Source organism: Chitinophaga vietnamensis (assembly GCF_902167635.1).
In the GTDB taxonomy this organism is placed as follows: domain Bacteria; phylum Bacteroidota; class Bacteroidia; order Chitinophagales; family Chitinophagaceae; genus Chitinophaga; species Chitinophaga vietnamensis.
Window position 1 is genome coordinate 1 of sequence record NZ_CABHMS010000008.1, and the last position, 57,671, is coordinate 57,671.

General features: G+C 50.4%; 52 protein-coding genes (1 of these 52 running past the window's edge). 19 read left to right on the top strand and 33 right to left on the bottom strand.

The window, feature by feature from the left end; translation table 11 throughout:
• The first annotated feature begins 112 nt into the window (after positions 1 to 112).
• Together FPG75_RS20300 and FPG75_RS20305 are read left to right on the top strand one after the other, a co-directional pair.
• A complete protein-coding gene (locus FPG75_RS20300; protein ID WP_143309340.1) occupies positions 113 to 742 on the top strand; it encodes a hypothetical protein in 630 nt (209 codons plus the stop codon).
• A 65-nt stretch (positions 743 to 807) separates the two neighbouring features.
• Positions 808 to 1,350, top strand: coding sequence for a GNAT family N-acetyltransferase (locus tag FPG75_RS20305; RefSeq protein WP_143309342.1), 543 nt, complete (start codon positions 808 to 810; stop codon positions 1,348 to 1,350).
• On the opposite strand, the gene FPG75_RS20310 is transcribed toward FPG75_RS20305, so the two are convergent.
• A complete protein-coding gene (locus tag FPG75_RS20310; protein ID WP_143309343.1) occupies positions 1,347 to 2,813 on the bottom strand; it encodes an amino acid permease in 1,467 nt (488 codons plus the stop codon). The two genes, FPG75_RS20305 and FPG75_RS20310, sit on opposite strands and share 4 nt — an antisense overlap.
• 140 nt (positions 2,814 to 2,953) lie before the next feature.
• Positions 2,954 to 3,844: a hydroxypyruvate isomerase family protein gene (locus tag FPG75_RS20315; RefSeq protein ID WP_143309344.1), complete on the bottom strand. Its 891-nt coding sequence runs from the start codon at positions 3,842 to 3,844 to the stop codon at positions 2,954 to 2,956.
• Between the two features lie 117 nt (positions 3,845 to 3,961).
• Between FPG75_RS20315 and FPG75_RS20320 the strand changes: the two genes are divergently transcribed.
• On the top strand, positions 3,962 to 4,252 hold the full coding sequence (locus tag FPG75_RS20320; protein WP_201747993.1) for a hypothetical protein: 291 nt from the start codon (positions 3,962 to 3,964) through the stop codon (positions 4,250 to 4,252).
• 6 nt (positions 4,253 to 4,258) lie between these two features.
• Here FPG75_RS20320 and FPG75_RS20325 read toward each other — a convergent pair whose 3' ends face one another.
• From FPG75_RS20325 to FPG75_RS20335, 3 genes are all read right to left on the bottom strand, one after another.
• Entirely contained in the window at positions 4,259 to 7,057 is a 2,799-nt protein-coding gene (locus FPG75_RS20325; protein WP_143309346.1) for an outer membrane beta-barrel protein, read from the bottom strand.
• A 111-nt stretch (positions 7,058 to 7,168) separates the two neighbouring features.
• Positions 7,169 to 10,027 carry a TonB-dependent receptor gene (locus FPG75_RS20330; RefSeq protein ID WP_161596863.1) on the bottom strand — a complete coding sequence of 953 codons (2,859 nt, stop codon included), beginning with the start codon at positions 10,025 to 10,027 and terminating at the stop codon, positions 7,169 to 7,171.
• Between the two features lie 39 nt (positions 10,028 to 10,066).
• A complete protein-coding gene (locus FPG75_RS20335; protein WP_143309348.1) occupies positions 10,067 to 10,831 on the bottom strand; it encodes a GLPGLI family protein in 765 nt (254 codons plus the stop codon).
• A 141-nt stretch (positions 10,832 to 10,972) separates the two neighbouring features.
• Here FPG75_RS20335 and FPG75_RS20340 point away from each other — a divergent pair, with 141 nt between their 5' ends.
• Both FPG75_RS20340 and FPG75_RS20345 read left to right on the top strand, forming a co-directional pair.
• A complete protein-coding gene (locus FPG75_RS20340) occupies positions 10,973 to 12,427 on the top strand; it encodes a sensor histidine kinase (protein ID WP_143309349.1) in 1,455 nt (484 codons plus the stop codon).
• Between the two features lie 23 nt (positions 12,428 to 12,450).
• Entirely contained in the window at positions 12,451 to 13,137 is a 687-nt protein-coding gene (locus FPG75_RS20345) for a response regulator transcription factor (RefSeq protein WP_143309350.1), read from the top strand.
• On the opposite strand, the gene FPG75_RS20350 is transcribed toward FPG75_RS20345, so the two are convergent.
• Positions 13,134 to 13,985: a sensor histidine kinase gene (locus tag FPG75_RS20350; protein ID WP_143309351.1), complete on the bottom strand. Its 852-nt coding sequence runs from the start codon at positions 13,983 to 13,985 to the stop codon at positions 13,134 to 13,136. The genes FPG75_RS20345 and FPG75_RS20350 overlap by 4 nt on opposite strands.
• Before the next feature lie 96 nt (positions 13,986 to 14,081).
• Between FPG75_RS20350 and pheS the strand changes: the two genes are divergently transcribed.
• The 3 genes from pheS to FPG75_RS20365 all read left to right on the top strand — a co-directional run bounded on the left by pheS (position 14,082) and on the right by FPG75_RS20365 (position 17,036).
• Positions 14,082 to 15,110 (top strand): phenylalanine--tRNA ligase subunit alpha, encoded by a 1,029-nt coding sequence (gene pheS / locus FPG75_RS20355; protein ID WP_143309352.1) that lies wholly within the window; start codon positions 14,082 to 14,084, stop codon positions 15,108 to 15,110.
• 10 nt (positions 15,111 to 15,120) lie between these two features.
• A complete protein-coding gene (locus tag FPG75_RS20360; protein WP_143309353.1) occupies positions 15,121 to 15,972 on the top strand; it encodes a 3-hydroxyacyl-CoA dehydrogenase NAD-binding domain-containing protein in 852 nt (283 codons plus the stop codon).
• Between the two features lie 83 nt (positions 15,973 to 16,055).
• Positions 16,056 to 17,036, top strand: coding sequence for an NAD-dependent epimerase/dehydratase family protein (locus FPG75_RS20365; protein ID WP_143309354.1), 981 nt, complete (start codon positions 16,056 to 16,058; stop codon positions 17,034 to 17,036).
• On the opposite strand, the gene FPG75_RS20370 is transcribed toward FPG75_RS20365, so the two are convergent.
• From FPG75_RS20370 to FPG75_RS20430, 13 genes are all read right to left on the bottom strand, one after another.
• A complete protein-coding gene (locus FPG75_RS20370; protein ID WP_143309356.1) occupies positions 17,025 to 17,702 on the bottom strand; it encodes a hypothetical protein in 678 nt (225 codons plus the stop codon). The two genes, FPG75_RS20365 and FPG75_RS20370, sit on opposite strands and share 12 nt — an antisense overlap.
• Positions 17,703 to 17,782: 80 nt before the next feature.
• Positions 17,783 to 18,727: a UDP-3-O-(3-hydroxymyristoyl)glucosamine N-acyltransferase gene (locus FPG75_RS20375; RefSeq protein WP_143309358.1), complete on the bottom strand. Its 945-nt coding sequence runs from the start codon at positions 18,725 to 18,727 to the stop codon at positions 17,783 to 17,785.
• A 495-nt stretch (positions 18,728 to 19,222) separates the two neighbouring features.
• On the bottom strand, positions 19,223 to 20,581 hold the full coding sequence (gene hemN / locus FPG75_RS20380; protein WP_143309360.1) for an oxygen-independent coproporphyrinogen III oxidase: 1,359 nt from the start codon (positions 20,579 to 20,581) through the stop codon (positions 19,223 to 19,225).
• Positions 20,582 to 20,584: 3 nt separating this feature from the next.
• The gene (locus tag FPG75_RS20385; protein ID WP_161596864.1) at positions 20,585 to 21,295 is read right to left on the bottom strand and encodes a sulfite exporter TauE/SafE family protein; all 711 of its coding nucleotides are present in this window, start codon (positions 21,293 to 21,295) and stop codon (positions 20,585 to 20,587) included.
• Between the two features lie 5 nt (positions 21,296 to 21,300).
• On the bottom strand, positions 21,301 to 21,738 hold the full coding sequence (locus FPG75_RS20390; RefSeq protein ID WP_143309364.1) for a FixH family protein: 438 nt from the start codon (positions 21,736 to 21,738) through the stop codon (positions 21,301 to 21,303).
• Positions 21,739 to 21,749: 11 nt separating this feature from the next.
• Positions 21,750 to 23,135, bottom strand: a complete 1,386-nt coding sequence (ccoG, locus tag FPG75_RS20395) for a cytochrome c oxidase accessory protein CcoG (protein WP_143309366.1) — start codon at positions 23,133 to 23,135, stop codon at positions 21,750 to 21,752.
• 3 nt (positions 23,136 to 23,138) lie between these two features.
• Positions 23,139 to 24,182, bottom strand: a complete 1,044-nt coding sequence (locus FPG75_RS20400; protein WP_143309368.1) for a cbb3-type cytochrome c oxidase N-terminal domain-containing protein — start codon at positions 24,180 to 24,182, stop codon at positions 23,139 to 23,141.
• Between the two features lie 21 nt (positions 24,183 to 24,203).
• Positions 24,204 to 24,374: a CcoQ/FixQ family Cbb3-type cytochrome c oxidase assembly chaperone gene (locus FPG75_RS20405; RefSeq protein ID WP_143309370.1), complete on the bottom strand. Its 171-nt coding sequence runs from the start codon at positions 24,372 to 24,374 to the stop codon at positions 24,204 to 24,206.
• Between the two features lie 11 nt (positions 24,375 to 24,385).
• Entirely contained in the window at positions 24,386 to 26,530 is a 2,145-nt protein-coding gene (gene ccoN, locus FPG75_RS20410; RefSeq protein WP_143309372.1) for a cytochrome-c oxidase, cbb3-type subunit I, read from the bottom strand.
• Positions 26,531 to 26,538: 8 nt separating this feature from the next.
• Positions 26,539 to 26,700, bottom strand: a complete 162-nt coding sequence (gene ccoS, locus FPG75_RS20415) for a cbb3-type cytochrome oxidase assembly protein CcoS (RefSeq protein WP_143309374.1) — start codon at positions 26,698 to 26,700, stop codon at positions 26,539 to 26,541.
• A gap of 17 nt (positions 26,701 to 26,717) precedes the next feature.
• The gene (locus tag FPG75_RS20420) at positions 26,718 to 27,008 is read right to left on the bottom strand and encodes a cupin domain-containing protein (protein ID WP_161596865.1); all 291 of its coding nucleotides are present in this window, start codon (positions 27,006 to 27,008) and stop codon (positions 26,718 to 26,720) included.
• Positions 27,009 to 27,173: 165 nt separating this feature from the next.
• Complete coding sequence (locus FPG75_RS20425) at positions 27,174 to 29,603, bottom strand: heavy metal translocating P-type ATPase (protein ID WP_143309378.1); 2,430 nt, start codon at positions 29,601 to 29,603, stop codon at positions 27,174 to 27,176.
• Positions 29,604 to 29,674: 71 nt separating this feature from the next.
• A complete protein-coding gene (locus FPG75_RS20430) occupies positions 29,675 to 30,385 on the bottom strand; it encodes a Crp/Fnr family transcriptional regulator (RefSeq protein ID WP_143309380.1) in 711 nt (236 codons plus the stop codon).
• Positions 30,386 to 30,440: 55 nt separating this feature from the next.
• Here FPG75_RS20430 and FPG75_RS20435 point away from each other — a divergent pair, with 55 nt between their 5' ends.
• From FPG75_RS20435 to FPG75_RS20465, 7 genes are all read left to right on the top strand, one after another.
• Positions 30,441 to 31,028, top strand: a complete 588-nt coding sequence (locus FPG75_RS20435) for a pseudouridine synthase (protein WP_143309382.1) — start codon at positions 30,441 to 30,443, stop codon at positions 31,026 to 31,028.
• An 89-nt stretch (positions 31,029 to 31,117) separates the two neighbouring features.
• The gene (locus FPG75_RS20440; RefSeq protein WP_143309384.1) at positions 31,118 to 31,993 is read left to right on the top strand and encodes a YicC/YloC family endoribonuclease; all 876 of its coding nucleotides are present in this window, start codon (positions 31,118 to 31,120) and stop codon (positions 31,991 to 31,993) included.
• Between the two features lie 17 nt (positions 31,994 to 32,010).
• A complete protein-coding gene (locus FPG75_RS20445) occupies positions 32,011 to 32,502 on the top strand; it encodes a gliding motility lipoprotein GldH (protein ID WP_161596866.1) in 492 nt (163 codons plus the stop codon).
• Positions 32,502 to 33,518 (top strand): sensor histidine kinase, encoded by a 1,017-nt coding sequence (locus FPG75_RS20450; protein WP_143309388.1) that lies wholly within the window; start codon positions 32,502 to 32,504, stop codon positions 33,516 to 33,518. The genes FPG75_RS20445 and FPG75_RS20450 overlap by 1 nt, the downstream gene beginning before the upstream one ends.
• 60 nt (positions 33,519 to 33,578) lie before the next feature.
• On the top strand, positions 33,579 to 34,292 hold the full coding sequence (locus tag FPG75_RS20455; protein ID WP_236652852.1) for a response regulator transcription factor: 714 nt from the start codon (positions 33,579 to 33,581) through the stop codon (positions 34,290 to 34,292).
• A gap of 325 nt (positions 34,293 to 34,617) precedes the next feature.
• Positions 34,618 to 35,286, top strand: coding sequence for a sensor histidine kinase (locus tag FPG75_RS20460; RefSeq protein WP_143309390.1), 669 nt, complete (start codon positions 34,618 to 34,620; stop codon positions 35,284 to 35,286).
• A 73-nt stretch (positions 35,287 to 35,359) separates the two neighbouring features.
• Positions 35,360 to 36,106: a LytR/AlgR family response regulator transcription factor gene (locus tag FPG75_RS20465; protein WP_143309392.1), complete on the top strand. Its 747-nt coding sequence runs from the start codon at positions 35,360 to 35,362 to the stop codon at positions 36,104 to 36,106.
• A gap of 7 nt (positions 36,107 to 36,113) precedes the next feature.
• Here the strand turns inward: FPG75_RS20465 and FPG75_RS20470 are convergent, their stop codons facing one another.
• The 3 genes from FPG75_RS20470 to FPG75_RS20480 all read right to left on the bottom strand — a co-directional run bounded on the left by FPG75_RS20470 (position 36,114) and on the right by FPG75_RS20480 (position 39,647).
• Complete coding sequence (locus FPG75_RS20470) at positions 36,114 to 36,887, bottom strand: tetratricopeptide repeat protein (RefSeq protein ID WP_143309395.1); 774 nt, start codon at positions 36,885 to 36,887, stop codon at positions 36,114 to 36,116.
• A gap of 18 nt (positions 36,888 to 36,905) precedes the next feature.
• On the bottom strand, positions 36,906 to 38,837 hold the full coding sequence (locus tag FPG75_RS20475; protein WP_161596867.1) for a BatD family protein: 1,932 nt from the start codon (positions 38,835 to 38,837) through the stop codon (positions 36,906 to 36,908).
• A gap of 108 nt (positions 38,838 to 38,945) precedes the next feature.
• Positions 38,946 to 39,647, bottom strand: coding sequence for an SDR family oxidoreductase (locus FPG75_RS20480; RefSeq protein ID WP_143309399.1), 702 nt, complete (start codon positions 39,645 to 39,647; stop codon positions 38,946 to 38,948).
• A 99-nt stretch (positions 39,648 to 39,746) separates the two neighbouring features.
• Between FPG75_RS20480 and FPG75_RS20485 the strand changes: the two genes are divergently transcribed.
• Complete coding sequence (locus tag FPG75_RS20485; RefSeq protein ID WP_143309401.1) at positions 39,747 to 40,442, top strand: YjjG family noncanonical pyrimidine nucleotidase; 696 nt, start codon at positions 39,747 to 39,749, stop codon at positions 40,440 to 40,442.
• 54 nt (positions 40,443 to 40,496) lie between these two features.
• On the opposite strand, the gene FPG75_RS20490 is transcribed toward FPG75_RS20485, so the two are convergent.
• The 5 genes from FPG75_RS20490 to FPG75_RS20510 form a co-directional block, all read right to left on the bottom strand.
• The gene (locus FPG75_RS20490) at positions 40,497 to 40,721 is read right to left on the bottom strand and encodes a hypothetical protein (RefSeq protein WP_143309403.1); all 225 of its coding nucleotides are present in this window, start codon (positions 40,719 to 40,721) and stop codon (positions 40,497 to 40,499) included.
• 16 nt (positions 40,722 to 40,737) lie between these two features.
• On the bottom strand, positions 40,738 to 41,391 hold the full coding sequence (locus FPG75_RS20495) for a phosphatidylserine decarboxylase family protein (protein ID WP_143309405.1): 654 nt from the start codon (positions 41,389 to 41,391) through the stop codon (positions 40,738 to 40,740).
• An 85-nt stretch (positions 41,392 to 41,476) separates the two neighbouring features.
• A complete protein-coding gene (locus tag FPG75_RS20500; RefSeq protein ID WP_143309407.1) occupies positions 41,477 to 42,358 on the bottom strand; it encodes a phosphatidate cytidylyltransferase in 882 nt (293 codons plus the stop codon).
• A 69-nt stretch (positions 42,359 to 42,427) separates the two neighbouring features.
• The gene (locus FPG75_RS20505) at positions 42,428 to 42,676 is read right to left on the bottom strand and encodes a putative signal transducing protein (RefSeq protein WP_143309409.1); all 249 of its coding nucleotides are present in this window, start codon (positions 42,674 to 42,676) and stop codon (positions 42,428 to 42,430) included.
• Between the two features lie 21 nt (positions 42,677 to 42,697).
• Positions 42,698 to 43,609, bottom strand: a complete 912-nt coding sequence (locus FPG75_RS20510; protein WP_143309411.1) for a CPBP family intramembrane glutamic endopeptidase — start codon at positions 43,607 to 43,609, stop codon at positions 42,698 to 42,700.
• A 150-nt stretch (positions 43,610 to 43,759) separates the two neighbouring features.
• Here FPG75_RS20510 and dusB point away from each other — a divergent pair, with 150 nt between their 5' ends.
• Positions 43,760 to 44,827, top strand: a complete 1,068-nt coding sequence (gene dusB / locus FPG75_RS20515; protein ID WP_143309413.1) for a tRNA dihydrouridine synthase DusB — start codon at positions 43,760 to 43,762, stop codon at positions 44,825 to 44,827.
• A 45-nt stretch (positions 44,828 to 44,872) separates the two neighbouring features.
• Positions 44,873 to 45,442, top strand: a complete 570-nt coding sequence (locus FPG75_RS20520; RefSeq protein WP_143309415.1) for an NUMOD4 domain-containing protein — start codon at positions 44,873 to 44,875, stop codon at positions 45,440 to 45,442.
• A gap of 137 nt (positions 45,443 to 45,579) precedes the next feature.
• Here the strand turns inward: FPG75_RS20520 and FPG75_RS20525 are convergent, their stop codons facing one another.
• Positions 45,580 to 48,870: an AAA domain-containing protein gene (locus FPG75_RS20525; RefSeq protein WP_143309417.1), complete on the bottom strand. Its 3,291-nt coding sequence runs from the start codon at positions 48,868 to 48,870 to the stop codon at positions 45,580 to 45,582.
• Positions 48,871 to 48,957: 87 nt separating this feature from the next.
• Here FPG75_RS20525 and proC point away from each other — a divergent pair, with 87 nt between their 5' ends.
• Positions 48,958 to 49,755, top strand: coding sequence for a pyrroline-5-carboxylate reductase (proC, locus tag FPG75_RS20530; RefSeq protein WP_143309419.1), 798 nt, complete (start codon positions 48,958 to 48,960; stop codon positions 49,753 to 49,755).
• On the opposite strand, the gene FPG75_RS20535 is transcribed toward proC, so the two are convergent.
• The 5 genes from FPG75_RS20535 to nusA form a co-directional block, all read right to left on the bottom strand.
• Positions 49,752 to 50,246: a SixA phosphatase family protein gene (locus FPG75_RS20535; protein ID WP_143309421.1), complete on the bottom strand. Its 495-nt coding sequence runs from the start codon at positions 50,244 to 50,246 to the stop codon at positions 49,752 to 49,754. The genes proC and FPG75_RS20535 overlap by 4 nt on opposite strands.
• Positions 50,247 to 50,411: 165 nt before the next feature.
• Entirely contained in the window at positions 50,412 to 52,259 is a 1,848-nt protein-coding gene (locus FPG75_RS20540) for an amidophosphoribosyltransferase (RefSeq protein WP_143309423.1), read from the bottom strand.
• A 110-nt stretch (positions 52,260 to 52,369) separates the two neighbouring features.
• Positions 52,370 to 53,752, bottom strand: a complete 1,383-nt coding sequence (locus FPG75_RS20545) for a peptidylprolyl isomerase (RefSeq protein WP_143309425.1) — start codon at positions 53,750 to 53,752, stop codon at positions 52,370 to 52,372.
• 177 nt (positions 53,753 to 53,929) lie between these two features.
• Complete coding sequence (infB, locus tag FPG75_RS20550) at positions 53,930 to 57,466, bottom strand: translation initiation factor IF-2 (RefSeq protein ID WP_143309427.1); 3,537 nt, start codon at positions 57,464 to 57,466, stop codon at positions 53,930 to 53,932.
• Between the two features lie 130 nt (positions 57,467 to 57,596).
• Positions 57,597 to 57,671, bottom strand: partial view of a transcription termination factor NusA gene (gene nusA / locus FPG75_RS20555; protein ID WP_143309429.1) — the 3' portion only. Its footprint extends 1,173 nt past the window's final position; 75 of the gene's 1,248 nt are visible here — the last part of the coding sequence; its start codon lies off the right edge, out of view; its stop codon occupies positions 57,597 to 57,599.

The window sequence follows — 57,671 nt, forward strand, 5'->3', positions numbered from 1 at the left end:
TCGCGGGGCCCTTCTCTTTTATTTAAAAATAATGTTAAAACTCGCCCCCTGCTGTTACATATTCCCTCTTTCCACGTCTAACAGGTACTAATTAAATCAAAAAGGAGGGACCATGAAAAAGCTGGGGTTAATAATGGCCGGTATAGCGCTGATGGCTGCTACGGCCTGTACAAGCACAAAAGTTACTTCATCCTGGAAGGCCAATGATGCGCAACGTCTGGAAAAAGATAACCGCATTATGGTGATGGCGTTAGTGCCCGAAAAAGACCGCACCCTGCGCAGCCAGATGGAAAATTATACTGTTTCAGAACTACGCAGAAAAGGCTATAACGCCGTGTCTGCGCTACAGGAATATGGTCCGCAAGGATTTGGAAAGATGGGCGAAAAACAGGTGCTGAACCAAATGAAAGGTAGTAATGTCAACCAGGTGATGACCATCGTGATGCTCGATAAAGGCCGCGAACGCAGTTATGTACCGGGCTATGTTTATCAGCCGTATGGCTACTGGGGCTTCTGGCCCTACTATTCCGCCTGGTATTCCAGGATGTATTCTCCAGGGTATTATACTGTTAACACCAAGTATCAGTGGGAAGGAAACCTGTATGACCTGAACAGCGGACAGCTGCTGTATTCCGTACAATCACGGTCTTTTGACCCGCCTACCACCGAAAGAATGGCGGTGTTGTATGCACAACAGGTAGTGAAAGATATGGCGCGACAGCAACTCCTGGCGCGTAATTAACAAAAGCGGAAAGTCTGACGGCTTTCCGCTTTTTTTTGTATGTTTAATCCCCTTTTAATCCGGCTATGTTCGAAATACCCGTCAGTGAAACAATATACCTGAAGCAGCTGCAACCCCAGGATGCGCCGCTTGTATTCAAGCAGTTGGATGAATCCCGTAAACACCTGCGCAAATTCCTGCCCTGGGTAGATTACAACACTAATGAAGAGCATTCCCTCCGGTTCATTCAACTGATGAAACGCAAAACAGAAGAACAGGAAGCCGTGGCATTCGGCATCTGGAGCAATCGTCAGTTTTGCGGCGTCATCGACCTGCATGAATGGGATCACCAGTTGCAGAAAGCCGAGATCGGCTACTGGATCGGTGAATCATTCCAGGGGCAAGGCATTGCCACCGCCGCCTGCAAAGCCTTGATCAATTTCGCTTTCAAGAAACTGCGGTTGAACAAAGTCGAGATCCGGTTCGTATTGCAAAATGAGCGCAGCGGGCAGATACCCATCAAGCTGGGATTCAGCAAGGAAGGCATTTTGCGGCACAGCGCCAAGCTGCACGGCCAGTATGTGGATATGGTAGTAATGGGCGTATTACGGCAGGACTGGAAATACTAGACCTCCTGCGAACCCGCAGCCAGCTTGCGTACACGGCTGTTCTTCTTCCCATAAGTGTAATAGACGATCATCCCGATACCCATCCATACAATCAATCTCACCCAGGTATCCCATGGCAGAAATACCATCATGCACACGCAGCACAATATCCCCATGATCGGTACAAACGGCACCCATGGCGTTTTGAAGGCACGTGGCGCATCGGGCATAGAGTAGCGCATCATCCATACGCCGGCGCATACGATCACGAAAGCGAGCAAGGTACCGATGCTGGTCATCTCCCCTACTACTTTTAAAGGCACCAGCGCCGCAAAAAGGCTGATGAAGACGCAGAACAGGATGTTGGATTTCCATGGCGTGCGGAAACGGGGATGTATATCCGAAAATACTTTTGGCAGCAGGCCATCTTTCGACATGGCGTAGAACACGCGCGACTGCCCCAGGAGGTCCACCAGTATCACCGACGTATAGCCGATGATGATAGCCAGCACAATGATCTGCCCGAGCCATTTGTAGGGCGTGTGCGAGATGGCGATGGCCACCGGCGCGCCACTGTCTTTGAATTCAGTATAAGGAGCGAGGCCCGTCATCACATGGGAGAAGAGGATGAACAGTACGGTGCAGATGGCGAGAGAGCCAAGGATGCCGATGGGCATGTTGCGCCGCGGGTTTTTGGTTTCCTGTGCGGCGGTGCTCACAATGTCGAATCCGAGGAATACAAAGAACACTACGCCGGCGCCACGAAGTACGCCGGAGAGGCCAAATTCGCCCAGGGCGCCGGTATTGGCGGGAATATACGGATGATGGTTGGCCGGCTGCATATACTGCCAGCCCAGTGCGATGAAAAGCAATACCACGCCCACTTTCAGCGATACTACTACTGCATTCCAGATGGCGGAGCCTTTGGTGCCCCGCATCAATATGATCGACATGAGCACTACCACCAATGCTGCGGGTAAATTGATAATGCCGTGCAACTGCTCGCCAGTGGCCAGTTTGAAGGTTTCAAATGGAGAATGCAGCCAGCGTTCCGGCAGGTAAATATTGTAGTAGTTCAGGAACTTCACGAGGTAGTTAGACCAGCTGATAGACACGGTGGCTGCGCCCACAGAAAATTCCAGTACAAGATCCCAGCCGATGATCCAGGCGAAAAGCTCGCCCATAGTGGTATAGGCATAGGTGTAGGCGCTGCCTGCGATCGGGATCATGGAAGCAAATTCGGCGTAACACAAGCCTGCAAAGGCACAGCCGATGGCCGCTACGATGAACGACAAGGTCACTGCCGGTCCGGCATTGTTGGCGGCGGCCATACCGGTGAGAGAGAACAGGCCCGCGCCAATGATCACACCCAGGCCGAGCATCACCAGCTGAAAGCCGCTGAGCGTGCGTTTCAGGGTATGGGTGTTTTCCTCGCCAGATTCGGCCAGCAGCCATTTGAGCGGCTTTTTGTAGTATTGCTTCATTATTACTCTACTGTTTTAGTGGACTAATTGGCCGCAAAGGTAGGATAAAAAATTTACGGATTTATGGATTTACGGATTTATGAATGTGAGGATTGATCAAATTCTCACATTCATAAATCCGTAAATCCGAAAATTATCGATCAGATGTCGCAGATATGAACGCCTTGGCTGAGGGAGGCGATCTTGTCGGTATGTTTAGGGATGAACTCCTGTGCCACAAAGCCTTTGAAGCCGGTATCATAGATAGCGCGCATAATGGCCGGGTAGTACAGTTCCTGTGTTTCGTCGATTTCATTGCGGCCTGGTACGCCGCCGGTGTGGTAATGTGCGATGTATTCGTGGTGGTCGCGGATATTGCGGATCACATCTCCTTCCATGATCTGCATATGATAGATATCGTATAGCAGTTTGAAGTTGGCGGAGCCGACGGATTTGCAGAGTTCCACGCCCCAGGCGGTGTGATCGCATTGATAGTCGTGGTGATCTACTTTACTGTTCAGCAGTTCCATCACGAGGTTTACTTTTTTCTTTTCTGCGTAGCCGATGATGCGTTGCAGGCCTTTGGTGCAGTTTTCGATGCCTTGCTGATCGGAGAGGCCGTTGCGGTTACCGGAGAAGCAGATCAGGTTGGTGAAGCCGGCTTTGGCCGTTTCATCGATATAGTGTTTGAAATAAGTTTCCAGTTTATCGTGGTGGGCGGGATTGTTGAATCCGCGGGTGATGCCCCATTCCGGTCCGTTGCTGGCCACCATGGCGCAGATGAGGTCATTCTTTTTCAGAATATCAAAATCTTTAGGGTCCACCAGGTCGATGGAGGTGATACCGATCTTCTTGGCGGCCTTGCACAGGTCGTCCAGTGGTATCGGGTAGCACCAGGCGCAAACGGAGTGGTTGATCTTTCCTTTTAGTTTTTCATCGACGGCGGCATCGTGGGCGGATACCCGGCCGGCAAGGGAAGATAACGCGGTGGAAGCAACAGCCATTGTGGCTACTTTCTTGATCATATCGCGGCGCGAATTTTCGTGAGGCATAAAAATCTTGGCTTTAAACGCCATGAATTTAGGTCAAAATCCGGGTAGTTGCAAGCTTGCGATAATGAATTAACTTTGGTAAGTTATTTGTTTAATTACCGAAAAGCGGAGATGGAAATGGACAAAAAGCATATACCCAATTTATGGGTTTGCATACTGATGGACCTCCTGGGTTGTGCCAGTTATGCAATCCCCTTGCTGGGCGAAGCCAGCGACGTGATATGGGCGCCGATATCTGCGTTTATCTTCTACCGTATGTTTGGCGGTACCCTTGGTACTTTCGGCGGCTTCTTCAACTTCCTGGAAGAGCTGTTCCCGGGCACTGACTTCATCCCTACTTTCACAATTTCCTGGATCATCAAGCGCATCATGGCTACAGAAGTGACACCGCCGGGTAAAACAGCTTAAGCGCTATTACATATTAATGATGACAGCGCCCGCCGGCGAGGCTACTGCCGGCGCTTGTTGTGCCGTCGGGAATCTCCTTAAAAAATAAGTGAAGCTGATCATGAAATACTGCTTCAGCGTGTTTGTTCTCACATCTTCAATATAAGTACTGTGCGCTGTTCTCATTACACTCACATACTGGCGGAGGATGTCAAAACACTGCAGCTTAACGAGGCCCTGTTCCTTTGACAGCAAGGTTTTGGCGATACTGGCATTCCACAAGGTAGAAGTGAGGTTGTAACCCGCGGCACGTCCCCTGCTCATATTACAGGTAACATCGCTGGCGATGATGACACCTTTAGGCAACCTGAACTTGCCATCTACAATAACAGCATAATCAAAATAGTTGGTAGCAGGCGTAAGCGGCAAACTATAGCGGGTAGTGTTATAGCTTACATTCCCACTTAATGCGAGATCCAGCCCGTCCAGCGCCACATAATTAATCCCGATATTTTGCGACAATTGCATATTGCTGCTATGGTTAAGCGTACCATTGATATAATTCACATCCCGTACAAAATTCATTGAGGTGGTGGAATTGAGGTTAATGGTTTTTTTCGGCAGTTGCGTCAGTGAAAAAGGAATCAGGGGCACAGAGGTATTAACTGATGCCAGCACACTGTAAGCGCCATTTACGTTTTCCGGCCTGCTTACCTGCACGCCGCTATCGAGGCGGGTAGCAGCAATGATCTTGTTGGATGAAAAAGTGGAGTTTAATGTTACGAATAAGTTGCTGCCCTTTTCTGCATTGAAGCGAGTGTACTGACCCCCGATCATGCTGGTAAATGAAGGCTTCAGATCAGGATTTCCGAGTTGAATATACAGCGGGTTGCTATGATCCGGAACGGGTTGCAACTGTTGCGCAGTGGGCTGTTGCGACATCCCGGAATAACTGAGCATCAGGCGTGTGCCTGGAGCCGGGGAGTAGTTGAAGTTCGCAGTTGGAGAGATGTTTATGGCACGTTGCTGTACAATGCTATCCTGGTGCGTTTTAAATGAGTAGATGTTATTTTTCAAGTCATTGGCCACTACTCCCATCCCTACGGAATAATCATACTTCGTTTTCTGAGCACGAAAGGAAAGACTGGCATTCTGGTTGACAGTATTGCTGCCCAGGATATTGCTCAGCGTATCGTTCAGCGTGTTGTAGACCTGTTTTGCGTGATCGTAATCGTAGGCATATCGGGCATTACTACCATGGGTTGATGTGATAGTATAAGATGCTTGCAGGTAGTGATCTTTGAATATGGGCTCTGAATAGTTGATATAACCGCCTACGCTGTTGTTTTTGTTGCTGATATCATATTGCTGGTTGAAAATAGTAGTGGTAGGCGTGCTGCTGTTAAAAAAGCGCGTGGTAGACTTGTTAAAGTTCAGCTGGTCGCCATTTGTGTTGACCAGCATCAGCGTGGCGGCCAGCGACCGCCCTGGTTTTTTGAAGCGGTACATATAGGTCAGGCGGGTTTGCAGATTTTTCGTATGCCCGTCACCGTTATTGAGGGTATTGCCGGCATTGATGGTATCTTTATGTGCGTTCAGTGTATTATATCCGGAGATACTGTAGTTACTGTTGCTGGTAGAGGAGTAGATGGATTCCAGCATAAGTTTACTACTTGCGCTCATATCATAATCCAGGCGCGCCGTCAGGCCCTGGCTGACATTGTGGGCGAGTGTCTGCGAGCCGGAGTTATTCAGGATGGAGCTGTCTTCCATAAAAGTTTGTTTGACAGATTGCTGGCTCATTTCATTCCGGGTATCGTTGCCGGTGTAGCTGACGTTCAGTCTCATTTTCTTATTGATCTCGCCGTTAATATTAAAGCCGCCTAAGCAGGTGCGATTGGCGCCGCTTCCGCCAGGGCTGAATATCGCGAATGAGCCGGTGCCGCCCTCCTGTCCCCGGCCATTTACGTTGTTACCGCCGCCTTGTACAGACACCTGCAAGGTTTGGTACCACAGGTTCAGGTTCATGTTGGCAGAGAAGCGGTCGTTGGTACCATATCCGCCGGAAAGGCTGCCAAACATACCTTTCAGCCGGTTCTTCTTCACCACAATGTTGATCACCTTCTCCCGCTTTCCATCATCTACCTTGGTAAACTCCGCTTCGTCGGACTTTTTATCGATCACCTGTACTTTATCAACAATTTCGGTAGGCAGATTTTTGGTGGCGGCCTGTGGATCGTTGCCGAAGAAGGGCTTGCCGTTTACGAGCACCCTGGATACTATCTGGCCATGTGCAGTAATGGTACCGGCGCGGTCTACCGCCACGCCCGGCAGTCTTTTGAGCAGGTCCTCCACCACGGCATTGGGGCGGGTTTTAAAGGAGCCGGCATTGTATTCTACCGTATCTTTCTTTACAACGATCGGTGGCCGTTCGTCCTGTATTTCCACGGTTTTGAGGTCTACGCCTTTGCGCAGCATGGCGATATCGCCCAAATCGATAAGGCGTTTGTCTTTATCAATGATGAGGGGTTTGTAGACGGATTTATAGCCCATAAAACTGAGGTAAAGGAGATAGTTACCATCCTCCAATCCACTGATCTCGAAGCGGCCCTGGTTGTCGCCCATGGCGATAGCGGCCACGGTAGAGTCTTTGACATGCAGTAATGCCACGGTAGCAGCCGGAAGTATCTCTTTTGAGTTGTGATCGGTAAGCCGGCCGGTAATCTTTCCTTGTCCGTATACCTGGTAAGCAGGCAGCACAATGCCCAGGCATAATACTAACAGTACCAATTGTAATTTGTGAATGATGGATCGACTTTCTACCATAATGGCCTAATAATAATAAAGAAACGTGTATAAATCAGGGCATACCGTATAAGCGGCAAGGCCCGCAGATACTGTCTCTGCGGGCCTTGCTGCTGATGCTGCGCGGTATGATCAGAATCGCTCCTGTATCATCCCTCCTCCCCTCATCCCGCGGGGGAAGTTCATTCTTATATCTCTCATGCCCTTGTTGTCTTTACTATTGGCAAACTTGTTAAGAAAATAGGTGAAGCTGATCATAAAATAATTTTGTAAAACATTGCTCTTGACATCTTCGATGTAGTTATCGTTCACGTTACGGGTCACGCTCACGTACTGGTGGAGGAGGTCGAAGCCCTGCAGCTTGATAAGCCCCTGCTTCTTCGGGAATACGTATTTGGCAATGTTGGCGTTCAACATGGTGGAAGTAAGGTTATAGCCGGCGGTGCGGCCTCTGCTCATGGTGCAAGTAACATCGCTGCCGATCATGAAGCCCAGCGGCAGGTTGACATTGAAATCGGCATTGAGCGAGTAGTCGAAATAGTTAGTGTTAGGCGTTTGCGCCAACGTATAGCGGGTAGAGTTATAGTTGATGCTACCGCCTGCGGATACATCCAGCAGCTCCTTGTAGGTGTAGTTTACATTCAAGCCTTGCATAATTTGGAAGCTGTTGGTGTAATTGAGCGTACCATTGGTGATGTTCACATCCCGGCCATAAGAGATGCTGGTGCTGGTGTTGAGGCTCTGGCCCGGCGTTCTCGACAGCGGGATGGAGTTATGCAGCATACCCTGGATATTGTAATAACCATTTACGTTCACCGGTTTGCTGGTTTGTACGCCACTGTCCAGGCGGGTAGAGTTGATGATCCTGTTGGTGATGAAAGAAGCATTCAACACGGCGAACATACCCCTGAATGTGGTATTGTTAAACTGGTTATAGTTGGCGCGTAGCGTGTTGGTGAAAGCGGGCTTCAGATCGGGGTTGCCGAGCTGGATGTACAGCGGGTTGCTGTTGTCGGGAACAGGCTGTAACTGTTGCACGGTGGGTTGCTGCGTGGTGCCGCTATAGTATATGCGTAAGCGTTTGTTTTTAGCAAAGGTATAGTTGAAAGATGCGCTGGGTGCGAAGTTTACCGTACGTTGCTGTATCAGGCTGTCGCGGTTGGTACGGTAAGAATGGGTGGTATTATCAAGATTATTGAATACCACATTAAGGCCGAAGGTATAATCATACTTCAGCTTTTGCGTATGCAGGTTGAGGCCTGCCACCTGGTTGATGGTGTTGTTCCTGAAAGCGTTGCTCAGCGAGTCGTTCAGCGTATTGTACGTTTCTTTGACATTGTCGAAATCATATGTGTGTTTGGTACTGTTGTTATTATATTTTGTGATGCCGTAATTTACTTCCAGGAAGCGGTCTTTGAATACCGGTTCGGTGTAGGTAAGGTTGGCGCCTATGCTGTTGCTGTTGCCATGTATCTCATTCCGCTGATCGAAGCTGGTATTGCTTTTGGGGCCGTCGCCGTTAAAGAACAGGGTATTGGATTTATTGAAATTCTGTTGGTCGTTCAGGCCATTGCTGAAGGTGATATTGGTGCTGAGCGTGCGTCCGGGTTTGTTGAAGCGTTTCCGGTACAGCAGGTTGCCACTAAGGGTTTGCGTGTTGCCGTGCCCGTCGTTGAAGGTGCTGCCGGAGTTGATGGTATCTTTATGGGCGTTCAGCGTTTGATATTGCGAAGAGCTGTAGCTGTTGCCGTTGGTGAATGAATACGTGGGGGCGAAGATGAAAGAGTTACTGGAGTCCAGCTGGTATTCCACGCGTGCCGACAGGCGATGGTTGGCATTGTCTGTCAGGTTCTGCGAATTGGAATTGTAGTAGATGGAGCTGTCTTTCAGAAAATTCTGTCTGGCGGATTGTTGTCTGAGATCGTTCCTGGTATCGTTAAAGAAATAGCTGCCGCTTACTCTCAGTTTTTTATTGAGGTCCTGGCTGAAATTGAGGCCGGTGTTCCAGTTGCGGGTGATGCCTGGATTGTTGCTGCTACCGAGGTTTTGCACCATTACGCGGCCGCCGCCTCTTCCTCCTGGGCCTCGGCCGCCGCTTCCGCTGCCTGCGTTGCTGAAGGCTATCTGGTCCTGGATGGTGTAACCGAGGTTATTGACGTTGTTGCCGCCTGCGAGCAATGATATTTGCTGGCTTTCGCGGATGCGGTTGAGGCTCATATTTATACCGAAACGATCGTCGGTGCCATAGCCTGCGGTGGCGCGACCGAACATGCCTTTCATCTTGTCTTTTTTCACAACGATATTGATGGCTTTTTCGGTCTGGCCATCGTCGATCTGTGTAAACTCGGCCTGGTCGGACTTCTTATCGATGATCTGTACTTTATCAACAATATTGGTAGGCAGGTTTTTGGTGGCGAGTTTAGGATCGTTGCCGAAGAAGGGTTTGCCGTTTACCAGCACTTTGGTAACAGATTGGCCTTGTGCCGTGATGGCGCCATCTTTATCGACGGTAACGCCAGGGAGTTTTTTTAGCAGGTCTTCTACTACTGCATTCTCGCGGGTTTTGAAGACGTCGGCATTAAATTCCAGGGTATCTTTCTTCACAACGATCGGCGGCTTTTCATCGAGTATCTCTACGCCTTTAAGGTCTACGCCTTTGTGATCCATGGCGATGTTGCCAAGGGTAACCAGTTTGTTGCCGGCATTGATGGTAACAGGTTTATAGACGGGTTTGTATCCCATGAAGCTGAGGTAGAGGCGATAGCTGCCATCGTCTATATCACTGATTTCAAAATTGCCTTTGTTATCAGAGATGGCGGTAGCGGCTACAGTAGAATCTTTGGCGTGGAGGAGCACAACGGTGGCTGCAGGCAAGGCTTCTTTGGTGGTCTTGTCTGTAAGCTGACCTTTAATCTTTCCTTGCTGGGCCTGCGCCCGGGTGTGGATAAGCCCCAGGCACAGTACCAGCAGTAATGGTAGCGTTTTATTCATAAATAGCATTGACAGCGAAGAGAAAGATAGGGATCGATTTTAATTTTGTGGTTGCCGTTGACGGAATTTTTCCATTTCCTGTCTTCTGATGTTCCTCATTTCTTCCGGGCTTATTTTCTGTGCGTCGGCGGGCAGGGTAAGCTCGGTGTCGTTAACGGCTTGCAGGTTCACGCTTTTGGCGGTGAAGCCGCGTTTGCTGCCTTCGGCGGCGAGTACAACGGCGTTGCTGTCGGGCAGGAGGCCGTTGATCGGCGAAAAGCTGAAGGGCAGGTCGGTGGTGTACCACACGGTGTAGGTATCGTCTTTCAGTTGTACAGTGGCCTTTTTACAGGTGTATCCGGCTATTTTTTTAGTTTTGGAAGAAGGATTTTTGTCGGGAGTGATGATAAAATCTTCTTCTGTGTAATAGGTTTTCTTGTCATCACCGAAAGTAGAAAATACCAACAGGTATTTTTTATGTTCCAGGTCGATGTACTGGGTATTATTACGGCCGGCGAAGGCGCCACCCCGGCGTATGTTGCTGGTATCGGCTCCGGGTCGTGTTCTGGTGAAGCCGGGCATTTCGGGGCGCTGTGTGGTGAGCTTGCCATTGTTATTGCTGAAAGTGAAGGTTTGATTGAAGGTGATCACATCCGGCATCTCCGGAGCTTCGCCACCATCGCCGCCGCGCTGGAAGAAGCGCATGCGTTCGGGATCGGTTTTGGCCGTTACTTCATATGCTATCACGCCGGCGCGCTGGGCCATCAGCGGCTGTGCGGCGGGCAGCAGTGCTGCTGCCAGGAGAAAACAGGTAATGCGGTTCATGACGGGATGTTTTTATATTACAAAAATCTCCACTCCTGTCCGTTTTTTTGGTTAAAAAGGATTATTTACTGTTAATTATTGTTAAGGATATATCCGCTTTCACGGCGGATTGGATAGCTTTGTCAAGATTAATCATCATTCATGCGCCAAAGAATCAGAAACATCCTGACACTGATGTGTGTCTGTATCCTGGGGATCTTCCTCTTCCAGGGCTATTGGTTGTTCAATTCCTACCGCATCCGGGAAGAGCAGTTTGGCAAAGAGATCAACGACGCCCTGCGCAGCGCGGTGTTTAACCAGCAGTTCTCTGATGTGCGCCGCTATATCCGCTATTACGGCAAGGATAAAGACTCCATGCGGATGCCTATCCGCGGCTTTGCCGTGCAGCTGGACGAGATCGGCGAACCTGGCAAAGGCCCCGGTTTTAATGTGCATTTCCGCGGCCCGCGCGATCACGACGGCAAGCCCGGCCTGCCGCCAGACGAGTTCCGTGGCGACTCACGGGCACGTATATACGCAGATACGCTGGCCCGCCAGATATCTGAATTTCTTATCACCAACCACCTGCATAACGATAGCTCCGCACTCAAAAAACTCGATTCGGTATTCAAAGCGGAACTCAACAACCGCCAGATCAATACTCCTTACCGCCTCGATACGTTTCATATGAGCTACAGCGGCTTTGAAAGGGAGAGCTTCCGCGACAGCATCCGCCGCCGCGAACCAAGGCAAACCCGCAAGATACCTTTCAATCCCGCCAGCAACCTCTTTGTACAGGCCAGCTTCGATTCTCCCCTGCAATTTATCCTGCAGAAGATGATGTGGACGCTCGTCACCTCTGTATTATTGCTCGCGCTGACAGTAATGAGCTTCATTTATATGTTGCGCACCATCCTCAAGCAAAAGCGCCTCTCTGAAGTGAAGAACGACTTCATCAACAATATGACCCATGAGCTGAAAACGCCCATTGCTACCGTGTCTGCCGCCGTGGAAGCCTTGCAGAATTTCAATGCGCTCAACGACCAACGGAAAACACAAGCCTATCTTGATATCTCCCGGAATGAACTGCAACGCCTCTCTGACCTCGTGGAGAAAGTATTGCATATCGCCGCAGAAGAAAAAGAAGATATAGAACTGTTCAAAGAACCTACGGACCTGAACGAAGTTATTGATAACATCCTGTCGAACCACCAGCTCAAAGCCACCAAACCTTTACAGTTACGTTACGACAACCATCTGAAGCATGATACTGTTAATGTAGACAAGGCGCATCTGTCCAACGCTATCAATAACCTGGTGGACAATGCCATCAAGTATTCCGGCGATCAGGCGCAGGTGTATATCCAGAGCAGTGAAGATGGCGGTATGTTGCAGATCAAAGTGAAAGATAATGGCATCGGTATCCCGAAAGTATACCAGGATAATATCTTTGATAAATTCTTCCGGGTGCCTACCGGCAACCTGCACAATGTAAAGGGTTTCGGGCTGGGCCTCAGCTATGTGAAGAAGATCGTGGAGATGCATGGCGGCACTATCCGCGTTCATAGTGAACCCGATAAAGGCACGGAATTTATCATTGCCATTCCGGCCGCGTAATAATATCTACCTAAAATTCGACTATGGCGAAAGTATTACTGATAGAAGATGAATGGCAGCTTGGCCAGATCGTGAAAGACAGTCTGGAGATGCGTGGATTCAATATGTTCTATGCCGCCGATGGCAAGGAAGGCCTGCGGCTTTATCAGCAGGAACATCCCGATGTGGTAGTGCTGGATATCATGATGCCCAACATGGACGGCTTTACGGTTACCTCCGAAATACGCAAGCAAGACAAGCTCACGCCGATCATCTTCCTCACCGCCAAATCACAGACGGCCGATGTGGTGAAAGGATTTGAGCTGGGCGGCAACGACTACCTCAAAAAGCCTTTCAGCATGGACGAACTGATCGTGCGGATCAAAGCGCTGCTGAAGCGTTTCGGCGATCAGCCCGCACAGCGGGAACCGGAAGAAGGCGCCGTAGGCATCGGGCAATACCTGTTCAACTACACCAAACAAACCCTTACCCGCAATAATGTTACTGAATTCCTCTCCCACCGCGAAGCCGAGATACTACGCCGCCTCTACGATAACAAAAATGAGGTGATGGAGCGCAAAACAGTGCTGCTGGACCTCTGGGGCGATGATAACTTCTTCAATGCCCGCAGCATGGATGTGTTTATCACCAAGCTAAGGAGATACCTGAAAGACGATACGCGGGTGCAGATCGTTAATATCAGAGGGGTGGGCTACAAACTCATCTTCTAAATGCCGCTGCTTACTTCCGCCATGGCAGGATCTATCTCAAACGTAATGCTCACGCGGGTTCCGCCGGCCTGCTGCGTTTCTCCGAAGAGGTCTTCTATTTCAATATGGCAATGCGAGTTGAACATGGTGCGGTACAGCTCCATCCTTTCCATGCACAGTTCAATACCTTTCGACTGATACCCTGATTTAAGGCCTTCGTTGTTGCGCCTGGAAGCGTGGTGGCGGCCGATGCCATTATCTTCCACTTCGCATAGCAGCAGGTTTTGCGGCAGGAGGCGCCATTGCACGAGCAGCTGGCGGGGACCATCTTCCTTGTTCATGAGACCATGCCAGATGGCGTTTTCCAGGAAGGGCTGTATCAGCATGCCCGGCACCAAAGTGGCGGTGGTGGCTATTTCGGGGTCTATCCGTATCGTATATTCGAAGGCGTTATTGGTGCGGAGCCGTTCAAGGCGAAGGTAATACTCCAGCAGGTCGATCTCTTCTTTGAGGGAGATGAAATGTTTGTCGGACAACACGAGCACCATGCGCAACATCCTGGCGAGGCCGGAGATATATTCATGTGCGCGGCTATCTTCGCCGGTGATGATCGCATTATGGATGCCGTTGAGGCAATTGAAAAGGAAGTGCGGATTCACCTGCGACTTGAGCGATACCAGTTTGGTAGCGGCCAGCTGACGCTGTATCCTGGCCAGTTCCGCCGACATATGGGTGGCCCGGCGCGCCAGGGCTTCCTGCTGGTGCAAGGCGGCCTTGTAACGTTTTCTGTATTGAAGGAAAAGCATCAAAAAGATCACCGCAACGGCCAGCAGGATGATCAGTGCAACAGTGTAGCGCTCCGCAGACATAAGACCAATTCGAATGAAAATATACGAATTAAGTAGCAATCAGGAAATCCTGAAGGGGAATTGACCGAAGGTTATAAAAACTTATCTTTGTCGTTTATGGAACAGTTAGTACAGCAAATAACAGCGTATAAAGAGGAAATACAGGCCTTTGTGCCTGCCACCGCCGCCGACCTGGAGCAATACCGTATCAAATTCCTGGGCACAAAAGGCATTGTGAAAGCCCTTTTCGGGGAAATGAAACAGGTCCCTAATGACCGGAAGAAAGAATTTGGCCAGATACTGAACGAGTTTAAACAGCTGGCGGAATCCCGCTATGAGCAGTTCGGTGAGCTGAAAGAGGCGGCGGGCGCTGATAAAGCTGATATTGACTATACCTTGCCGGCGGCACCACACCGGCTGGGCACCCGCCATCCTATCAGCCTGGTGCGCAATAAGATCATCCGCATATTCGAGCGCCTTGGTTTCACCATCGCCGAAGGCCCGGAGATCGAAGATGACTGGCACAACTTCACAGCACTTAATCTGCCTGAAAACCACCCTGCACGCGATATGCAGGATACTTTCTTCATCAGCAAAAACCCCGACTGGCTGCTGCGTACACAAACTTCTTCTGCCCAGGTAAGGGTAATGGAAGCCGGCAAACTGCCGATCCGCATCATCAGCCCGGGACGTGTATACCGCAATGAAACGATTTCCGCCCGTGCACACTGCTTCTTCCACCAGGTGGAAGGTTTGTACATCGACGAAAATGTTTCCTTCGCCGACCTCAAACAAACGCTGTATCACTTCGTGAAAGAGATGTTCGGAGAGAATACCGGCATCCGTTTCCGCCCTTCCTATTTCCCGTTCACAGAGCCGAGTGCAGAGATGGATATCTCCTGCTTCATCTGCGGTGGTACCGGCTGTTCTGTATGTAAACAAACCGGTTGGGTAGAGATATTGGGTTGTGGTATGGTGCATCCCAAAGTGCTGGCCAACTGTGGCATCGACCCTGAAAAGTACACCGGCTTTGCCTTTGGTATGGGTATAGAACGTATCACGATGTTGAAATACCAGATCAAAGACCTGCGGCTGTTCTCTGAAAACGATACCCGTTTCCTGGAGCAGTTCGAGGGTACCGTATAAAAATTGTTGCATGATACAATCCATCGCTGTATGCGGCGCCGGCACCATGGGCGCCGGCATTGCACAGGTAGCGGCTTCCAGCGGATTTACCACGATACTGTTCGATATCGAGGCCGGTATGCTCGAAAGGGCCAGGGCCCAGATCGAGAAAAGCCTCGGTGCGGCTCTTGAAAAAGGCCGGCTCACAGCTGCCGACAAGGAAAGCATCATCCGCAGGATCTCTTTTACTTCCCGCATTGAAGACTGTATCACCGAGGTAGTGATAGAAGCCATCGTAGAAAAGCTCACCGCGAAAACCGCGCTGTTCAACCAACTGGCCGAGATCAATCACTCCGAAACCATCTTCGCTACTAACACCTCTTCCCTGTCGGTATCTGCGATCGCAGCGTCTGTTGCGGTAAATCCGTCAAGAGTGGCTGGTATGCATTTTTTCAACCCGGCGCATGTGATGAAGTTGGTAGAGGTAGTAAGCGGTACGCAAACTGCCGCCCACACCGCAGATACGATATATGCGCTGGCACAGCAGATGGGCAAAACGCCCGTGCATGTGAAAGACTCGCCCGGCTTTATCGTGAACAGGGTGGCGAGGCATTACTACCTTGAAGCCATGCGCATCGCGGAACAGGGGCTCGCCGATTTCAGCACAATCGATCATCTCCTTGAAAGCGCCGGGTTCAGAATGGGCCCCTTCGCCCTGATGGACCTCATCGGCAACGATGTAAACCTGGCAGTATCACAATCGCTGTACGAAGCATTTGATCATGCGCCCCGCTTCAAACCCAATGTACTGCAAGAGCAGCGCGTAAAGGAAGGCAAGCTGGGAAGAAAAACCGGCCTCGGTTTTTACCGCTATGAAAAATGATGTACACGCCTGTTGTATAAAATCCCAATTCCAAAAATCATAGCTATTTTTGGGGGTACTTATGTAAAAAGAATTTTCTTCTCATGATCTTGGTAACCGGCGGAACTGGTCTTTTAGGCAGCAACTTAATTCGTTCTTTGGTAGAAGCAGGCAAACAGGTGCGTGCTTTGTACCGTAAATCGCCCGCTGCCGGTTTACAGGATATCCAACACAAGATCGACTGGTTTCAGGCAGATATACTGGATGTATGCGCCCTGGAAGAAGCTATGGCGGGCATTGAGCAGGTATACCACTGCGCTGGCGTAGTATCGTTTACGCCAGGTAATAACCAGCTGTATAAAGTGAATGTGGAAGGCACAGCTAACGTAGTGAACCTCGCCATCGACGCCGGCGTGAAGCGGCTCGTGCATGTAAGCTCTGTAGCGGCCATTGGCAGGGCCAAAGAAGGCAAGATGATTGATGAGGAATGTGAGTGGGAAGAAAGCAAACATAATTCACAGTACAGCATCAGCAAATACCTGGGTGAGATGGAAGTATGGCGCGGCATGGCCGAAGGGCTTGAAGCCGTGATCGTCAATCCTTCCATCATCCTTGGCAGCGGCTTCTGGAATGATGGTTCCAGCGCCGTATTTAAAAATGCCTGGAAAGAATTTCCCTACTATACCGAAGGCGTGAACGGCTTCGTGGATGTGCAGGATGTAGTGAAAGCGATGATGCTGTTGATGGACAGTACTATAAACGAAGAGCGTTTCATTCTCTCGGGCGATAACTGGAGCTACCGGCAGCTCTTCACCGAAATGGCTACGGCCATGGGCAAGCGGCCTCCCCACAAGCTGGCCACTCCTTTCATGACGGGCATCGTATGGCGTATGGAACGCCTCAAATCCATGTTTACAGGCAAGCCTTCCCTGATCACAAAAGAAACGGCGCATACGGCCCAGCTGAAGGTATATTACCGCAATAACAAGATACTGGATGCCCTTCCTTCCTTCTCTTATACCCCTTTACAAAACACCGTACGCAGGTATAGCGAGGCTTTTGTAAAGGATCACTCAACGAAGTAACAAGGCTGCGATAGCAGCGGCAATAACGGTTTGCACAGGCTCCTCGATGTCTTTGCTGAACCAGATGCGCGGCGTTTTGCCGGGGATCACTGCTGCGATGGTTTGCTTGCGGTAGTGAAACTCATAGCATACATTTTCATAAGAATTGACCACGCCGAAGTAGTTATGTGCGGTGATACGGTACTCCTGGTCGCCGGAGCGGAGCAGGCCTGCGGGCTTGTTATCGTTCAATTCGAGGTATGATGATGTTTTGAGGATCATTTCCCAGCGATTTAAAGGCTCATTTTTCACACCATTGAAGAGGGCATAGAAAAGTACGGCATTGCCCTGTAAACGATCTAAATAGGCGGGTAAATCGCGGTTTGAGAAGGATATCCTGTTGGTGTTCATGGTTTGCACCAGCAGCTTCTCTCCTTTGCCGCTCAGGTGAAAGCTGAAAGGTTTGGAAGGGGTGGCGGCAAAGCCCACATTCATCTCTTCGTTGATGCCGTTTTTTCTTGAGGAAGTGGTATAAGCGCAGAAAGAGATGGTTTTTGCAGTGAACCAGCCATCATCAATCCGCGTGCGGCATATGTTGGCAGTATCATAAAGCTCGTCCTTCACCCTTGATTGCGCCTGGGTAAAGATGGCATAGCAACAAAGCAGCAGCAATAAGACGGAACGCATGATCGTGAGAATTTATGGATTTGATGATTTACGGATTTAGGGATTTAGATAAATCCGTAAATCATCAAATCCGTAAATCATTAAATATTTTTCAGTTTTTCCCACATCTCGGGGATACGTTTGATCCAGGCCAGTTCTTTTTTCTTTTCGCGGGCCTCTTCAGCGGGATAGCCGAAATATACCTTGCCGCCATCGAGAGAGCTTGGAACACCGCTCTGTGCCAGTACTACAGCATTGCGGCCGATGGTGAGGTCTTTCGATACGCCTACCTGTCCCCAGAGGATCACATTGTCTTCGATGTTGGCTTTACCACCTACGCCTACCTGTGCCGCGAAGAGGCAGTTTTTGCCAACGATGGTACCATGCCCGATGTGGATCATATTGTCGAACTTGGTGCCACGGCCAATGATGGTATCACCGCTCACGCCTTTATCGATCGTGCAGCCGGCGCCTATCTCCACATCATCTTCGATGATCACGCGGCCGCAGCTTTCGAGCTTGTCGTACATCACTTCGCGTTCTGCCCTTTTCTTGAAATAGAAAGCATCTGCGCCGATCACGGTGCCTGCATGGATGATCACGTTGTCGCCGATCACGCTATGATCGTAGATGGTAACGTTAGGATGGATCAGGCAGTTGCGGCCTATGCGCACATGATTGCCAATGAATACGTTAGGTTGTATCACAGTGCCTTCTCCTATCACTGCGGTATCGCTCACGGCTTTGGTAGCCGGCTCAAAAGGGCGGAAATGTTTTACCAGTTTTACATAAGCACTGAAAGGATCATTCAGTACCAGTAATGCCTTACCATCCGGACAATCCACCTTCTTGTTGATGATGATGATGCTTGCTGCGGAGTGAAGACTGGCATTGTAGTATTTTTCAAAATCTACAAAAGAGATATCTCCCGGTGTAACCTTGTGTATTTCATTGATGCCGGTAGCCATCAGCTGGCTGTTGCCAACCAGCTCTGCGCCTATGAGCGCCGCGATTTCTGTTACGGCAACTGGAGCTTCGAACTTCATATGATCTGAATTATGAAATGAGATTAAAGTGCGACAAAGGTAGTAAATCAACGAGTGTAACAACGAAAATATGGCGTTAGATGGATGATGTTTTGCAAGGAGCAGACTGTTGTTATCCACAATTATTTTAGTGATGTGAATAAAATTTTTTGTAAAATTTTTCTTTTGTCATGAAATTCTTTTTAATATTGTGTAGGGAATTTTGTTTCCCTGTACTTACTAACCCATTCACATAATAAGAAAGTCTGATTGTTGTCACGATCAGACTTTTTTTATTGCCCTTGAAACCCGCGTCAATACAGCATTACAGCCAATGGCATTTTTTTCTCTCTATCTATCATCACAACAACATGTATCATTTTTTACAGCTCAAGGGGTAAGATATGAAAATGGGGGCGGGTCGGTTTTTTCGATTTTTCAGCTTTCAAACGGTGCAAATCTGAAGATCAGGGCAAATTTTTTTTGTTAAAATCTGCCCTTAACAAAAAAGCAGGCTTAGATAGCTTTGCTGAACAGTTGTGAGTCGGGCAATTTTCGCCATAATCGCGCATCAAATGCCATACATATATTGCGGATGAAAGGCCTGCCAGCAGGCGTCACCACTACTTTTCCGGGTAACACGGTTACCAGTCCGTCCTTTTCTAGTTCTTTCAATCGCTCCAGCCCTTCAACGATCGCATCGCATTGTGTATCGGCTTTATGCCAGGAGGTCTCGAACCTGCACATGAGGTTGTGAATATGACGGCGTAACAACAGATCTTCCGGTGTGAGAATGTGACCGCGCACAACAGGAAAATTTCCGCTGTTTACCTGCTCCTGCCAGGCGCTGGTATGCTTCTCATTCTGCACATAGGCGTACCAGTTATCTCCGATGGAAGACGCGCCCAGCCCCACTAACAGCGAAGTATGCGATACCGTATAACCCATGAAATTGCGATGCAGTTTACCAGTAGCAGCAGCGGTATGCAGCTCATCATCCGGCAGCGCAAAATGATCCATTCCTATCTCGGTGTAACCGTGGGCGGCAAAGCATGTTTTGCCCTGCTCGTAGAGCTGCCGCTTGGCATCATCACCTGGCAGGTCTGCTTCGTTGTACTTGCGTTGTCCTACTCCCTTGATCCAGGGCACATGTGCATAACTGTAGAAAGATATCCTGTCGGGCCGCAGCTGCATCACCTGGTTCACAGTATTGGCCATACCTGCTGTTGTTTGCAATGGCAAACCATAGATAAGGTCGAGATTGATGGAGCTGAAACCTGTTTCCCTGGCGGCTTTCACGGCGGCATCTACTTCTTCAAAAGGTTGTACCCGGTTAATGATCTCCTGCACTTTCGGATCAAAATCCTGTATGCCTAAACTGATACGCCGGAAACCCAGCGCGTATAATGTTTCAAGATGCGCCCTGGTAGTATTGCCCGGATGACCTTCAAAACTCAGCGACGCCCCGGGGAGTAAGTCGGCATGCGCATAAATACCTTGCAACAAGGCGACCAGGCGCTCGGCGCTGAAAAAAGTAGGCGTACCTCCGCCGAGATGTATCTCGCGGATACGGGGCCGTTCGCCGAAGACAGCTACATACATCTGCCACTCCTTCAGCAAGGCTGCGATGTAAGGCCCTTCTACGGTGTGGTTAACCGTAATATGCTTGTTACAGCCACAGTAAGTGCACATCTTTTCACAGAAGGGAAGATGTATGTAGATACTGATACCCTGTGTGCTATTCGACTCCCGGAACGATTGGCGCAACAGCATTTTCCAGTCGCCGGCATGAAAGTTTTGTTCATCCCAGTAAGGAACGGTAGGGTAGCTGGTATACCGCGGTGCGGCTACATTGTATTTGCTGATAAGGCTCATAAATTAAGGTTTATGACAGTGTTCAAAAACTTTTTCCTGTTGAGGGTGCATCACGGGGCTCACGTAAGGAATGCCGAGGTTCATGCCGCGCAGGATGAGCAGGATGCCCATGATGCCGATCATCACCGGCACCGTGCGGCGCAGGCGATTTCGTATTCCCAGGCTCAGCAACTGCCCGAAGCAGGCCACAGCGGTCATGGCAGGCAAGGTGCCGGCGCCGAATGCAGCCATGAACAGCATGCCGTGCAGGGCATCGCCGGTGGCCACGGCGCCGGCAATACCTAAGTACACCAGCCCGCAGGGTAACAAACCATTTAAGAAACCTATAGCATATAAGGCGCTGAAGCGTTGCGATTGCAACAATGCGCCCAGTGAAGACCTGATCCTGCCCGTCAGCGCACCGGGCAACTGCGGCCCGTTGAAATGCACGCCGGCTGCATATTTCAACAATAATATCAACAACAACAGCGTGCCCATAGCAATTGATAGCCATTGCTGCAAACCACCCACATACAAGCGCTGTCCCAGCCATCCGAAAAGCAGGCCTCCCAGCGCATAAGCGCTCGCACGGCCTGCATTGTACAACAGGATGCCGGTCATCTTTTTCATGCCCGCAAGATGCCGCACCGGCAACGTAAGTGCGATAGGGCCGCACATCCCTACGCAATGAAAGCTGCCGGCAAAGCCCAAGAGAAAAGCAGAGAGCAGGAACATCGGCATCAGTTAATGTGAAAGGATTGCTCCTGGTAATAAGCTTTATCGTTCATCGTCCATTGCAGCTTCACTTTGTAGGCGCCCCTGATGAAACGCTCCCTGCCTACGCGCTGGCGGCCATTGGCATCAGGTTGCAGGGGCAGCTCAAAATCTCTTCTGGAATCAGAAGGGCGATAGAAACGGATGGTGCCGGAAAGCGCGCGCCCCCGCAGCTCCTGCGGCAAGGTGATGATAATGCTGTCGCCGGGCTGTGCAATGCTTACTGGCGCCGACAAGGCATCGGCATTGTTACGCCCGTCGATCACCTGCTGATACTTCAGCTCTTCGCTGTAGTAGTCGGGCGTTACCATATCAATGCGTGCGCGCATGCTTTTGGTGACCAGCGTGAGCATACCGGCCGCAAAAACAATGAAAACGATGGCTATCTTATGTCCCCAGTTCATAATGATCAATTTTATTCCGCAGGGCCTAAAAAAGTAGTAGGCAGTCCTGCGATTCTGTTATTATGTTGATAGATTCCTACGGTAAGGGATGATTTCCGGTGTTGTATGGCGTTTTTAGGTAGAATGATGAAGAAGGTGCCTTCCCCCTGCCCTTCTGCTTTTACATGAATGAGCGGCTTGCCTGCGATCTCGATATGGCCGGGCGTATTTTCCAGGCGTAAGGTTAGAGGTATGTCGGCAGCTGTTTTGTTGATCAGTTTGATGCGGTACAGGTTGGACACGCTGTCATGCCCGCGTTCCTGGTACAACATACCTGTGGTGCGCATGATAGTGCCGCTCACCGGCTTGCGGCTTATCAGCATAAAGGTGATGGCGCCGAGCAGTATGGTGAGAATGGCGGAATAGATGCGTAATCTTGGTGTGAAGCGCAGCGGCTCTTTGTTGGCAATGCCATTCTCGGAAGCATAGCGGATCAATCCTTTCGGCCGTCCTGTTTTCTCCATCATAAAATCGCATGTGTCTATACATGCAGTGCAGTTCACACATTCCAGCTGGGTGCCATTACGTATATCTATTCCCGTAGGACATACGTGTACGCATTGCAGGCAGTCGATGCAATCGCCTTCGGCGCGTTGCGCATCTTTACGGTATTTGCCGCGTGGTTCTCCCCTTTTGTAGTCGTAAGCAACGAGCACAGAATTTTTATCGAGCAGCACGCCTTGCAGGCGCCCGTAGGGGCAAACGGCGGTGCATACCTGCTCGCGCATGAAGGCGAACACGCCATAGAACACGCCGGAAAATACCAGGATGGCGGCCAGTCCGCCGGTATGCTCATTCACTGGCCCGGTGATGATCTTTACTAGTGCTCTTCCTCCAATGATATAGGCAAGAAAGGTATTGGCTATAATGAATGATAAGGCATAGAAAGCAAGATGTTTACCTGTTTTGCGGATGATCTTGTCCGTATTCCAGGCTTGCTGTTGCAGCCGTTGTTGTTGTGCGGCATTGCCTTCTATCCAGTATTCGATGCGGCGGAACAGCATTTCCATGAAGATGGTCTGCGGGCACATCCAGCCGCAGAAGAGGCGGCCGAAGGCCATGGTGAACAGCACAACAAACAGAATGAATGTAAGCATAGCCAGCCCGAAGATGAAGAAGTCCTGCGGCCAGAAGATAGCGCCAAAGAGAATAAATTTTCCTTCTACTACATTCAGCATAAATAAGGGCCTGCCATTTATAGAGATAAACGGCAGGCTGAAAAAAACACTAAAATAGAAGACGCTGAGAAGGCTGCGGATATTGTACCAGCGGCCTTTCGGCTGTTTGGCGAATACCCACTTGCGCTTCCCTTGTTTATCAACGGTGGTCAGACTGTCTCTGAATGTGCTGTCGTCCATAACTTATTCTTTTTCTCCTTGCGGCGCTTTCGGGTTCGGCGGGTTGCTACCGTGTATGGATTTGACGAAGCTGGCCAGCTGTGCGAGCTGTTTGGGAGAGAAATCTTCCTGCCAGGCCTTCATGCCTTTATCCTGTACGCCGTATTTGATCGTTTTAAAAATGTCGTTGATCTTACTGCCATGCAGCCAGTAATCGTCGGTGAGGTTGGGGCCTACAACGCCCTGCCCTTGCGGGCCGTGGCAGGGAGCGCAGGTAGATACGAATATTTTTTGTCCGGCCTCGAGGTCGGCGGCATCAGTGAGTTGCTTCACATTGTTTTCGTCGATCTTGTTAGCGGCGTTTTTCAGGTATTCCGCTTTGGCGATGGCGGCCTTCTCTTCTGCCGCTGCCAGTTCTTCCAGCTGCGTGGGAGCGCTGTGTGATACATAACCACGCCAGAGGTATACCACGGCAAAGCATATACTGAAATAAAAGCCCCATTTCCACCACGGCGGCGTAGGGTTGTTCAACTCGCGGATACCATCGAAATTGTGGCCCATATCCTCTTCAGCTTCGGTGGCGGCATCCAGTGTTTTGGTGTTGTTCACCTTCTCCAGCCAGGATACACGGGGCTTTCCGGGCAGGGCCGCTTTTTCCGGTTTTTGTTTCCGCTTGATGCCTACCAGGTAACGGAGCATAAATAACAAACTGATGATCACAAACAGTTCCAGAAAGATGACGGAAACGAGCAGCCAGAGGGATGTTTGAGACAGTGTGCCATGGGTGACCGACTCCTGTGCGGAAGCGCGCTTCGCCGACAAGGCAATGAAACCCAAGGTGAGTAATATTTTGTTCCCCTGCTGTTTCATCTTCTCCCTGAAAATATCCATCGCGCCAATCACTGCATTGGCCAATACGCCAATGGCGATGAGCAATGCAATGATCACCACCAGCAAGGTGAGCGCCACAGGATCAGAGAGCTCGGAGGGTTGAGGACGCCCTTCTGCCACCACCTGGAGGCTGCATAGCAGGCCGGCGCCGAGTATATAAAGAGATTTCAGGTTCATATCATGTTACATTTACAGAGATTATTTTTCATCATTGTCCAGCGGTATACGGCTTACGTGATCTACCATTTGTTTGTCGGCGCTGAAGGCCCACCATGCTGCTGCAACAAAGAAGATGGTGAATATCAGCAGGGATGCCAGCGGGTAAATACTGACACCTGATATCGACTCGAGGTAATTGATGAATTTCATGATCCGGTATTTTAAAAGTCAGTGTTAGCGGTAGCTGGCGCAGGCTTGGGCGCTGATTTAATATCTTTCCCCATCCTTTGCAGATAGGCGATCAGCGCTACAATTTCGCGGTCGGGGCCTACCGGCAGCTTATCCTTTTTCAGGTTGGCGGTGATTGCTGCGGCTTGTTTGTTCAGGTCGTCGATGGCCTTTGTTTCATACCCGTTCGGATAAGGCACGCCCAGCTTGCGCATCACATTGATCATAGCCGGCGTCTTGCTTTTATCGATGCGGTCTTCAAAGAGCCAGGGATAAGACGGCATGATAGATCCTGGCGACATGGACGTTGGGTCAAGCATGTGGTTGTAGTGCCATGAATCCGGATATTTGCCACCGATCCGCGCGAGGTCAGGGCCAGTGCGCTTGGAGCCCCACTGGAAAGGGTGATCGTATACAAATTCACCAGCTTTGGAATATTCGCCGTAACGAGCTACCTCGTCGCGGAAAGGGCGTATCATCTGCGAGTGGCAGGTATAACATCCTTCTCTCAGGTAAATATCCCTGCCATGTAATTCCAGTGGTGTATAAGGTTTCACGCTGCTGATGGTGGGGATATTACTTTTTATCAGGAAGGTGGGCATCATTTCCAGGATACCTCCTATGGCCACTACTACCAGGCTGAATACCACCAGCTGTATCGGCCTGCGTTCGATCCAGTTGTGCCAGTGCGATTTGCCATGTGTGGCAATTACTTTGGGCAGAGGCGCCGCTTCGGCCGCTTCATTGGCTACGAAAGTGCCGCGGCGTATCGTTTTTGTGAGGTTCACGATGGCCAGCACCAGGCCGCTCAGATAGAGGGCGCCACCCAGTGCACGCAGGGCATACATCGGCACGATGGTCGTCACCGTTTCAAGGAACTGGTATTTCAGCTGTCCTTCTTCGGTGAACTGTTTCCACATCATGCTTTGTGTGAAGGCCGCCCAATACAGTGGTATCACATAAAAGATAATGCCCAGCGTGCCGATCCAGAAGTGGGTGTTAGCCCATTTGCGGGAATATAATTGTGTAGAGAAAAGACGGGGAATGAGCCAGTAGAGGATACCGAAGGTGAGGAAACCGTTCCATCCCAACGCGCCTACGTGCACGTGTGCGATAGTCCAGTCGGTATAATGGCTGATAGCGTTCACATTCTTCAATGATAACATTGGTCCTTCGAAAGTGGCCATACCATAGCAGGTGAGCGCCACCACAAAAAATTTCAGGATGGCATCTTCTCTCACCTTATCCCATGCGCCGCGCAGTGTGAGCAAACCGTTGAGCATACCGCCCCATGATGGCGCAATGAGCATGATAGAGAACACTGTGCCCAGCGACTGCGCCCATTCGGGCAAGGCAGTATACAACAGGTGGTGCGGGCCCGCCCAGATATAAATAAAGATCAGTGACCAGAAGTGAATAATAGACCAGCGATAAGAATACACAGGCCTGTTGGCAGCCTTCGGCACGAAGTAGTACATCAGCCCGAGATAGGGCGTGGTAAGGAAGAAGGCTACGGCATTATGGCCATACCACCACTGTACCAGCGCATCCTGCACGCCGGCATACCAGGAATAGCTTTTAAATAACCCTAACGGATACTCGAAAGAGTTGACAATATGCAGCATCGCGATAGCCACCCAGGTACCGATATAGAACCAGATTGCCACATACAGATGTGATTCGCGCCGCCGCAGGATAGTGCCCAGCATGTTGGCGCCAAACACCAGCCATACCAGCGTGATCGCGATATCAAAAGGCCATTCCAGTTCGGCGTATTCCTTGCCGGTAGTGTATCCCATGAAGAGGGTGAGCGCGCCGCCTGCGATAATGGCCTGCCATCCCCAGAAGTGTAACTTGCTGAGCGCATCACTGAACATGCGTGTTTTACAGAGGCGTTGTAAAGAATAATAAACACCCATGAAGATACCGTTACCAACGAATGCAAAGATGACGGCATTCGTATGCACCGGCCGCAAACGGCCAAAGGTAGTAGGGGCAAAACCGAGGTTCATATCAGGGATCACCAGCGCCAGTGCAGCCCAGAGGCCCGCCAGCATGCCGATCAGCCCCCAGAACACACAAGCATAGGCAAACCATTTGACCGTGCGGTTGTCGTAATAAAATTTTTCGAGTAACATAGTGTTGCTTAATTGGTTTCGGAATGATCTTTTTTATCGTCGAAAAGAATACGATGCGCCGGAGAGAAATCATCTTCGAACTGCCCGTTCCGTACCGACCAGATGAAGGCCGCCAGGAACCCGATGGCAACGGTAAGGCTTGCGCCCAGCAAGAGTATGATTACGCCCATGGTAAAATATTTTATCGTTACTTGACCAGCAGGAAACGCGCGGTTTCCAGCGCCTGTAAGGCATGTATTTCGTTGGCGCCGAAAGTGAACACATCGCCGGATTCCAGCACCGTTATATTTTCGTTCAGCATAAAAGCGATCTTCCCTTCGAGTACCAATATCATTGCATCTGTGGCTGAAGTATGCGGCGGTATCTGCCGCCCTTGCTGCATCACCACCAGGTGCGCACTGAAACGCGCTGTCTTCAGTACGGCATAACTTTTAACTGGTTCGCTGGTGATCATCTGCAATACATTCATGGCTTTCATCTGTACAATTTGCGAAGGTCTTTTGATCGGCTGTAAGCGGCATGGGGCGCCCGTTGCGGGCAACACCAGATGGTGTTGCCCGCCCATTTCAATACGGGCACTCCTCTTAAATGCTTAGATGATCACAAAGGTAAAATGGCGCTATCGTAGTGGCTATGATATTGCTCAACCTGAAACATGACTTTTGTCAGGCTCCTGTGAAGCCGCACTGCGCAACAGTTTGCGACCCTGCCACTCACTCATTGTATAAGTGAGTAACACGATGCTGATAGAGCTGGCAGGCATGAGTATCGCCGCTGTTAATGGCGATAATACACCCTGCACCGCGAAATACAAACCGGTTATATTATAGAGTACCGATATCCCGAAACTGGCCAGTATAATACGTTTGCTGGCTTTGCACAATTTGATGAACGCTGGTAACATCGGCAGTTGCCGCGCTTCCAGTATGCCATCGCTGGCAGGTGTGAAGTTGTTGCTGTCTTCCGTCAGCGAGATGCCGATATCGCTCTGTTTCAATGCCCCGGCATCATTCAGCCCGTCGCCAATCATCATCACTTTTTGTTGCCGCTGTTGCAGGGAGATGATATAATCGAGTTTATCTGCCGGCTGCTGATTGAATAATAGGGTAGACTGCCGCCCCATCAGCTGGCGTAGCCAGGGCGCTTCGCGGTTGTTATCACCGGAGAGTACGGACAAAGAATATCGTTCTTTCAATTGTTGCATCAAGGGCTGGATACCGCTACGGTAGCTGTTGCGGATGGTGAACAATCCCATCAGCTTTTCGTTGATGGATACATATACTACACTGCCCTTGCTCTCCTGCTGCTCATAGGCGCCGGCAAACTCCGCACTGCCAAGCTTTACAAAATGTCCGTTCACCCAGCCACATACTCCTTTGCCGGTAAATTGCTGAAAGTCTGCCACCGCCTGCGCCGCCGGATTGCCGCAGTACGCGCGCACGGCCTCGCTCAGCGGATGCGGCGACTGCGCCGCTAACGCTGCGATCATCGCCTCTTGCGGCGGCGTCAGCGCAGTGCCATAGTAGATCACTGCTGCACCGGTTTTACCAGTGAGCGTACCGGTTTTATCAAAAACAATATGCCGGGCGTTGGCCATGTTCTCTATCGCCTGCGCATTGCGCAGATACAAATGGTGCCTGCTGAGAATACGCAAAATATGACCATGAGTAAAAGAAGCTGCCAATAACAGTGCACAAGGACAGGCAATGATCAATATTGCCGTAACAGCCGGCCAGATGCGGCTCGCATCATGCCATGCCCAATAAACGGCGCTAAGGGCGGCGATCATCAGCACTACCCAGGTAAAGTGCTGCCCCAGAAGATGTATGAACGAGGCATGTTTTTCTTTGCCCAGCTTCAGTTCATCGCGGTTCCAAAGGCTGGTGAGGTAACTCTGGGTAACTTCTTTGATCGTCAGTATCTCGATATTACCATCCAGCTGGCGGCCGCCTGCATAAATGATCTCCCCCACGGATTTCTTTACTGGCGCGGATTCGCCGGTAACGAAACTGTAGTCGATCAGCGCTCTGCCTTTTACCAGGATACCATCTGCAGGGATCAGTTCATTATTATGCAGCAACAAAGTATCGTTGACGTGAATGTCCGGTAATGGCACAGGTACCTGCTGTTCATCGCGGATAACGGTAACGGCTATAGGAAAATAAGCGGTGTAATCCCTGTCGAACGAAAGGCCCTGGTATGTTTTATCTTGCAGCACCCGGCCTGTCAGCATAAAGAAAACAATACCGCTCATAGAGTCAAAGTAGCCGGCATGGCCATGCGCGACTTCCACCACGCTACGCACAAAAGTGACGAAGATCGCCAGCACAATAGGTACATCGATGTTCAGGAAGCCGTGTTGAAGGCCCTTCCATGCTGACCGGTAGAAGGCTTGCGCGCTGTAGAAGAATACCGGCAATGCCAGCGCGAGATTCAGCAACTGGAACAGGCGTGCAGTCTTTTCATCTGCCCCGGAAAAATATTCGGGAAAACTCAACAGCATAATATTTCCAAAACAAAAACCGGCAACGCCCAACTGGTAGATCATGCTGCGGCTTATGCGTGGCTTTTTATCTTTAAGGTCCTGCAAACTGATGTATGGCTCATAGCCAATGGCAGTAAGTGTTTCCGCCACTCTTCTCAGCGAGGTTTGTTGCGGGGAGAAGATGATCAGCGCTTCTTTCCTGCTGAAATTGACGGTAACGCGTTGCACGCCTTTATTAAGCTGGTGCAGGTTTTCGAGCAGCCACAAACAGGAGCTGCAATGGATATGCGGGATATAGAAGGTGACATGCGTTTGTGTATCATTGCGGAACTGGATGAGCTGTTGCTGTATCTGTTCATCTTCCAGAAAAAGGAATTTATCCTGTCGTACCGCTATGCGTTGCGTGATGCCCGGCTGTTTGTTCAGATCGTAGTAAGTACAAAGGTCGTGCTGGTGGAGGATCTCGTACACCAGTTTACAGCCTTCGCAGCAAAAGGTTCTATTTTCCAGCTGGATGCGGGTATCCGGGCAATCTTCTCCGCAGTGGTAGCAGGCAATGCTGGCAGATGTTTCATGTGAGGTAGCCATGGCACAAAGGTATCAGCCCGGTTATGGGAGGGCAATGATATGTGTCAAGCTGAAAGATGATAAAAGTCAGGTTAATCCTGGAGGTTGGCAGTGCGCACGATTTCGTGCATATCGAGCAGGCGTATTTTCTTGCCTTCCAGCTCTATCATGCCATCTTTTTTAAATTCGGAAAGCAGGCGTATGGCGGATTCTGTGGCGGTGCCTACGAGGTTGGCGATCTCCTCTCTGGAAAGGCGTACGTTGAGGGTGAAGCCATCCGTTTCGAAGCCATAGGTTTCTCTAATGAAAAGGAGTGTTTCTGCGAGCCGCTCCCGTACCGGTTTCTGGGCCAGGTGAGTGATGCGCATTTCTGCTTTGCGCAGCTCGCTCGACAAGATGCGCATCATCTCGAAAGAGAGGGCGGCATCGTTTTGCAGGATTTGTATGAAGAGGTCTTTGGGGATGAAGCAGATAGCAGAATCTTCCAAAGCTGTAGCAGTGGCGGTATAGCGCTCGTTGCTCAGGAGCGCTTTGTAGCCCATGATATCGCCGGCTTTCACCAGGCGGATGATCTGTTCGCGGCCATCGTCGCCGCTGTGCGATAATTTAATCTTTCCGTCGTTGATACAGTACACGCCAAAAGGATAGGCGCCTTCGTGAAAGATCACCTGCCCTTTCTTGTAAGAAGAGCAAACCTTCGCGGCATCTATCTGGTCAAGATTGCTGGGTTCCGCCTTACAGAATATAGATGCAAAGCGGTCTTTGCATTGCTGGCATGCTGGATTATGAAACGGAGTACTCATATCGTGATTTGCAAAAGTACTAATTTACGGCTCCTTAACCAAAGTAAAAGCAGACGTGGCGTTTAAATATTATGTAATTTATAAACCATATGAGGTGCTGACAAGGTTTACACCGGAAGGCGGCAAATCCTGTCTGGCAGACTATTTCAAAGTACCGCCGGATGTATATCCAGTGGGCCGTTTGGACTATGACAGTGAAGGATTGCTGGTGCTAACGAACGACAAGGCACTGAACCACCGGGTACTGTCGCCGCGGTATGCGCATGAGCGGGAATACTGGGTACAGGTAGACGGCGCCGTAACTGCTGCTGCGGTGGCGCAATTGCAGGAGGGTGTACAGATCACGGTAGATGGAAAGCCTTATCATACGCGCCGTTGCAGCGCCAGTATATTTGAAGAAGAACCGCCGCTGCCGCCGCGTAACCCGCCGATCCGCTTCCGTAAAAGTATTCCTGCGCCCTGGATCAAAATGATACTACGGGAAGGCAAGAACAGGCAGGTCCGCAAGATGACGGCCGCCGTCGGCTTTCCTACGTTGAGGCTTGTCCGTTATCGCATGGAAAACCTTACCATCGCCGGCATGCAGCCCGGAGAGATGAAAGCGCTCAGTAAAGAAGAGATATTTAGGGATTTAAGGATTTGAGAATTTTCGAATTGGTTCAAATCAAGAAATCCTCAAATCCTCAAATAATCAAATTATTTAACTAGGTTTGTTGCCAACAAATTTCTATTATGCTGAAATCAATGACCGGCTTCGGAAGGGCAGAAAGCACAAGAGGCGAAACAAGTATTGTAGTGGAGATCAAATCGCTGAACGGAAAGCAGTTTGAAGTGAACCTGAAATTCTCTCCTTTGCTCAAACCTTATGAGTTTGATATCCGCAACATCATGCAGCAAACCTTGCAGAGAGGCACGCTGGATGCCACTATCAATATCCGCCAGAACGGCGCTACCCGCCCGGTCGTGATCAATACAGACCTAGCTAAATTCTACTATCAGTCTATCACCATGCTGGCCAACCAGCTGGAACTGCCCCAGGGCGATATGCTCAACATACTCATGAAACTGCCGGAAGTGGTATCTCCTGCTACCGAACAGATCACGGAAGATGAATGGAAAGATGTGGAAGAGACCTTGAGAGCCGCACTGGAAGATCTGGATGCACACCGTCAGGATGAAGGACAGATGCTGGAAGCAGACCTTATTCAGCGTATCACCAATATCGAAACCTATATGGTGAAGGTACGCGAGCTGGACCCGCTGCGTAAAGACCGTATCCGTCAACGCCTGGAAGGCTTGTTGGCAGAGCATGTAGGAAAAGAGAACGTAGATGCTAACCGCCTCGAACAGGAACTGATCTTCTATCTGGAAAAACTTGATATCTCCGAAGAGCTGTCACGCCTGGAAAACCACTGCCGTTACTTCAGGGAAATACTGAAAGAAACAGATCCTGCCAAAGGTAAAAAGCTTGGCTTCGTACTCCAGGAAGTAGGCCGCGAGATCAATACTACCGGCTCCAAAGCCAACGATGCCGGTATCCAGCAATGGGTGGTGCTTATGAAAGACGAGCTGGAAAAAGCCAAAGAACAAGTATTAAACGTTTTATAGTAAGGCGTACACACCATATGAACAGATTATTCCTGGTAACCGCGGGCTTATTGTTACTGGCTGCTGCCTGCAAGCCGCCTAAAATGGACGCTTACGAGAAGAACCTGGAAATACCGGGTCATGACTGGTCCTATGACTACAAACCTACCTTTGAAGTAAAGTTACAGCCGGAAGATACTGCCTGGCTCTATAACATCTATGTGAATGTGCGGCATACCGCCGCTTATCCATACAGTAACGTATGGCTGCTGATCGGCACCAGCTATCCCGGTGATAGCATCCCCAAGGAACAGCGCGTAGAGCTGCCCCTCGCCGATGCTACCGGCAAATGGGGCACAAAATCAAACCTGGATGATATCTACGAACATCGTATACCCATCCAGCAGCGGGCCATCTTCAATCAGCCAGGTACTTACAAGTTCACCTTTGAACAAAACATGCGGCAAAATCCGCTCCCCTATGTGATGAGTGTTGGCTTGCGGATTGAGAAAGCCGGCAAACGGCCATAATGAAAAAGATTTTCAATAAAATGCAGGAAGGAAAATCCGTTTCCTTCATCTATTTCCTGGTACTGGCCTACACCATCGCCGCATTGGTATGGTGGGGCATCCTGCTGTTCCGGCAAAGTGAACAGATCTCCACTTTCGAAAAACAAAACCTCTCCCTGCGCATCGACAGCCTCGCACAGCCGGTAGCGCACCAGCTGGAGTTGCAACGCATCAACAAGGAAGAGCATATGCGCTCTTTTAAATACATCGGCGAAGGCACCACCTTCCTCGGCATCATCCTCATCGGCGCGCTGTTCGTATACCGCGCCGTCTGGAAATATATGAAACTCAGCCGCCAGCAACAGAACTTCATGATGGCGGTGACCCATGAGCTCAAATCCCCGATCGCCGCCGCTAAACTCAATCTTGAAACCATCCGCAAACACAAGCTGGAAGAGGAGAAGCAACTGCGGCTCATCGATAATACCATTCGTGAAACCAACCGCCTTGATCAGCTCTGCAACAACATCCTGCTCGCTGCACAGCTGGAAACCCACCGCTATCAGCTCTTCAAAGAACCGCTCAACGTTTCCCAACTGCTGGAAGCAGGGATCAAAGAGCTGGGCGGACGAATTGGCACTCATGACATTCAGGCAAGCATTTTGCCACACGTGTGGATGGAAGGCGACAAGCTGATGCTACACATCGTACTCAGTAACCTGGTCGAGAATGCCGCCAAATATGCACCACGCAACACGGCTATCAAAGTGAAACTCTTCGAAGCCGGCAAACAACTGAAGTTGCAGGTACTAGACGAAGGACCCGGTATCCCCGAAGAAGAACGCGAAAAGATCTTCCTGAAATTTTACCGGGTAGGGAACGAAAACACCCGAAAAGCCAAAGGCTCCGGGTTGGGCCTGTTCCTCACCGCCAAGATCGTTGAACAACACAATGGGCATATTGAAGTACGCAATAATGAACCCGCCGGCGCCTGCTTTGAAATAACATGGACGGAATATTCCGTACAAACTGCGTAAATTAGATGTGGGATTAAATGACAATTTGACCCCCACCTGACTCAAATCAAACAATAACTTATGATGAAGGAAGCGACCAAGGCATCAATACTACTGGCGGAAGATGAAGAGAATCTCCAGGAGGCACTGAAGCTGAACCTGGAGCTGGAGGGCTATGAAGTAACTGCCGTCGACAACGGCACCGCTGCTCTTAAAGCAGTGAAAAATGAATATTTCGACCTGATCATACTGGACATCATGCTCCCCGAAATGGATGGTATCGCCGTTTGCGAAAATATCCGTATTCAGAACAATGAAGTACCCATCCTCTTTCTCAGCGCCAAAAACAGTAGCGCCGACCGCGTACTCGGCCTCAAGAAAGGCGGCGACGACTACATGACCAAACCTTTTAACCTGGAAGAACTCCTCCTGCGCGTGGAGAAACTGATCGTAAAAAATAAAAAGATCCAGGATAAAGACAGCGTACCCAACGTGTACCGCTTCGGTAATAACACCATCGACTTCGCCGCACAGGAATGTGTGGGCAAAGATGGCAAACACTATGAGCTCAGTAAGAAAGAAGCCATGCTCCTCAAATTGCTGATCGAAAACAAAGGCGAAGTAGTGACAAGAGAAAAAATATTGCAGGTAGTTTGGGGCTACAACGTCTACCCTACTACCCGCACCATCGATAACTTTATCCTCAACTTCCGCAAATATTTTGAGGAAGACAGCCGCAACTCAAAATACTTCCACTCTGTAAGAGGCGTTGGCTATAAATTCACGGAAGTATAAATCACAACAGCGGACGACAGCCCACCTGTCTTCCGCTGTTGCTTGTTTGCCAGTTTTCCGTCCATTCTCACCGCTTTCCTGTAAATTTCTGCCTCGTAAGAAATGCCACTTTCCATTGGCTCACATTTAGCCGATATTTAAATAATCAATTTGGGAGAGAGGGATCCTCTTGTAAACCTTATATGTGGCACATCGTTACAATGAAATAGTTTTTGCTGCGGATTGGCCGTACTGGCTGTTTTTCTTGTTTAGCCTCATTACCATCTTCGTTTTTTTCTTCATACGGGAAAGAAAGATCAGGAGCGCTTCGAAGAAAGAAATAACCATGCACCATACGTTGACTAACCTGGAGCTGCACGCTTTCCAGGCACAGATGGACCCGCATTTTATTTTTAACAGCCTCAATGCCATTCACCATTATATCCTTACTACCAGTACGGATATGGCCTCGCTATATCTCACCCGCTTCTCCCGCCTGATGCGGCTGATGATCGGCAGCTTTAACAAGGAATGGGTTTCCCTGCACGATGATCTCGAAGCGCTTGAACTCTATTTACAGCTGGAGCAACTACGCTTCGATCAACAATTCTCCTATCAACTTTGCATCGCACCGGAAGTGCATACAGCACATACCCTCGTGCCGCCACTGATCATCCAGCCTTATGTACAATACGCGATCTGGCACCGCCTCCTCACCCGCCCCCAGAAGCAGGGCGGCCACCTGTTGATACAGGTTGGTAAAGACAAGGATCGCTTGCTCATTCAACTGGAAGACAACGGCGTGCCAAGCGCCGAACTCCTCGACGATACCGGCGAACGCCAGGCCGCCGGCATAGATATCGCCTCCGAAAGATTGTACATGATGAGCGAAAAATATCACCTGCAAGCGCGGATCAGCGCACAGCAAGTAATCGACGAGCCAACAAAAGACAACAGGAACAGGCTCACCATCAGCATGCTGTATATGCCTTCCAGACAATCGATGGCAGGATAAGCCTTTTGGCCAGTAATGTTTTATTGCTTAATTTTTCGTTGTAATCGTACCAAGGTCTGAAACAATCTGTCACATGCGCGCCATTATCGTGGACGATGAGAAACATAGCAGGGACGTACTGCATATCATGTTGGAGAAACATTGTCCTGATGTAACGGTGCTGGCAGCCTGTAGTAACGGCGCCACAGCACTTGATGCTATCATAAAACACCACCCGCAGCTGGTATTCCTGGATGTTGAAATGCCAGGCCTCGATGGGTTCCAGATGCTGGAAGCCTGCACCGGAGGCGATTTTGCCGTGATCTTCATAACGGCCTATGATCACTATGCCATGCGGGCCATCCGCCATAGCGCGCTCGATTATCTCCTCAAACCTGTTGATATCAACGAACTCAAAGAAGCGGTAAACAAAGCCACAGCCGCCTTCGGGCAACGGCCGCGCAAAAAACTGGAAGACCTCATGCAGTTCCTTCAGCAACATGTGAAACAGGGCGAACGCCTTGCGCTGCCCACCGTTGACGGCCTGCGCATGCTGGTGGTGAAAGATATCCTCTATTGCGCATCCGATGGCGCGCAAACCCATATCTTCCTGCGTTCGCAAGAAAAGCCCGTGCTGGTATGCCGCACATTGAAAGATGTGGAAGAGTCGTTGACCGACAAAGGCTTCTTCCGGGTGCATCACAGCTACCTCGTGAACCTGTCGTTCATGGATAAATATATCAAAGGAGATGGTGGAGAGATCATCATGTGTGATGGCCAGAGCGTACCCGTGTCAAGACAGAAGAAACAGGACTTTCTTTTGCGTATAGAACGGCTCTGACGGCGGATTACAGCACTCTGATAAAAGAGCAGCTCACCCAGCCATTTTTACCATCCGGCATTTCTATCTTACAGAAATCCCTGGTCGCATCTACAATGTGCACCTTCATGCCTTCATGCAGTTCAAACATGTCTTTACTGTTATCATCCGGCGCGGCTTTCACCTTGATGTTGTTGTTCATCACAATACCTGCGTGATGGCTATTGACTGCCAGGTAAGTATCTATCGACATCGTCAGGTATAGCGCGAACAATATGCCCAGCACATAGTTACCCCAGCGCAGGTATTTGTTTTTCCACCCCGGAACATAGGCATTCAACAACACGCCGGCTATCAATAGCCAGAAGAAAATAATGGCGCCCGCTGCCCATCCGTTAGGACGGTGCAGGTGTTGCAGGCTAAGCCACCATCGCTGGAAAAATACCAGCGGCAGCTCGTCGGTGAAGCCATTTACTTTTTGATTGGCGATGGCGAGATTATGTTTGATTGCAGCATCTTCAGGAGAAAGTTGCAGCGCTTTTTCGTAATTGTAAATAGCATTACCATTTTTGCCGGCTTTGTACCAGGCATTGCCTGCATTGAGGTACAGCGCTTTTTCGTGATAGCCGGAGTCGATCAGGGCCTGATAAATTTGCGCGGCCTCGGTGAATTTGCTCTGGCGGTACAGATTATTGGCTTCGTCAAAACGTTGTTGCTGGGCAGCTATCTTGCTGCTGCTAAACAACAGCGCCAGCATGCCTGCGGCCATCAAAAGGGATTTGAGATTTCTTTGGTTCAACATTCCGCGTTCGTTAAATAATTAGTTCTTCAGTGCATTTTCCAGGTTGGTGATGATGCTCACCGCCTGCTGGTAAGTGCCTTGCATTTTGTGGTTGTCGTGCGATGGCGCATACAGCGCGGTTTCACAATTCTCGATCAGTGAGAACAACTCGGTGGTGTTGCTGCCATTGATGTGGTGGGTGGCGAGTTTATCCTGCACCAGCTGTTTGCTGAGATCTGCGAATGGTATTTTCAGTTTATGACTGAGATATCCCCACACGGCGCGGGAAGTTTCTTCGTAGAATGATTTGTCTTTTCCTTCTTTCAAATAGCGGGCGGCCAGTTCCAGGCGCTTTAAGGCTACCTTGTTGGCGTAGCGGTGCTTCAGCAACGAAGCATTGGTGGTGTTGTAATCTTTCCTGCGCTTGTACAGGATAACTGCTGCCGCTGCCAGCAATGGCAATGCCAGCAACAGGTAGAACCAGGGGCTGAGAATGAACCACAGATGTTTCCTTGCCCATGGCAGCGGGCCTGTTTCGATGTTCACCAGTTCATTTTTGCCAACGCTGAAATCTTGTTTCTCCTGGCGGGTGCGTTTACCCTGATCAATGTGGATCACAAAAGGCGCTGAGCGCAGTGTTTTGTAGGCATTGGCGCCGGGATCGAAGTAGGAGAACTCCACCGGTGCAATGGTATGATCGCCTGCTTCCATAGGCATCAGCACATATTCAAATGTGCGGCTGCCGGAAAGCGGGTTGCTGTTTTTCTCAATATTATCAGTCACTTTCGGGTCGTATTTTTCGAACCCGGAAGGGACATCTACTTTAGGCGAGTTGAGCAGGTTCACATTGCCTTGCCCGCTGATAGTGACTTTCAGCGTGAGTGCCTGATCGGTGTTAAGGTTGGTTTTATCAACGGTGGCCGTCATGCTGAATTTACCAACGGCGCCATTATAGCTGGTGGGCCGGCCATCCAGCGGCAGCGGCTTCACGGTTACTTTTACGGGATTGCTCTGAGTTTTATAAGGCACATCCTGGTATTCTACTTCAGGACGATTGAAAAAATCATCGAAGAAAGGGTCTTTGAAGGCAGGATCGTTGAAGAAGTCTTCAAACGGATCTTTACTGCGGCCATTGCCACCACCACGTTTGCCGTTGTTCACAAGTTTTACCAGGCGCACCTGGTTGTCTACCTCTACGGGATCGAGTTCCAGCTCGCCGGATTGCAGCGGGAACAACAACGTTTTGCGGATGGTAAATACTTTGTAGCGCACGCCATTGATATATTCCTCACCGGCCTGCGGCGGGTTGGGCAGCTCGATATCCTTTGCTGAAAAGCCTTTGAAGGCAGGCACTTTGGTAACGTTGGAATTAGTGGGCAGGCGTGTAAAGAGTTTATACGTTGCCGTTAGTTGGTCGCCTTCGTAGAGATTGGTTTTATCTACCTCTACTTTTACAAAAATATTCTTGCGAAGTTTCTCGTTAATATCTTCTCCTTTTTTGAGCACGCCTTCAAGATCATCGCTGCCCTGGGAGCCGCGGTGCTGCGGGAATGCAGGCGATGGCGCCACCTGTTGCTGCTGCGCCTGGCTGCTGCCTTTCCTGACTTCTATGAGCACCGGATTGGATTTTACCACATTGCCATTTACCCTTGCCTGCGCACCGGGAATGGTGAAGCTACCTACATGTTTGGGTTGCAATACATAACTCACCGCAATATATTCCGAGCGCCGGCCATTGAAGATAGAAGTACCCTGCATCTGGGAAGGCCCTTGCATGACCTCGAAATCCTTGAAATTTGGCGGATTGAAGCTGCTGATGTTTACGCCATTCTCCAGCATGAACTGTATCTGAAAAGGTTCATCCTGCGCCACGGTATTACTGCTTACGGTGGTGGTAAAACGAAATTCCTGCGCGTATGCGCAGGCAACGAGTCCTACCAGCAACAATAAGGAGAGAATACACTTTCTCATACAAAATCTGAGCATCATAATTATGTCAACAAATTTAACCAAAGCCGCTCCGGAAGCGGCGTTCAGGGCCGTTAAAAGTTAGTTAAAAAATTATGAATATATGTGGGCTTATATATCGCCTAATACAGGCCTGAGCAGGATTTCCTCTACTACTGTTTGTGGCGCAAGACTGTAGGCAGACCATATCACACTGGCGATATCTTCAGGCGGCATCATCCTGTCGGGCGGCGCATCAAAGCCATCCCACGATGCAGTAAGTGTTGGCCCCGGACTTACACCGGATACACGGATATTATGCGGCATCAGCTCCTGGCGCAGGTTACGGCTGAAGCCCAGCAAGGCATGCTTGGTGATACTGTAAGAGCCTCCATTGTGATACGCTCTGTGGCTGGCGGTGGAACAAAGATTGAAGATATATCCGCTGCGACGCGCTATCATGGCGGGCAACAGGGCCCTGGTAAGATAATAGGCGCTGTAAACATTCACCGCCATCAACTTTTCAAGCAGGCCATCGGCCTCTTCATGGATAGCGCCCGGCGTGAAAATGCCGGCATTGTTCACCAGTATATCCACCGCCGGAAATATTTTATTCAGCTGAGCTGCGAAATCCAGCACGTGTGATTTATCGCCCATATCCACCTGCATGGCGTACACCTTCACCGCAGGGTTCTCCGCCTGTATGGCTACCCTGGCGGATTCCAGCGCTTCGGCATGGCGCGCGCATATCGCTACATGACAGCCCTCCTTTGCCAGCCGCATCGCCACCGCCTTACCGATGCCCTTGCTGGCACCTGTGATCACTGCATTCATATTTTTCGTTGATTAAAACGGTAAAATAATGAATTTAATGTAACGCACAACACCCGCCGCCGCCATCCATCTGGCCGGTATTTCGTACCTTTGCGCATCATGAAATACAAACATCTTTTCTTTGACCTGGATCACACCCTCTGGGACTTTGAAACAAATGAACAGGAAACACTACTGGAGCTATATCATCACCATGCCCTGGAGAGCCGCGGAGTACCTACATTTCAGGCGTTCTCCACCGCTTATGTAGGTCACAACGAACGTTTATGGGAACGCTTCCGTAAAGGACTCATCACCCGCAATGACCTGCGCTACAAACGCTTCCGCCATACCCTGCTGGATTTCAAGATCGGCGACGAAGCCCTGAATGTGGCCCTGGCCGACCAATTCCTGGATATATTGCCTACCAAAACAGCGCTGTTCCCTGAAACAAAGGAATCGCTGGACTACCTGGCCGCGAAAAATTATCCTATGCACATGATCACTAACGGTTTCGAAGCTACGCAGTTGCTGAAAATGAAAAACGCCGGTATTGATCATTATTTCACGCATATCATCACTTCCGAGATGGCGGGCAGCCTTAAGCCTTATCGCGAAATATTTGATTACGCCATCGCCAAAGCCGCTACCACAGCGGAAGATAGCGTTATGATCGGAGATGCGATGGAGCTGGATATCAAAGGCGCGCACGCCGTAGGGATGGATCAGATCTATTTCAACCCGGCGAAGCCGCCGGTGGATTTTACGCCGACCTACACGATCGGCCATCTGAAAGAATTGAGAGAAATTCTTTAACATAAAAAAAGATCGCCCTCACCGTAAGTGAGGGCGATCTTTTTTAAGAAGATATTATTGCGCTTTCTTCGCGGCTGCGGCCACTCTCAGGTTGGCTGTTTTCGACGGCTGCTGGCAGCAGCTCTTGCCTTTCTGTTTGCAGTTGGCGCTGCAGTTAGCCTGCTTTTCGGTTTTCGCTTTCTTGTCGGATTTATCGGCAGCATTGCCTTTGCTGTCCTGTGCCGAAACGGTGGCTGCTGTGAATAACAATGCAGCAGCAAGAGAGAGAACGCTTTTCATACAATATTTTTTGTGATTAGATTTTTGCGATCACGGTTTGTGCACCTTTCACCACCTGTTCCAGCTTCACAGTTACTTCTGTGCCCAGCGGCAGGTAAAGGTCTACACGGGAGCCGAATTTGATGAAGCCCATCTCATCGTTCTGGTTTACCTGCATGCCCGGTTTCAGGTAGTTCACGATCCTGCGTGCCAGCGCGCCTGCGATCTGGCGAACGAGGATATCGCCTTTGTCATTGCCGATCACAACGGAGTGCCTTTCGTTTTCGGTAGATGACTTCGGATGCCAGGCCACCAGGTACTTACCGGCATGGTATTGTGAAAGCTTCACTTCCCCGCTGATGGGGTTCCTGTTCACATGCACATTGGCAGGACTCATGAAGATGGACACCTGCAGGCGTTTATCTTTAAAATACTCTGGTTCAAATACTTCTTCGATCACCACTACTTTACCATCGCAGGGAGAGATCACGAGCTCCTCTCCTGTAGTGGCTTGTCTTGCCGGCACCCGGAAGAAAGATACGATAAACAGGAAAAAGATCACGGATACGATCAGCAGGCCCCAGTGGAGGGCGGGCATATGGCCAAACCAGTAGAAAACGGCGCCGTTGATGACCGCCAGGACAAGGAATACAAGAGAAATGGTAGCAAATCCTTCACGATGGATCTTCATTGTTTTGTTTATTAGTTATCTGTTTATTGGTTTAATCGCAGTGCGAAGTTACTTCAATTCAAAAATTTCAGCATGTGAATTTCTGTCAGCCCATCATCAAGCAATGAACATACAGCCAGGCGAAGGGGGCGGCCAGCAGCATGGAGTCGAAGCGGTCAAGGAAGCCGCCATGGCCGGGCATGATATTGCCGGAGTCCTTGACGCCGGCCATCCTTTTGAGTTTAGACTCTATCAGGTCGCCTACGGTGCCGAAAATGGCGGCAATGCCAGCCAATGCCAGCCAGTGTTGCAGTGTCAGGTAGCCGCCCCAGAAATGGCCATAAACGCCGGCAGCGGCTACAGCCAGTATCATCCCGCCCAAAGTACCCTCGATGGTTTTCTTGGGAGAGATGGCCGGTGCAAAGGGCGTACGCCCGATGAGCGAGCCCACAATATAGGCCATGGTATCATTGATCCAGATGAAGATGATGAGCAGCAGGGGGATCAGCCATCCCGGTGCGGTGCCTACATCCGCAGCCGTGTAATGGATATCGGCGGCATTGAGCCGGATATTCACCAGCAGGCTGAAAGGAACCGTTACGTATAGCAGGCCCATGGCGGAATAGCCGATATTCTTCAGCGAGAAGTTTTTGCTGAACAGGATCTCGCCGAGGGGGAGCACCATCAGGAAAATCACGGCCAGCCACCATCCGAGGATGCCCGCAGAGATACCGTTCAGCACGAAGTAGCTGCCGGTGAAGGCGGTCATTACGGCGCAACTGGCCACCAGCACGCCATTGCGGTGCCAGCTGCTGGCAGTGTTATAGTCGGTGTCTATCAGCCGGACAAGTTTGAAATATTCCCGCAGGGCGAAAAAATTCACCAGGAAGAACAACAGGAAAAACGTAAAAGGACTCCACAGGATTCCGCCCAGCATCACTGCCACAAAAACCAGCGCCGAAGCTGTGCGGGTGAAAAATGTCTTCATGTATGTACCGCTAATCGTTTAAACAAAATTGATGGCGCAAAAGTGTATAAAATAACCCGTAGGAGCAAATCACTCCTCGTTCAGCTCAAATGTGTCGCCCATGGGCGGGTTCTCGTGTTGAGCCACCAGCTCGCGGGCGGCTTCCGCCTGCGAGGGATGCACATACAGTTCCACCTGCTTCATCAGCGATACGCTGAAAGCGGACGACTGTTTGTTGATCAGCACTACATGGATGTCATGTTCCTGTAACATGCCTTTTACCACTTCTGCCTCGAAGGCGCGGTCGCTCGAAAATACTTTTACCCAATCCTTTTCCATATGCCTGTTTTTAAAAATGAATCATTTGATGTTTTCTTCCGGCCTGAGCACCATGCCGGGTTCGGCCTTCTGGGCCAGCCGGTAGAACAATATAACCCCAACGGCTACACTGAGCACCACATAGTACCATCCCGGGGTGCTCTCCTTATTAGGGTCGCTGTGCGTAAAGCCATGCTGGAAGAGGTATACGAGCACCACCTGCATGCCGTTGTTGACAAAGTGCGCCAGGATGCTCAGCCACAGGTTGCCGGTAACGAGATAGATAGCGCCAAGTGTGAAACCCAGTGCTATCCTGGGTATGAAGCCGAGGATCTCGCCATGGATGGCGCTGAAGATGATGGCGGTGAACAGTACGCTGAGCCATCTCATCCTCGTCATGTTGATCATAAGTCGTTGCAGTACGCCACGGAAACAGAGCTCTTCTGCGATGGCGGGCACCAGCCCGATGAGGATCAGGTTGAAGAACAGATCGGTCGCCGAAGGCATGCGCAGCATCGCTTTAGTGAGCATTTCGGCTTTTTCCTGGAGCAGGCGGGCCTCTTTAGGAACATGCCACGACTGGTTCCAATCGCCCAGCACAGCGGCTACGGCGAGCGTGCAGAAAAGCAGGAGCGTGGCCCTGATCGCCTGTGACAAGCCAGGGACGCGGCTCAAGCCACAGTATGCCAGTGGCTTCGGCTGCCATAGCCAGGCGAAAAGCAGCGGCGCCACTAAATAAACAACGATGCTATAAAAAAATTGTGTTATTTTCAGATAGCCGACAAGTTTAGGATTGCTTAGGTCGCCATCCTGAATGTCGTTGATGGTAAACCCGGTCAGAGAAGGCAATACAGTATTTAGCAACAGTAGATAGATCATCATGAACCCGATGAAAAAAAAGATGAAAACTACAAACTGTAATAAGGTGGGATACTTCCTGAGATAACCGGCCATAAAGATTTACTGTGTTTATTTTGCGTAAATTTACAGCGTGAAATTAAGCATTGCAGTAACAGTAACTGTCAGCTCTCCCGCTGCAATCATGAAATTTATATAAGTTAATAAAATAATAACTACCGCCAAACAGGCTACGGTTCTCAATTTATGGTGAAGATAGGAAATATTGAACTCGGCGAATTCCCCTTGCTGCTGGCACCCATGGAAGATGTGAGCGATCCTCCCTTCCGCGCAGTGTGTAAGGACAATGGCGCTGATCTGATGTACACCGAATTTATTTCTTCTGAAGGGCTTATCCGTGATGCTATCAAGAGCAGGCAAAAACTGGATATCTTCGATTACGAACGCCCGGTGGGCATACAGATATTTGGTGGAGATGAAGAACCGCTGGCCATGGCCGCACAGATCGTTGAAGCTACCAACCCCGATCTGCTGGATATCAACTTTGGCTGCCCCGTGAAAAAGGTGGCCTGCAAAGGCGCCGGCGCCGGCATCCTCAAAGATGTTCCCAAAATGGTAAAGCTCACCGCAGCAGTGGTAAAGGCCACCAGGTTGCCCGTTACCATCAAAACACGCCTCGGCTGGGACGATGACACCAAGAATATCGAGGAAGTAGCTGAAAGACTTCAGGACGTTGGCATCCAGGCGCTGACCATCCACGGCCGCACCCGTACCCAGATGTACAAAGGCAGCGCCGACTGGACCCTCATCGGAAAAGTAAAGAACAACCCGCGTATCAAGATCCCGATCTTTGGTAACGGTGACATATGTACGCCGGAACAAGCCATCGCCGCCAGAGCCAAATACGGCGTCGACGGCGTCATGATAGGACGCGCCGCCATCGGCTATCCCTGGATCTTCCGCGAGATCAAGCATTTTATGAAAACTGGCGAACATTTAGCTCCGCCAACTGTTTTGGAAAGAGTGGAAGTATGTAAAAAACATCTGCATAAGTCTGTAGCCTGGAAAGGCGACATCGTAGGAATCCTTGAAATGCGCCGCCACTACACAAATTATCTGAAAGGACTGCCACATATCAAAGAATTCAGACAACAATTAGTAACTTACAAGACCTTAGCAGAGATAGAAGAAGTATTAGACGCGATCGTAGTACAGTACAAGGATCATATTTTCGAGAGGACATCTTCCCCAATGGCCGAAACTGATTTTCTACCGGCCAATACTGAAATGGCCGGTTGTAACGTTTACGGATAAACGCTATCGCCCCCGAAAAACAAAACATATAAAAACTACTTTCACATGACCACAATTAAAAATCTGAAAAACGAAGTCTGGAAAGACTTACAGATTAAAAACAAATCTGCCCTGCGGAAGAAATACGCCGTGTCTAACATGGGGAGAGTGATCAGTTATCATGAAAGTACAGAAGATGGTAAGCTACTCACGGGTTCTACCGTGGAAGGCTATACGGTTTTGAACGTAAAGCCCGCCGATAGCTACCAGTCACTCTACCTGCACCGCGAAGTGGCCAAGCTCTTTGCCAAAAGACCAGGCCGCGCCCACAGGTATGTGATCCATCTCGATTACGATAAAAAGAACAATAAAGCATCCAACCTTCGCTGGGCTACCAAAGAAGAGATGGAAGAACATCAACAGAACAGCCCGGCCAAAAGAGCCTATAAAGAAAAGCAACGCAACCGCCTGAAAGGCCTGAAACTCAATGTGAGCAAGGTAAAGAACATCAAGCGGATACTCAATAAGCCCGGTAAAAAAACCATGAAACAGATCGCCGAACAGTTCGATATCAGCGAAATGCAGCTCTATCGCATCAAAAGCGGCGAAAACTGGGCACACGTAACAGCGGATTAATGCCTGGTTTGCCAGGAATGATCATAAATATGATGTTGTCTGACAAAGGCCATACGCAATGCTGTATGGCCTTTGTTATTTTGGAATTTATGGATTTACGGATTTATAAATTTGGGGCTTCCTCCAAATCCGTAAATTCATAAATCCGTAAATCTCACCATATTTTCCAGCATCCTGCGGTAGTGGCCACTTTCCAGCAGTACGGGCTCATAGCCCATCAGGATCACCTGTTTTCGTGCACGCGATAACGTTACTAGCAGCTTGCGGTCTACCTCTATCTCTTCCTCTTCCCATTTGAAGCGCCCCAGGCATTGAAGCGTCTGTACCTGCGCGGCATGATACACCGCCAGCGATACAACGATGATATCGTTCTCGGAGCCCTGGAAGCGTTCCACCGTATCTATATTAATATCCTGTAATCCCTGGTCATCGGCCAGCAGCTCGCGTATCAGGCTGATCTGTGTACGCCAGGGCGTTACCACTCCTACGGTATCCTTACTAAAAGCCGGCCCATACTGCATTTGCAGGTATCGCAGCAGATCCGCTACCCTGGTAGCTTCTGTGGTATTCATTTTGGAAGTAGGCTCATAAGGACTGGGGATGAACACCTTCCGGCCCGCCCCCAGCGCACGTTGCCATCTCTCGCCATTGCTGACTGGCGGCGTAAAGGCCTCCTGCTGTGCCTCCCTGCCGGAAGCCAGCTGCCCCGCATAATAATGATTCACCAGCGCAGCGATATGGTCGTGCATCCTGAAATGTGTGTTCAGCATACCCCAGGCATGGCGCCAGTGCTGCGTTTTACAGCGCTGCATCAGCCGCTCGAAAATAGACGACCGCAGGTCATGGAAACCCAACTCCCGCAAGGAAGCATCTTTTACTGTACAGAAATATTCCTCCTGCGCCACCACCGGCGGCAACTGGTTCTGATCGCCGATCAGGATGAACTTACGGAAAGGCACCAGCAATCCCAGCAACTGCGGCTCGGTGAGCTGCGATGCCTCGTCGGCGATCAGGGTATCGGCAGGAATCCCCATCATCAGCAGCTGCTCCAGGCGGGTAGCCATGGTAGCCACAGTACCCACAAATACGCGATGACTGGTAACGAAGCTGCGGGCCTCGTCCAGCTGGCCTTTCAGGCAATATTGCCGCAGCTGTTGCGCCGAACCCGCACTACGCCCTCCCATACGGAGATAGCTAATCTGCTTTGCATCGAGCTTATGGCAGATCTCTTCCACCGCCTTGTTGGTAAAGGCCACAATGATCACATGGTGCGCCCTGTTCACCATCTCCCCTACTATCGCCGTGAGCAGGGAAGAAGTTTTACCCGTACCCGGCGGGCCTTGCAGCAGGTAGTAGTCCTCTGCCTCCAATGCCTGCTGCACAATGGTTTGCTGGTTTTGATTGAACATCACCGGCGCCGTGCCGGTCAAGGCTTTGCTGCGGGGCGCTTCGAGACCCAACAACATATCCGTGCGGCGCCGGTATTGTGGCAGCAACACATAGAACAGCGATGATGCCGCCATCCAGTAATTGGATTCATAAATATCATGTTCGATGATCCACTCATCATACTGACGGAGGAAATCCATCGTGATCTGACGGTTATTGAGGGAGAAGACAAGCTTGTCTTTCCCCAGCTCGTCTATGCGGCCCTTCAGCAGCTGTTGCTGCAGGGGCGCCAGTTCCGGGCCGGTACGGGGATAGATCACGGCGGTATCTCCCACCCGGAAGTTATGACTAACGGGCACGGTTATATCAAAATGAACGGCGCTGCTGCTGGTATCAAACTCGCGGAAATGCAGTCCGCGTATGATGTTGAAACGGGCGGTCTTTTCATTTTCGGGTTGCAGCCAGAGGGCGGCGAAGCCGTCGGCATCATCTTCCCGGTGCACCTCGGAGAACATGCCGCATTTGGCCTGGAGGTATTCGCGCAGTATGAAAGAGAGGAACTCGCAATAGTAGGCCCTGGCCAATGCGGGCGCATCTTGCCATGATCTTTCAAAGGCGAGGAAATGTTCTGCACTGAAACCCGGCAGCCCGCTGGCAGCCGCGCTGGTGATGGCAGAGAGCGCGCCATATTCGCCGGATGCCAGCCGCAGGAGCATGGCCACTACTTCATTGCGGAGGTGCAGCAGGTTGTTTTCGGTGGCATGGGTACTGCTCACGTTGCGCAGCGGCTGTGCCGCCGCAGCAGAATACAGGATGGCCGAGCTGCCCTTCCTTTGCCGCCCGAAGGCCGAACGCAGCAGCAGGTTATAGCCCACTACCTGCATCTCGTGGTTCTTCCAGGTATTGAAATCCGGCGCCTTGCCGCTTTTTAACTCGAAGATCTCCTTGCGGTGCGGGTCTTTATCGTCTTCCGCCATCAGGTCAAGACGCCCTTGCAGGCCATATTGCGCCGAGAAAAAGGTGGGCTCTATACGCACCGGCTTCGCTTTCAGGTCCTGCACGGTACTGTGCAGGTTGCCCCAGTGCGATTGCCGGATATCGCGGAACATGTCATTGATCTGCTCACGGCCGTAAGCGGCCGCCTGTAGCACATTTTCGGCTACGGCCTCTACAAAGGAAGATTTAAAATCGATCTCACTGTTCCGCAACATTTCATCCAGCAGGGCATTGACGAGGTTGCCCCGGAAGGCGGCCGGACTGGATTTTTGCGGCACAAGCTTTTTAACGAGATATAATAATTTGTTGAAACCTTTGCTGGTGAAACATTCTGCAAGATCGCTGATATCGATCAGCAGGTCGGGCTCCAACACCAGCTGGCTCTCGGCGGTGGTTACATAATCTGTTTCGTTGCTATCCTGGCGGCAATGCAGTACGTGAATGGTATCATAAGGACGTAACAGTCCGTGCAAAGCCGCCACAGTAACGGAATCCATATCTTGTAGTAATAACCGGAAATCTCCCTGTTCATCATTCTTCACCTCCAGTGAAAAACTGTATCTCCCCTTCGATCCGGTCTGCAAAGCGCTGCTTGCGGTGATCATGCATTTCAGCAGCGGAATGGTAGCAGGCCTTTGTTTTAAATTTCTGGATAAGATATGACTGCCCGTTTCCTGGTAAATGGGTGAAAGCGTGGCGGGCGCCAGGGTGTTGAAAAACCATGAAACGGCCTCTGATAGCGCTTTTATGCAAAGTACATGTTCTTCCGGTTGTAAGGGGAAAAGCGAGCGTGTAGCCCTGGCCGTTAGGATGCGCAGTGCGGTGAGCTGCTGGTGGATATCCGGCGGCACCACCTCCTTATCGAAGTAGAACTGCATGCGGGCGAAGAGGTTGCCGAAAGAGCGGTGCTCTTCCCGCGTAAGCTCGCGGAAAAGGCTCTCCAGTATCAGCTTGTAAAACCTGATCTTGTCTTCCGGTTGTTGTATATGATGTGCCTCCAGTATCCTTGCGTAAAACGCCGCTGCTTTATGTGATGCCCGCATCCACGCAATATAAGGAATACAATAGTGTTTGCATCAATGGGCCATTTGTTTTACCTTTTGGGGGATTTATAGTGTAAACATTTTTTTATGTCATCCAAAAAAATAGCCATTATAGGTGGTGGGAACCTGGGCTCGGCCATCGCCCAGGGATTGCTGAAGAGCGGTTTTTCAAAGGCCGGTGATATCATTGTCACCAAGCGCAATACCGGTACGCTCGGCGCCTTGCAGGAAGCGGGGGTACAGATAGAGAGAGATAATGCGAAGGCGGTGCGCGGCTCTGAAGTGATTGTGGTAGCGTTGAAGCCATATAACGTTCGCGAGGTATTGCAGGAGATCAAAGCATCTTTCGACCCGTCTAAACAGATATTGATCAGTGTAGTCACCGGCGTTAGTATCGACGACCTGGAACAGATCACGCCGGGAATGGCCGTGGTGCGGGCGATGCCCAATACGGCGATCGCGATCCAGGAATCCGTGACCTGTATCTGTTACAAGAACGCCAGCGAGGAGCAGGTGGCCTATGTAACCAATATGTTTAACCAGCTGGGCGTAACGGTGAGCATCGACGAAAAGCTGATGGATGCGGCTACTGTGCTGGGCGCCTGTGGCATCGCTTATGCGCTGCGTTTTATCCGGGCGAGCATACAGGGCGGTATCGAGATCGGCTTCGACGTACGCACTGCCAGCCTCATCGCGGCACAAACGGTGAAGGGCGCGGCAGAGCTGCTGATCAGGGAAAACCGTCATCCGGAAGAAGAGATCGACAAGGTCACCACCCCCAAAGGCTGCACCATTGCAGGTTTGAACGAAATGGAACACCAGGGCTTCAGCTCTTCCCTTATCAAGGGCATCACTGTTTCCTATAACAAGATTGTGAAAGGCTAATCCTTACGCGGGTAGTCGAAGAAGAGGAAATGCTTTTTGGCGCGGTCAAAATCTTTCCACGACGGGGTATCGGCTTCGATAGCGAATATGCCGGAAGTAGGTACGTTGTCGATCCTGATCTCTTCGGTAAGATAATTAGCGAAGTCGGTGATACCGGGATTGTGTGCGAAGATGGCTACTGCGTTGAAGTCGTCATCGATTTTGGTGATCACTTTCAGGAATGTGGAAGCGTAGCATAAATAGAGTTCTTCTTCCAGCAGGATGGCCTGTTTGGGGTATTTCCATTCGCCGGCCATGATTTTAGCGGTGGTGCGGGTACGTTTCGCAGGACTGGAAATGATCAGTTCTGGCACCATTCCGCGCACAATGAGGCGGTTAGCCATTTCCGGGGCATTCATTTTTCCTCGTTTGTTGAGAGGCCGGTCGAAGTCATCCATGTCTGGATCGTTCCAGCTGGATTTTGCATGGCGAATGAGGAGCAGTGTTTTCATGGGCTGAAAACCAATTGTTCGGAACGAAAATACAAGATTTTACAGGAAGTTAATGGCTTGGCGTCAAATGATGAATTGGGGCGGGCGTATTTAAGATAAAATTAACATGGAACTTATATTTATTTCATTGCGTTGCCGGCATGCCGGCAACGCAATGAAATAAGATTAATAACCTCTTTCGTTCTTTCCTTCCATATAGTTCATGAAGGCCTTGTTTACTACACGGTTACCGCCCGGAGTGGGGTAATTACCGGTGAAGTACCAATCGCCCAGGTTGTTGGGGCAGGCTTCATGCAGGTTTTCTACGGATTGATAGATCACTTCTATTTTTGCGCCGATACCTTGTGGTGTCAGTATTTCCGCGATCTTGGCGGAGATTTCTTCCGGTGTGAACGGCTTGTAAATATTCTTCACTACGTTTTGTGCGTGCAGGGTGTTGGTGCGCTGTAATTCTTTACAGAGGCCATAGGCTTCCTGCAGGATGTGTTCTTTGCCCTGTTCTTTCAGCAGCGCGATGGCAGCCTGGAATGCAACGAAGTCGCCCATCTTGCTCATATCGATGCCATAGCAGTCCGGGTAGCGGATCTGCGGAGCAGAAGAAACAATGATGATCTTCTTGGGTCCGAGACGGTCGAGCATCTTTACAATGCTTTCTTTCAGCGTGGTACCACGAACGATGGAGTCGTCGATCACCACCAGGGTATCTACACCGGGTCTCACGGTACCATAAGTGATATCGTATACGTGCTGCACCATCTCGTTCCTGCTGGAATCCTCTGTGATAAAAGTTCTCATCTTCACGTCCTTGATGGCGATCTTATCGATGCGGATGCGGCGGTTCACCATTTCGGTGAGCTTTTCTTCATCAAAATCGTTACCCCAGGAAAGGATACGTTCTACCTTTATTTTGTTGAGATAATCTTCCAGTCCTTTCAGCAGGCCATAGAAGGCTACTTCCGCTGTATTGGGGATGAAAGAGAAGATGGTATTACGGAGATCGTTATCGATTGCTTTGAGCACGGTACCGGAAAGGTTGCGGCCCAGGGCAGTACGTTCTTTGTAGATTTTCTCATCATTACCACGGGAGAAGTAGATCCTTTCGAAGCTGCAAGCCTTGCGTTCTTTCGGCTCCAGTATCTGCTCAACGGAGTATTCGCCGTTTGGTTTTACGATGAGGGCGTTGCCGGGCATCAGCTCCAGCACTTCATTTTCGCCAACGTTGAAAGTGGTGCGGATGGCGGCTCTTTCAGAAGCGGCCACGATCACATCATCGTTGATATAATAGTAAGATGGACGGATGCCGTGCGGATCGCGGATCACGAAGGCATCACCGGTGCCGATGAGGCCACCGGCGTGGTAACCGCCGTCGAATAAAGAAAATGCCTGTTGAAGGATGTGTTTTACGTCGAGACCATTGCGGCGAACTTCATCTTCTTTTGTGAGGAAGTGGTGTACTACTTCCAGCATGGCCGCGAGGTCGGAATTTTTATGTGTTTCTCCGGGTTCTACATTTACGAACTTGAAGAGCTCATCTGCATTTACCAGATTGAAATTGCCTGCCATGGCGAGGTTGCGGGCAGGGATGGTGTTGTAGCGTACAAAGGGGTGGCACAGTTCTGCATTGTTCTTGCCCTGGGTGGCGTAGCGGAGGTGCCCCATCAGCAGCTCTCCCAGGAATTTGATGTGCCCTTTCATCAGGCCCGGATATTTGGTGATCTCAGGCTGGTATTTTTCTATTTCCTGTACCTCATCGCGGATCTTTCCAAAGATGTCCCCGATGGCTTGTGGAGCGGCGCTCCGGACACGATGCATAAAGGGAACTCCAGGTTCTGTGTCCAGCTTTACCGTAGCAACACCAGCGCCATCCTGGCCTCTGTTGTGCTGTTTTTCCATGAGCAGGTACAGTTTGTTCAGCCCATAGAAAACGGTTCCATATTTTTGTTGGTAATAAGAGAACGGTTTTCTTAATCTTATAAATGCCAGTCCGCATTCATGCTTGATCGCATCACTCATGCCAGAAAATTGAAGACGCAAAGTTACGCTAAAAAAATAAGAATAAAACAACACGGCCGCCTGCGATGTAGCAGGCGGCCGTATTGCTTTATTCTCATTTACTTATTTAGTTATTGCTTTGCCAGTTGCGACATCCACTGGCTGATGTGCTTGCAATCTTTATATTCCGGATCTACGTGTACGTAGAACGTTGGTATCTTTTCAATCAGCCATTTATTGATGGCTTCTGCACGTTTGATATCCAGGGTACGTTGCTGGATACGGGAATAGTCGTCCGTAAGATTTTCCCTATGCGGATGTGTACGTGTTTTCAGGTAAACGATGCGGGTAGAGGTACGGCCGTTTTCGTCTGTAAACTGTACGGGTTTTGATATCTGGCCTGGTTTCAGGGAATCCAGCATCATCAGGATGTCTTTCTCGGAAGGATCATCCAGCTGATCGATGGTGATCAGTGTACCATCGCCGGTTTTGGACTGAAGCATACCGCCATCGAACTTGGCGCTGGGGGCATCGCTGTATTTGGCTACGGCTTCAGAGAAGGTGTAGCGGTTCGCCAGGATGTTAGTACGGATACTATCCAGCTTGGCGAGGCATTGGCTCAGATCGGACTTGGTTACTGCCGGTCTTACCAGGATATGTTGTACGGTTACGTTGTCGCCCTGACGCTTCAGCATCTGGATGATGTGGTAGCCGTGTTGTGATTTGATGGGAGAAGATATTTCGCCTTCTTTCAAACGGAAAGCTGCCGCGAGGAAGTCGGGATCCCAGGTGTTTTTGTCGTTACGGTTCAGCACATAAACGCCTTTATTGTCCTTAACGCCCGGATCTTCCGAGTAGAGGATGGCGAGAGAACCGAAGTCGGCTTCTTTGTTGATCACCCGTTTTTTAAATTCCAGGAGCCGGTCGATGGCATATTGGTCCATTTCGCGGGTGGCTTTGGGAGAGATGATCAGCTGGCCTATTTCCAGTTCGGATTCGTAGAATTTGAGACTGTCTTTAGGGATGGCGTCAAAATAGCGCTTTACTTCAGACGGCGTCACTTTTACCGGTTCGATGATTTTGTTGCGCATGGCTTGTGCCAGCAGTCCTTCCCTGATGGGGGTGCGGAAACGTTCGCGGAGCTGGTAAACGGAGTAGCCGGTGATTTCTTTCATTTTCTCTTTGGAGCCGTAGAGCTGTTCGAAGTAGCGGATACGGTTTTCCATCTGTCCTTCTACGTCGCCGTCGCTGACAGGCAAGCTGTCGCGTTCGGCCTGGAGTACCATCACCTTCTGGGAGATCAGCATTTCCATGGTTTGGCAGGCGGCGCTGGCAGGGATGTTGCCGTCTACAGAGTTGCGCTGCTGCTCGGCAAGTGCGCCATCCATATCAGATTTAAGGATGATCTTTTCACCCACGATACCGATGATTTTATCTGCCACCATTTTCTGCTGGGCCGAAGATGCTTGCCATAACAGCAAAGCGCCTGCGGATAATGCCAAAAGTTTCTTCATACAAAAGCGGTAAAGTTCAAAAATAACCAATTAAAGATCAGCTGTGTAGTTATTATCGACGGATTTAACAAAAGTTTAGATGAGGCAGGAAAAAATACAGCGAAGAGCCGGGTGGATCTTCGCTGTATTGCTATGGAGGCCGGATTTAAAAGCGGGTAGCCGTTAAATGGAGGCCTGTTATAATGTTCTTTTTACTTCTACTTCTTCGAAACCTTCGATGATATCTTCCGGTTTCAGGTCGTTGTAACCGCGGATACTCAAACCGCACTCCATGTTGGAAGCTACTTCCTTCACGTCGTCTTTATAGCGTTTCAGTGATGCGAGTTCGCCGGTGAACACTACGATACCATCGCGTACCACGTTGATGCGGGTATTACGGGTAAGTTTGCCGTCGAGTACAAAGCAACCTGCAACGGTAACTTTGTCGAAGCGATAGGTTTCGCGTACGGCCACGTTGCACACCACTTTCTTCTCGATCTTCGGTTCCAGCATACCTTCCATTGCGCTCTTGATCTCTTCGATGGCGTCGTAGATGATAGAGTAGTTGCGGATTTCGATATTTTCCTTTTCCGCCAGCTTGGCTGCCTGTGAAGAAGGACGTACCTGGAAGCCGAGGATGATCGCATCGGAGGCGGTTGCCAGCAATACGTCGGATTCGGTGATCTGGCCTACGGCCTTGTGAACGATGCTGATCACGATCTCTTCGGTAGACAGTTTCTGGAGGGAGTCGCTCAATGCTTCCACAGAACCGTCGAAGTCGGCTTTGATGATCAGGTTCAACTGTTTGAAGTTGCCCAGTGCCAGTCGGCGGCCGATCTCGTCGAGTGTGATGTGTTTCTTCGTGCGGATACCTTGTTCGCGAACGATCTGGGCGCGGCGGTTGGCCACTTCTTTTGCCTCGGATTCGTCTTCAAACATTTTGAATTTCTCACCAGCTTGTGGCGCACCGTTAAGACCCAATACCTGTACAGGTGTGGATGGTCCGGCTTCGTCCATTTTCTGGCCGCGTTCATTGAACATGGCTTTGATCTTACCGTAGAAGGAGCCGGATACGATGGTGTCGCCCTGACGGAGCGTACCATTCTGTACCAGCAGAGAGGCTACGTAGCCGCGGCCTTTATCCAGAGAGGCTTCCACGATACTGCCGGAGCCTTCGCGGTTCGGGTTGGCTTTGAGTTCCAGGAGTTCTGCTTCGAGCAATATTTTCTCGAGGAGTACGTCGATATTCAGGCCGCTCTTCGCAGATATTTCCTGGCTTTGGTATTTACCGCCCCAGTCTTCTACGAGGAGGTTCATGCCGGCCAGTTGTTCTTTGATCTTTTCCGGGTTGGCGCCTTCTTTATCAATTTTGTTGATAGCGAATACCATCGGGAGGCCTGCGGCCTGAGAGTGAGAGATCGCTTCCCTGGTTTGCGGCATGATGGCGTCATCTGCTGCCACTACGATTACGGCGATATCCGCCGCTTTGGCGCCGCGGGCGCGCATCGCGGTAAACGCTTCGTGACCGGGGGTATCGAGGAAGGTGATCTTTTTACCGTTGGCAGTGGTTACCTGGTAGGCACCTATGTGCTGGGTGATACCACCTGCTTCACCCGCTACCACATTGGCGCTGCGGATATAGTCGAGCAAGGAGGTTTTACCATGGTCTACGTGACCCATGATGGTCACGATTGGCGCGCGTGGTTCCAGGTCTTCTGGTGCGTCTACATCTTCTTCCTCTTCATTATCTTCAGCAGCGTCGAGGCCGATGAATTCCACTTCGTAGCCAAATTCGCCGGCCACGAGTTCTATTACTTCCGCGTCGAGGCGTTGGTTGATAGACACCATGATACCGAGGCCCATACATTTGGAGATCACTTCTGCGAAGCTCACGTCCATGAGGTTGGCCAGTTCGCTTACGGAAACAAATTCCGTTACCTGGAGCTTGTTGTTTTCGGCTCCCTGTGCCGCTTTCTGGCTGGCTCTTTCCTCGCGTTTTTCCCTGCGGTGTTTGGCTTTCACGTTCTTACCGCGTCCGCCGCCACCGAGTTTGGCCATGGTTTCCTTGATCTTGTTCTGGATCTCGTTTTTGTCGATTTCTTTCTCTTCAACAGGGCGTTTTTCTTCGTGACGGTTTCTGTTGAATCCGCCGCCCTGGCCGGGTCTGTTGAAGTTACCCTGACCGCCGGGTCTGTTATGGCCGCCATGCTGGCCGCCGCCCTGGCGGTTGAAGTTAGCGCCGCCTTGCTGGCCACCTTGGCGGTTGCCACCCTGGCCGGCGGGTCTGTTGTGCTGGCCGCCGCCTTGTTGGCCGCCAGTATTTGCGCCGCGGTTGCGGTTATCGCCGTGCTGACCATGTTGGCCGCCGTGTTGGCGGTTGCCGTGCTGGCCGCCGGCGCGGTTATCACGGTTATCGCGATTATCATTACGTTGGCGATGTTCGCCCGGAGCGCCACCTTCCTTATGGCTGCCGCCTTCTTTGAAGTCGCGTGGCTGGATGGGTTCCGGTTTCTTTTCAACGATGATACGTTTACGTTTACGTTTTTCGTCGCGGTTAAAGTTGCTTTTGTTGTTATCGCGTCTGTCGGATTGTACCGGCAGATCGATTTTTCCGATCACTTTAGGGCCGGTAAGTTTTTCGGCCTGGATGTTTTCGATCACCGCGCCGGCTTGTTCATCCTGTGATGCAGGAGGAGTTTGGTTGCTGGAATCGGCGGCAGGTGTTGGCGTGGCAGTGCGATGTTCATCCCTCTGTTTTGCCGGAGTATCAGCTGTTTCTCTGATAGCAGCAGCCGGTTTTGCCTCTTGTAATACTTCTTCCACTTTTTTAACTACAGGTTTATCTTCAACCGGTGCGGCTTTTTCCGTGTTATGTGTCGTATCGGTCAGGTCTGTTTTCGCTTTCTCTGCTACCGGAGCGGGGGCTTTTTCGGCCTTCTCCGTTTTGTCGGCTTTTTCGGCCGGCGGTATTTTCTCTGCTGCTGGCGCCTGAGGAGTGGCTACGGGAGCCGGTTCCGGTTGTTTTTCCGCTGTTGGTGTTACGGGAGCTGCCGGCGCCGGTTTTTCTTCTTTCGGTGCGGCGGCTTCCGGTTTGGCGGGAATTTCCGGTTCAGGAGTTTCCTTTTTGGCGGGAGCAGGTTTTTTCCGGTTCAGGGCGTCGAGGTCGATCGTGGTGATTACTCGTGGGCCGTTGATCCGTGGTGATTCTGTTTTTACTACTTCCGGTTCTGTGGGAGGTGCGGGGGCTTTCTGCGTTTCTGGGGCGGGAGGTGCCGCAGTTTTTTCCGCTTTAGGAGCCGCTTCCTCTTTTTCGGTGGCCGGAGGGGTGGGAACGGTAGCCTGAGGGGCCGGGGTTTCCTTTACGGGTTCCGGTTTAGGCTCAGGTTTAGGTTCGGGTTTGGGAGCTTCCGCTACGGGCGCTGCCTCTTCTTTTTCTTTGGTAGTCGTCTTTTTCGCCGCAGCCTCCGCTTCCTCTTTCTCTTTCTTCTTCATCGTTTCTAACACGCTTCCTTTGGGCAGGGCTATCTGGTCGCTTTTGCGTTTGTTAGCCTTGTCCTGTTGGAATTCCGACTGCAGCGCTGTGTACATAACAGCCGTAAGGCGGGCATTTGGCGAACCAAAGCCACCCATATCGAAGCCTTTATTGGAAAGAAAATCGATCAGGGTTTCCTTACCAATATTAAACTCTTTGGCTGCGGCCAGCAATCGTGGTGTGTTGTTTGTTGTTTCAGGCATATTGTATTTTGGGCCTCCCCTGTTTCCCGTTTCTTTAAAACGGGTTGTTTTTTTACGTTTAAACAATAACTCGAAAAAATCAATTCCCCTTCTTATAAGCCCTTTACCTGGGAAGGGTTCTGGCTGGGCTTTATTCTTTGTCAAACTCTTCCTGTAATATTCTTCTTACATCCTGCACTGTCTCTTCTTCCAGATCAGAACGGCG

Excerpts from the sequence above, each read along its gene's own strand:
- FPG75_RS20300 (WP_143309340.1), top strand. The coding sequence starts at position 113 with ATGAAAAAGCTGGGGTTAATAATGGCCGGTATAGCGCTGATGGCTGCT.
- FPG75_RS20305 (WP_143309342.1), top strand. The coding sequence starts at position 808 with ATGTTCGAAATACCCGTCAGTGAAACAATATACCTGAAGCAGCTGCAA.
- FPG75_RS20310 (WP_143309343.1), bottom strand. The coding sequence starts at position 2,813 with ATGAAGCAATACTACAAAAAGCCGCTCAAATGGCTGCTGGCCGAATCT.
- FPG75_RS20315 (WP_143309344.1), bottom strand. The coding sequence starts at position 3,844 with ATGCCTCACGAAAATTCGCGCCGCGATATGATCAAGAAAGTAGCCACA.
- FPG75_RS20320 (WP_201747993.1), top strand. The coding sequence starts at position 3,962 with ATGGACAAAAAGCATATACCCAATTTATGGGTTTGCATACTGATGGAC.
- FPG75_RS20325 (WP_143309346.1), bottom strand. The coding sequence starts at position 7,057 with ATGGTAGAAAGTCGATCCATCATTCACAAATTACAATTGGTACTGTTA.
- FPG75_RS20330 (WP_161596863.1), bottom strand. The coding sequence starts at position 10,027 with ATGAATAAAACGCTACCATTACTGCTGGTACTGTGCCTGGGGCTTATC.
- FPG75_RS20335 (WP_143309348.1), bottom strand. The coding sequence starts at position 10,831 with ATGAACCGCATTACCTGTTTTCTCCTGGCAGCAGCACTGCTGCCCGCC.
- FPG75_RS20340 (WP_143309349.1), top strand. The coding sequence starts at position 10,973 with ATGCGCCAAAGAATCAGAAACATCCTGACACTGATGTGTGTCTGTATC.
- FPG75_RS20345 (WP_143309350.1), top strand. The coding sequence starts at position 12,451 with ATGGCGAAAGTATTACTGATAGAAGATGAATGGCAGCTTGGCCAGATC.
- FPG75_RS20350 (WP_143309351.1), bottom strand. The coding sequence starts at position 13,985 with ATGTCTGCGGAGCGCTACACTGTTGCACTGATCATCCTGCTGGCCGTT.
- pheS (WP_143309352.1), top strand. The coding sequence starts at position 14,082 with ATGGAACAGTTAGTACAGCAAATAACAGCGTATAAAGAGGAAATACAG.
- FPG75_RS20360 (WP_143309353.1), top strand. The coding sequence starts at position 15,121 with ATGATACAATCCATCGCTGTATGCGGCGCCGGCACCATGGGCGCCGGC.
- FPG75_RS20365 (WP_143309354.1), top strand. The coding sequence starts at position 16,056 with ATGATCTTGGTAACCGGCGGAACTGGTCTTTTAGGCAGCAACTTAATT.
- FPG75_RS20370 (WP_143309356.1), bottom strand. The coding sequence starts at position 17,702 with ATGCGTTCCGTCTTATTGCTGCTGCTTTGTTGCTATGCCATCTTTACC.
- FPG75_RS20375 (WP_143309358.1), bottom strand. The coding sequence starts at position 18,727 with ATGAAGTTCGAAGCTCCAGTTGCCGTAACAGAAATCGCGGCGCTCATA.
- hemN (WP_143309360.1), bottom strand. The coding sequence starts at position 20,581 with ATGAGCCTTATCAGCAAATACAATGTAGCCGCACCGCGGTATACCAGC.
- FPG75_RS20385 (WP_161596864.1), bottom strand. The coding sequence starts at position 21,295 with ATGTTCCTGCTCTCTGCTTTTCTCTTGGGCTTTGCCGGCAGCTTTCAT.
- FPG75_RS20390 (WP_143309364.1), bottom strand. The coding sequence starts at position 21,738 with ATGAACTGGGGACATAAGATAGCCATCGTTTTCATTGTTTTTGCGGCC.
- ccoG (WP_143309366.1), bottom strand. The coding sequence starts at position 23,135 with ATGGACGACAGCACATTCAGAGACAGTCTGACCACCGTTGATAAACAA.
- FPG75_RS20400 (WP_143309368.1), bottom strand. The coding sequence starts at position 24,182 with ATGAACCTGAAATCTCTTTATATACTCGGCGCCGGCCTGCTATGCAGC.
- FPG75_RS20405 (WP_143309370.1), bottom strand. The coding sequence starts at position 24,374 with ATGAAATTCATCAATTACCTCGAGTCGATATCAGGTGTCAGTATTTAC.
- ccoN (WP_143309372.1), bottom strand. The coding sequence starts at position 26,530 with ATGTTACTCGAAAAATTTTATTACGACAACCGCACGGTCAAATGGTTT.
- ccoS (WP_143309374.1), bottom strand. The coding sequence starts at position 26,700 with ATGGGCGTAATCATACTCTTGCTGGGCGCAAGCCTTACCGTTGCCATC.
- FPG75_RS20420 (WP_161596865.1), bottom strand. The coding sequence starts at position 27,008 with ATGAAAGCCATGAATGTATTGCAGATGATCACCAGCGAACCAGTTAAA.
- FPG75_RS20425 (WP_143309378.1), bottom strand. The coding sequence starts at position 29,603 with ATGGCTACCTCACATGAAACATCTGCCAGCATTGCCTGCTACCACTGC.
- FPG75_RS20430 (WP_143309380.1), bottom strand. The coding sequence starts at position 30,385 with ATGAGTACTCCGTTTCATAATCCAGCATGCCAGCAATGCAAAGACCGC.
- FPG75_RS20440 (WP_143309384.1), top strand. The coding sequence starts at position 31,118 with ATGCTGAAATCAATGACCGGCTTCGGAAGGGCAGAAAGCACAAGAGGC.
- FPG75_RS20445 (WP_161596866.1), top strand. The coding sequence starts at position 32,011 with ATGAACAGATTATTCCTGGTAACCGCGGGCTTATTGTTACTGGCTGCT.
- FPG75_RS20450 (WP_143309388.1), top strand. The coding sequence starts at position 32,502 with ATGAAAAAGATTTTCAATAAAATGCAGGAAGGAAAATCCGTTTCCTTC.
- FPG75_RS20455 (WP_236652852.1), top strand. The coding sequence starts at position 33,579 with ATGATGAAGGAAGCGACCAAGGCATCAATACTACTGGCGGAAGATGAA.
- FPG75_RS20460 (WP_143309390.1), top strand. The coding sequence starts at position 34,618 with ATGCACCATACGTTGACTAACCTGGAGCTGCACGCTTTCCAGGCACAG.
- FPG75_RS20465 (WP_143309392.1), top strand. The coding sequence starts at position 35,360 with ATGCGCGCCATTATCGTGGACGATGAGAAACATAGCAGGGACGTACTG.
- FPG75_RS20470 (WP_143309395.1), bottom strand. The coding sequence starts at position 36,887 with ATGTTGAACCAAAGAAATCTCAAATCCCTTTTGATGGCCGCAGGCATG.
- FPG75_RS20475 (WP_161596867.1), bottom strand. The coding sequence starts at position 38,837 with ATGAGAAAGTGTATTCTCTCCTTATTGTTGCTGGTAGGACTCGTTGCC.
- FPG75_RS20480 (WP_143309399.1), bottom strand. The coding sequence starts at position 39,647 with ATGAATGCAGTGATCACAGGTGCCAGCAAGGGCATCGGTAAGGCGGTG.
- FPG75_RS20485 (WP_143309401.1), top strand. The coding sequence starts at position 39,747 with ATGAAATACAAACATCTTTTCTTTGACCTGGATCACACCCTCTGGGAC.
- FPG75_RS20490 (WP_143309403.1), bottom strand. The coding sequence starts at position 40,721 with ATGAAAAGCGTTCTCTCTCTTGCTGCTGCATTGTTATTCACAGCAGCC.
- FPG75_RS20495 (WP_143309405.1), bottom strand. The coding sequence starts at position 41,391 with ATGAAGATCCATCGTGAAGGATTTGCTACCATTTCTCTTGTATTCCTT.
- FPG75_RS20500 (WP_143309407.1), bottom strand. The coding sequence starts at position 42,358 with ATGAAGACATTTTTCACCCGCACAGCTTCGGCGCTGGTTTTTGTGGCA.
- FPG75_RS20505 (WP_143309409.1), bottom strand. The coding sequence starts at position 42,676 with ATGGAAAAGGATTGGGTAAAAGTATTTTCGAGCGACCGCGCCTTCGAG.
- FPG75_RS20510 (WP_143309411.1), bottom strand. The coding sequence starts at position 43,609 with ATGGCCGGTTATCTCAGGAAGTATCCCACCTTATTACAGTTTGTAGTT.
- dusB (WP_143309413.1), top strand. The coding sequence starts at position 43,760 with ATGGTGAAGATAGGAAATATTGAACTCGGCGAATTCCCCTTGCTGCTG.
- FPG75_RS20520 (WP_143309415.1), top strand. The coding sequence starts at position 44,873 with ATGACCACAATTAAAAATCTGAAAAACGAAGTCTGGAAAGACTTACAG.
- FPG75_RS20525 (WP_143309417.1), bottom strand. The coding sequence starts at position 48,870 with ATGCGGGCATCACATAAAGCAGCGGCGTTTTACGCAAGGATACTGGAG.
- proC (WP_143309419.1), top strand. The coding sequence starts at position 48,958 with ATGTCATCCAAAAAAATAGCCATTATAGGTGGTGGGAACCTGGGCTCG.
- FPG75_RS20535 (WP_143309421.1), bottom strand. The coding sequence starts at position 50,246 with ATGAAAACACTGCTCCTCATTCGCCATGCAAAATCCAGCTGGAACGAT.
- FPG75_RS20540 (WP_143309423.1), bottom strand. The coding sequence starts at position 52,259 with ATGAGTGATGCGATCAAGCATGAATGCGGACTGGCATTTATAAGATTA.
- FPG75_RS20545 (WP_143309425.1), bottom strand. The coding sequence starts at position 53,752 with ATGAAGAAACTTTTGGCATTATCCGCAGGCGCTTTGCTGTTATGGCAA.
- infB (WP_143309427.1), bottom strand. The coding sequence starts at position 57,466 with ATGCCTGAAACAACAAACAACACACCACGATTGCTGGCCGCAGCCAAA.